50 protein-coding genes, 1 tRNA gene and 3 pseudogenes (1 of these 54 running past the window's edge) are annotated in these 56,075 nt (G+C 71.9%); 20 read left to right on the forward strand and 34 right to left on the reverse strand.

What is annotated here, in order from left to right; genetic code table 11:
* The 4 genes and pseudogenes from ACZ6A9_RS30810 to ACZ6A9_RS30825 form a co-directional block, all read right to left on the reverse strand.
* Positions 1–208 (reverse strand): annotated as a pseudogene (locus ACZ6A9_RS30810) (acetyl-CoA C-acyltransferase); the annotation flags it as partial.
* Positions 209–247: 39 nt separating this feature from the next.
* Positions 248–1,390, reverse strand: coding sequence for an acyl-CoA dehydrogenase family protein (locus ACZ6A9_RS30815; RefSeq protein WP_468992278.1), 1,143 nt, complete (start codon positions 1,388–1,390; stop codon positions 248–250).
* A gap of 43 nt (positions 1,391–1,433) precedes the next feature.
* Positions 1,434–2,459, reverse strand: a complete 1,026-nt coding sequence (locus ACZ6A9_RS30820; protein WP_468992282.1) for an LLM class F420-dependent oxidoreductase — start codon at positions 2,457–2,459, stop codon at positions 1,434–1,436.
* Entirely contained in the window at positions 2,459–3,682 is a 1,224-nt protein-coding gene (locus ACZ6A9_RS30825) for a CaiB/BaiF CoA transferase family protein (protein WP_468992285.1), read from the reverse strand. Before ACZ6A9_RS30825 ends, ACZ6A9_RS30820 begins: the two co-directional genes overlap by 1 nt.
* 297 nt (positions 3,683–3,979) lie before the next feature.
* Between ACZ6A9_RS30825 and ACZ6A9_RS30830 the strand changes: the two genes are divergently transcribed.
* Positions 3,980–4,690 (forward strand): TetR/AcrR family transcriptional regulator, encoded by a 711-nt coding sequence (locus tag ACZ6A9_RS30830; RefSeq protein ID WP_468992288.1) that lies wholly within the window; start codon positions 3,980–3,982, stop codon positions 4,688–4,690.
* Between the two features lie 478 nt (positions 4,691–5,168).
* A pseudogene (locus ACZ6A9_RS30835) lies at positions 5,169–6,423 on the forward strand (amidohydrolase).
* A 62-nt stretch (positions 6,424–6,485) separates the two neighbouring features.
* Here ACZ6A9_RS30835 and ACZ6A9_RS30840 read toward each other — a convergent pair.
* Both ACZ6A9_RS30840 and ACZ6A9_RS30845 read right to left on the reverse strand, forming a co-directional pair.
* Positions 6,486–6,905, reverse strand: a complete 420-nt coding sequence (locus tag ACZ6A9_RS30840; RefSeq protein WP_228971072.1) for an SRPBCC family protein — start codon at positions 6,903–6,905, stop codon at positions 6,486–6,488.
* A gap of 108 nt (positions 6,906–7,013) precedes the next feature.
* A complete protein-coding gene (locus ACZ6A9_RS30845; RefSeq protein ID WP_468992290.1) occupies positions 7,014–7,256 on the reverse strand; it encodes a DUF5133 domain-containing protein in 243 nt (80 codons plus the stop codon).
* Positions 7,257–7,771: 515 nt separating this feature from the next.
* Here ACZ6A9_RS30845 and ACZ6A9_RS30850 point away from each other — a divergent pair.
* Complete coding sequence (locus ACZ6A9_RS30850) at positions 7,772–10,768, forward strand: carbohydrate binding domain-containing protein (RefSeq protein ID WP_468992292.1); 2,997 nt, start codon at positions 7,772–7,774, stop codon at positions 10,766–10,768.
* A 172-nt stretch (positions 10,769–10,940) separates the two neighbouring features.
* On the opposite strand, the gene ACZ6A9_RS30855 is transcribed toward ACZ6A9_RS30850, so the two are convergent.
* The 9 genes from ACZ6A9_RS30855 to ACZ6A9_RS30895 all read right to left on the reverse strand — a co-directional run bounded on the left by ACZ6A9_RS30855 (position 10,941) and on the right by ACZ6A9_RS30895 (position 21,126).
* Positions 10,941–11,555, reverse strand: coding sequence for a hypothetical protein (locus tag ACZ6A9_RS30855; RefSeq protein WP_468992296.1), 615 nt, complete (start codon positions 11,553–11,555; stop codon positions 10,941–10,943).
* Between the two features lie 318 nt (positions 11,556–11,873).
* Positions 11,874–12,563, reverse strand: a complete 690-nt coding sequence (locus ACZ6A9_RS30860) for a hypothetical protein (RefSeq protein WP_468992298.1) — start codon at positions 12,561–12,563, stop codon at positions 11,874–11,876.
* Positions 12,560–14,074: a hypothetical protein gene (locus ACZ6A9_RS30865; RefSeq protein ID WP_468992300.1), complete on the reverse strand. Its 1,515-nt coding sequence runs from the start codon at positions 14,072–14,074 to the stop codon at positions 12,560–12,562. The genes ACZ6A9_RS30860 and ACZ6A9_RS30865 overlap by 4 nt, the downstream gene beginning before the upstream one ends.
* A 25-nt stretch (positions 14,075–14,099) precedes the next feature.
* Positions 14,100–14,486: a hypothetical protein gene (locus ACZ6A9_RS30870; RefSeq protein WP_468992305.1), complete on the reverse strand. Its 387-nt coding sequence runs from the start codon at positions 14,484–14,486 to the stop codon at positions 14,100–14,102.
* A gap of 619 nt (positions 14,487–15,105) precedes the next feature.
* The gene (locus tag ACZ6A9_RS30875) at positions 15,106–15,378 is read right to left on the reverse strand and encodes a hypothetical protein (protein ID WP_468992307.1); all 273 of its coding nucleotides are present in this window, start codon (positions 15,376–15,378) and stop codon (positions 15,106–15,108) included.
* A 286-nt stretch (positions 15,379–15,664) separates the two neighbouring features.
* On the reverse strand, positions 15,665–18,046 hold the full coding sequence (locus ACZ6A9_RS30880) for a beta-xylosidase/alpha-l-arabinosidase (RefSeq protein WP_468992310.1): 2,382 nt from the start codon (positions 18,044–18,046) through the stop codon (positions 15,665–15,667).
* Positions 18,043–18,861 (reverse strand): carbohydrate ABC transporter permease, encoded by an 819-nt coding sequence (locus ACZ6A9_RS30885; RefSeq protein WP_228970790.1) that lies wholly within the window; start codon positions 18,859–18,861, stop codon positions 18,043–18,045. The genes ACZ6A9_RS30880 and ACZ6A9_RS30885 overlap by 4 nt, the downstream gene beginning before the upstream one ends.
* Positions 18,858–19,814, reverse strand: coding sequence for a carbohydrate ABC transporter permease (locus ACZ6A9_RS30890; RefSeq protein WP_468992315.1), 957 nt, complete (start codon positions 19,812–19,814; stop codon positions 18,858–18,860). The genes ACZ6A9_RS30885 and ACZ6A9_RS30890 overlap by 4 nt, the downstream gene beginning before the upstream one ends.
* A 10-nt stretch (positions 19,815–19,824) precedes the next feature.
* Positions 19,825–21,126, reverse strand: a complete 1,302-nt coding sequence (locus ACZ6A9_RS30895) for an ABC transporter substrate-binding protein (RefSeq protein WP_468992318.1) — start codon at positions 21,124–21,126, stop codon at positions 19,825–19,827.
* 138 nt (positions 21,127–21,264) lie between these two features.
* On the opposite strand from ACZ6A9_RS30895, the gene ACZ6A9_RS30900 reads away from it, so the two are divergent.
* Together ACZ6A9_RS30900 and ACZ6A9_RS30905 are read left to right on the forward strand one after the other, a co-directional pair.
* Positions 21,265–22,296 (forward strand): LacI family DNA-binding transcriptional regulator, encoded by a 1,032-nt coding sequence (locus tag ACZ6A9_RS30900; RefSeq protein WP_468992321.1) that lies wholly within the window; start codon positions 21,265–21,267, stop codon positions 22,294–22,296.
* A gap of 23 nt (positions 22,297–22,319) precedes the next feature.
* Positions 22,320–22,558, forward strand: a pseudogene (locus ACZ6A9_RS30905) (helix-turn-helix domain-containing protein); the annotation flags it as partial.
* Between the two features lie 51 nt (positions 22,559–22,609).
* On the opposite strand, the gene ACZ6A9_RS30910 reads toward ACZ6A9_RS30905, so the two are convergent.
* Positions 22,610–22,957, reverse strand: coding sequence for a deoxyxylulose-5-phosphate synthase (locus ACZ6A9_RS30910; protein WP_468992324.1), 348 nt, complete (start codon positions 22,955–22,957; stop codon positions 22,610–22,612).
* A gap of 187 nt (positions 22,958–23,144) precedes the next feature.
* Between ACZ6A9_RS30910 and ACZ6A9_RS30915 the strand changes: the two genes are divergently transcribed.
* Positions 23,145–23,882, forward strand: a complete 738-nt coding sequence (locus tag ACZ6A9_RS30915) for a nitroreductase family protein (RefSeq protein ID WP_468992326.1) — start codon at positions 23,145–23,147, stop codon at positions 23,880–23,882.
* Between the two features lie 45 nt (positions 23,883–23,927).
* On the opposite strand, the gene ACZ6A9_RS30920 is transcribed toward ACZ6A9_RS30915, so the two are convergent.
* A complete protein-coding gene (locus tag ACZ6A9_RS30920; RefSeq protein WP_468992329.1) occupies positions 23,928–24,263 on the reverse strand; it encodes a DUF6343 family protein in 336 nt (111 codons plus the stop codon).
* A 131-nt stretch (positions 24,264–24,394) separates the two neighbouring features.
* Between ACZ6A9_RS30920 and ACZ6A9_RS30925 the strand changes: the two genes are divergently transcribed.
* A complete protein-coding gene (locus tag ACZ6A9_RS30925; RefSeq protein ID WP_468992331.1) occupies positions 24,395–24,799 on the forward strand; it encodes a DUF2267 domain-containing protein in 405 nt (134 codons plus the stop codon).
* Positions 24,800–24,811: 12 nt separating this feature from the next.
* A complete protein-coding gene (locus tag ACZ6A9_RS30930; protein WP_468992334.1) occupies positions 24,812–25,453 on the forward strand; it encodes a dienelactone hydrolase family protein in 642 nt (213 codons plus the stop codon).
* 92 nt (positions 25,454–25,545) lie between these two features.
* On the opposite strand, the gene ACZ6A9_RS30935 is transcribed toward ACZ6A9_RS30930, so the two are convergent.
* The 6 genes from ACZ6A9_RS30935 to ACZ6A9_RS30960 form a co-directional block, all read right to left on the reverse strand.
* Complete coding sequence (locus ACZ6A9_RS30935) at positions 25,546–26,550, reverse strand: polysaccharide deacetylase family protein (protein WP_468992336.1); 1,005 nt, start codon at positions 26,548–26,550, stop codon at positions 25,546–25,548.
* Positions 26,551–26,576: 26 nt separating this feature from the next.
* Positions 26,577–27,569 carry a glycoside hydrolase family 11 protein gene (locus tag ACZ6A9_RS30940; RefSeq protein ID WP_468992338.1) on the reverse strand — a complete coding sequence of 331 codons (993 nt, stop codon included), beginning with the start codon at positions 27,567–27,569 and terminating at the stop codon, positions 26,577–26,579.
* 388 nt (positions 27,570–27,957) lie between these two features.
* Positions 27,958–28,581 carry an Rv1733c family protein gene (locus tag ACZ6A9_RS30945; protein WP_468992341.1) on the reverse strand — a complete coding sequence of 208 codons (624 nt, stop codon included), beginning with the start codon at positions 28,579–28,581 and terminating at the stop codon, positions 27,958–27,960.
* 65 nt (positions 28,582–28,646) lie between these two features.
* A complete protein-coding gene (locus tag ACZ6A9_RS30950; protein ID WP_468992344.1) occupies positions 28,647–29,450 on the reverse strand; it encodes a rod shape-determining protein in 804 nt (267 codons plus the stop codon).
* Positions 29,447–29,815: a TraR/DksA family transcriptional regulator gene (locus ACZ6A9_RS30955; protein ID WP_468992346.1), complete on the reverse strand. Its 369-nt coding sequence runs from the start codon at positions 29,813–29,815 to the stop codon at positions 29,447–29,449. The genes ACZ6A9_RS30950 and ACZ6A9_RS30955 overlap by 4 nt, the downstream gene beginning before the upstream one ends.
* A 47-nt stretch (positions 29,816–29,862) precedes the next feature.
* Entirely contained in the window at positions 29,863–30,189 is a 327-nt protein-coding gene (locus ACZ6A9_RS30960; protein ID WP_190100715.1) for a TraR/DksA family transcriptional regulator, read from the reverse strand.
* 271 nt (positions 30,190–30,460) lie between these two features.
* Here ACZ6A9_RS30960 and ACZ6A9_RS30965 point away from each other — a divergent pair, with 271 nt between their 5' ends.
* The 4 genes from ACZ6A9_RS30965 to secD are packed head-to-tail and all read left to right on the forward strand — an operon-like array spanning position 30,461 to position 34,931.
* The gene (locus ACZ6A9_RS30965) at positions 30,461–31,456 is read left to right on the forward strand and encodes a HAMP domain-containing sensor histidine kinase (protein WP_468992351.1); all 996 of its coding nucleotides are present in this window, start codon (positions 30,461–30,463) and stop codon (positions 31,454–31,456) included.
* Entirely contained in the window at positions 31,453–32,139 is a 687-nt protein-coding gene (locus ACZ6A9_RS30970; protein WP_468992354.1) for a response regulator, read from the forward strand. Before ACZ6A9_RS30965 ends, ACZ6A9_RS30970 begins: the two co-directional genes overlap by 4 nt.
* Positions 32,136–32,558, forward strand: a complete 423-nt coding sequence (locus ACZ6A9_RS30975) for a hypothetical protein (protein WP_468992356.1) — start codon at positions 32,136–32,138, stop codon at positions 32,556–32,558. The genes ACZ6A9_RS30970 and ACZ6A9_RS30975 overlap by 4 nt, the downstream gene beginning before the upstream one ends.
* A 42-nt stretch (positions 32,559–32,600) precedes the next feature.
* Entirely contained in the window at positions 32,601–34,931 is a 2,331-nt protein-coding gene (secD, locus tag ACZ6A9_RS30980; protein WP_468992360.1) for a protein translocase subunit SecD, read from the forward strand.
* Between the two features lie 84 nt (positions 34,932–35,015).
* Here the strand turns inward: secD and ACZ6A9_RS30985 are convergent, their stop codons facing one another.
* On the reverse strand, positions 35,016–36,920 hold the full coding sequence (locus ACZ6A9_RS30985; protein ID WP_468992584.1) for an ABC transporter ATP-binding protein: 1,905 nt from the start codon (positions 36,918–36,920) through the stop codon (positions 35,016–35,018).
* Between the two features lie 340 nt (positions 36,921–37,260).
* On the opposite strand from ACZ6A9_RS30985, the gene ACZ6A9_RS30990 reads away from it, so the two are divergent.
* Entirely contained in the window at positions 37,261–38,358 is a 1,098-nt protein-coding gene (locus ACZ6A9_RS30990) for a mechanosensitive ion channel family protein (RefSeq protein WP_468992363.1), read from the forward strand.
* Positions 38,359–38,505: 147 nt separating this feature from the next.
* Positions 38,506–40,725: an NADP-dependent isocitrate dehydrogenase gene (locus ACZ6A9_RS30995; protein ID WP_468992366.1), complete on the forward strand. Its 2,220-nt coding sequence runs from the start codon at positions 38,506–38,508 to the stop codon at positions 40,723–40,725.
* A gap of 81 nt (positions 40,726–40,806) precedes the next feature.
* On the opposite strand, the gene ACZ6A9_RS31000 is transcribed toward ACZ6A9_RS30995, so the two are convergent.
* Positions 40,807–41,148 (reverse strand): DUF5713 family protein, encoded by a 342-nt coding sequence (locus ACZ6A9_RS31000; protein WP_468992369.1) that lies wholly within the window; start codon positions 41,146–41,148, stop codon positions 40,807–40,809.
* An 86-nt stretch (positions 41,149–41,234) separates the two neighbouring features.
* Here ACZ6A9_RS31000 and ACZ6A9_RS31005 point away from each other — a divergent pair, with 86 nt between their 5' ends.
* Positions 41,235–42,032, forward strand: a complete 798-nt coding sequence (locus tag ACZ6A9_RS31005) for an N-formylglutamate amidohydrolase (RefSeq protein ID WP_468992372.1) — start codon at positions 41,235–41,237, stop codon at positions 42,030–42,032.
* 109 nt (positions 42,033–42,141) lie between these two features.
* Here the strand turns inward: ACZ6A9_RS31005 and ACZ6A9_RS31010 are convergent, their stop codons facing one another.
* From ACZ6A9_RS31010 to ACZ6A9_RS31020, 3 genes are read right to left on the reverse strand one after another with little or no spacing between them, the layout of a single operon-like run.
* Positions 42,142–42,621, reverse strand: a complete 480-nt coding sequence (locus tag ACZ6A9_RS31010) for a hypothetical protein (RefSeq protein ID WP_468992587.1) — start codon at positions 42,619–42,621, stop codon at positions 42,142–42,144.
* Between the two features lie 59 nt (positions 42,622–42,680).
* Entirely contained in the window at positions 42,681–43,256 is a 576-nt protein-coding gene (locus ACZ6A9_RS31015; protein ID WP_468992376.1) for an RNA polymerase sigma factor, read from the reverse strand.
* 59 nt (positions 43,257–43,315) lie between these two features.
* A complete protein-coding gene (locus ACZ6A9_RS31020) occupies positions 43,316–44,746 on the reverse strand; it encodes a S8/S53 family peptidase (protein ID WP_468992381.1) in 1,431 nt (476 codons plus the stop codon).
* A 165-nt stretch (positions 44,747–44,911) separates the two neighbouring features.
* On the opposite strand from ACZ6A9_RS31020, the gene ACZ6A9_RS31025 reads away from it, so the two are divergent.
* The gene (locus tag ACZ6A9_RS31025) at positions 44,912–47,479 is read left to right on the forward strand and encodes a CHAT domain-containing protein (RefSeq protein ID WP_468992589.1); all 2,568 of its coding nucleotides are present in this window, start codon (positions 44,912–44,914) and stop codon (positions 47,477–47,479) included.
* A gap of 88 nt (positions 47,480–47,567) precedes the next feature.
* Here ACZ6A9_RS31025 and ACZ6A9_RS31030 read toward each other — a convergent pair.
* Positions 47,568–47,641: transfer RNA gene (locus ACZ6A9_RS31030), tRNA-Pro, on the reverse strand.
* 214 nt (positions 47,642–47,855) lie between these two features.
* On the opposite strand from ACZ6A9_RS31030, the gene ACZ6A9_RS31035 reads away from it, so the two are divergent.
* A complete protein-coding gene (locus ACZ6A9_RS31035) occupies positions 47,856–49,025 on the forward strand; it encodes a Gfo/Idh/MocA family protein (RefSeq protein ID WP_468992384.1) in 1,170 nt (389 codons plus the stop codon).
* 125 nt (positions 49,026–49,150) lie between these two features.
* Here the strand turns inward: ACZ6A9_RS31035 and ACZ6A9_RS31040 are convergent, their stop codons facing one another.
* Positions 49,151–49,756, reverse strand: a complete 606-nt coding sequence (locus ACZ6A9_RS31040; protein WP_468992390.1) for a TMEM175 family protein — start codon at positions 49,754–49,756, stop codon at positions 49,151–49,153.
* Positions 49,757–49,810: 54 nt separating this feature from the next.
* A complete protein-coding gene (locus tag ACZ6A9_RS31045) occupies positions 49,811–50,845 on the reverse strand; it encodes a LacI family DNA-binding transcriptional regulator (protein WP_468992393.1) in 1,035 nt (344 codons plus the stop codon).
* A 109-nt stretch (positions 50,846–50,954) separates the two neighbouring features.
* Between ACZ6A9_RS31045 and ACZ6A9_RS31050 the strand changes: the two genes are divergently transcribed.
* The 3 genes from ACZ6A9_RS31050 to ACZ6A9_RS31060 all read left to right on the forward strand — a co-directional run bounded on the left by ACZ6A9_RS31050 (position 50,955) and on the right by ACZ6A9_RS31060 (position 54,009).
* On the forward strand, positions 50,955–52,133 hold the full coding sequence (locus ACZ6A9_RS31050) for a phytanoyl-CoA dioxygenase family protein (protein WP_468992592.1): 1,179 nt from the start codon (positions 50,955–50,957) through the stop codon (positions 52,131–52,133).
* A gap of 18 nt (positions 52,134–52,151) precedes the next feature.
* Entirely contained in the window at positions 52,152–52,928 is a 777-nt protein-coding gene (locus tag ACZ6A9_RS31055; protein ID WP_468992396.1) for an SDR family oxidoreductase, read from the forward strand.
* 76 nt (positions 52,929–53,004) lie between these two features.
* Positions 53,005–54,009: a Gfo/Idh/MocA family protein gene (locus ACZ6A9_RS31060; protein WP_468992399.1), complete on the forward strand. Its 1,005-nt coding sequence runs from the start codon at positions 53,005–53,007 to the stop codon at positions 54,007–54,009.
* A gap of 76 nt (positions 54,010–54,085) precedes the next feature.
* Here ACZ6A9_RS31060 and ACZ6A9_RS31065 read toward each other — a convergent pair whose 3' ends face one another.
* The 3 genes in view from ACZ6A9_RS31065 to ACZ6A9_RS31075 are tightly spaced (at most 26 nt apart) and all read right to left on the reverse strand, a layout consistent with a single transcriptional unit that may run on beyond the window.
* Positions 54,086–55,105, reverse strand: a complete 1,020-nt coding sequence (locus ACZ6A9_RS31065) for a Gfo/Idh/MocA family protein (RefSeq protein WP_468992402.1) — start codon at positions 55,103–55,105, stop codon at positions 54,086–54,088.
* A 26-nt stretch (positions 55,106–55,131) separates the two neighbouring features.
* Positions 55,132–56,034 (reverse strand): sugar phosphate isomerase/epimerase family protein, encoded by a 903-nt coding sequence (locus ACZ6A9_RS31070; RefSeq protein WP_468992404.1) that lies wholly within the window; start codon positions 56,032–56,034, stop codon positions 55,132–55,134.
* 1 nt (position 56,035) lies between these two features.
* Positions 56,036–56,075, reverse strand: the 3' portion of a protein-coding gene (locus ACZ6A9_RS31075) for an ATP-binding cassette domain-containing protein (protein WP_468992407.1). The gene runs 872 nt beyond the window's last position; only the last 40 of its 912 coding nucleotides appear in the window; the start codon falls outside the window, past its right edge; it ends in the stop codon at positions 56,036–56,038.

Here is a 56,075-nt window from a genome sequence, read left to right on the forward strand (position 1 = left end):
TGTCGGAGCCCTGGTCACCGACCGGCCCGACCACACCGAGGACGATGTCGTCCACGGCCGCCGGATCCAGACCCGGGAAACGGTCACGGATCTCGTGGATCAGCCCGACCACCAGGTCGATGGGCTTGGTCCCGTGCAGGGCGCCGCTCGCCTTGCCGCGCCCGCGCGGGGTGCGGATCGCGTCGTACACATACGCTTCGGTGCTCACGAGGAGGCCTTTCGCTGGGAGGGGGAAGCGCGGGGAGGGTCAGCCGAGGACGGAGCGGCCGATGATCTCCTTCATGATTTCCGTGGTGCCGCCGTAGATCGTCTGGATGCGGCCGTCGAGGAAGGCCCGGGCGACCCGGTACTCCGTCATGTAGCCGTAGCCGCCGTGCAGTTGCAGACAGCGGTCGACGACCCGCTTCTGCAGTTCGGTGGCCCACCACTTGGCCATCGAGGCGTGCGCGGGGTCCAGCCGTCCGGCGCTGTGCTCCGTGATGCAGCGGTCGACGAAGCTGCGCGTGACGGCGCACTCGGTGGCCATCTCGGCGATCTCGAACCGGATGTGCTGGAGCCGGGCGAGCGGGCGGCCGAAGGCCTCGCGCTCCTTCACGTACGTCACGGTGAGTTCGAGGACGTGCTCGGCGGCCGCGGCGGCGCCCACCGCGATGGCCAGCCGCTCCTGCGCGAGGTTGGCCATCAGCGCGGCGAACGCCTCGTTCTCCCCGCCGAGCAGGTTCTCCTTGGGCACCCGCACGTCGTCGAAGAACAACTCGGCGGTGTCCTGCGCCTTCTGGCCGATCTTGTCGAGGTTGCGGCCCCGCTCGAAACCGTCCATGCCCCGCTCGACTACGAGCAGGCTCTGCCCGGAGCTGCCGCCCTCGGGGGTGGTGCGGGCCACGACGACGACCAGGTCCGCCAGGATGCCGTTGGAGATGAACGTCTTGGCGCCGTTGAGGAGGTAGTGGTCGCCCCGGTCGGTGGCGGTGGTCCGGATGCCCTGGAGGTCGGAGCCCGCCCCTGGTTCGGTCATGGCGATGGCCGAGATGGTCTCCCCGGAGGTGAAGCCGGGCAGCCAGCGCCGCTTCTGCTCGTCGGTGGCCAGCCGGGTCAGGTAGGGGCCCACGATGTCGTTGTGCAGGCTGAGCGCCAGGCCGGACGCGCCGGCCCGGGCGAACTCCTCGATGAGCACGGCGCTGTGGCGGAAGTCGTCGGTGCCTCCGCCGCCGTACTCCGGGGCGACCGCGAGCCCCAGCAGCCCTTGACGGCCGGCCGCGCGCCACACGTCGCGGCTCACCACGCCGTCCCGTTCCCAGCGTTCGTGATGGGGCAGCACCTCCTTGTCCAGGAAGGTGCGCACGGTGTCGCGGAACGCCTCGTGGTCCGCGGTGTAGATGTCTCGCTGCATGTCGCCTCCGCGTCGGTGGATGTGCTGGGCAACGGACGGACGGTCAGAGCCAGTCGCGGACCCGTTCGACGAGCCGGGCCGGGTCAGGACCGACGGGGGTGACGTTGAGCATGGTCACGCCCGCCTCACGGAACACCTCGACGCGGTCCCGTACGTAGCCCTCCGGGCCCGCCAGGCAGAGGAGTTCGCAGAGTTCCGCCGGGACGGCGGCCTCGGCCTCCCGCTTGCGGCCGGCCAGGTAGTGCTCCTGGACGGCGGCGGCCTCGGACTCGTAGCCGTACTGGCAGACCAGGTCGTAGTAGAAGTTGCGGCCGGGGGCGCCCATGCCGCCCACGTACAGGGCGATCGTCGGCCGCATCAGGTCGCGGACCTCCTCCGCGCCGTCTCCGACGGCGAGCAGCCCGCCCGCAACGACGGACAGCGGGCCGAGCGACGCGTCACGGCGGGCGGTGCCCTCGGCGAGGGCGCCGCTCCAGACCGTGGCCGCGTGTTCGGGGGCGTACAGGAACGGCAGCCAGCCGTCGGCGAGTTCGGCGGTCATCCGTACGTTGGCGGGGCCGAGCGCCGCGACGTACACGGGGATGGTGTCGCGGACGGGACGGGTGAGGATTTTGAGCGGTTTGCCGAGCGTTCCGCCCTTCTCCGCGGGCAGCGGCATGTCGGTGATGCCGTGGTGTTCGATGACCTCGCGGCGCCAGATGCGCCGGGCGAGGCCGATGGTCTCGCGGGTGCGGCCGAGGGGTCTGTCGTAGCGCCGGCCGTGCCAGCCCTCCACGACCTGGGGGCCGGAGGCGCCGATGCCGAGGAGGGCGCGTCCGCCGGTGAGGGCGTCGAGTCCGGCGGCGGTCTGCGCGATCAGGGCCGGGGTGCGGGAGTAGACGTTGAGGATGGCGGAGCCGATGCGCAGCCGCTCGGTGCGGGCGGCGAGGTATCCCATGACGGTGGGTGAGTCGAAGCCGTACGCCTCGGCGACCCAGATCGCGTCGAGTCCCGCGGACTCCAGGGCGGCGGCCTCGTCGGCGGCCTTGCGCGGGTCGCCCGCGTACTGCAGGGGAGTGGACAGTTCCATCAGGGTGCGTCCTCGGGGTGGGTTCCGGTGGGCTGCCGGCCGTCGGCGGTGAGGGCGGGGATCCGCCAGTCCTCGGCCACCTGGTGCTGGTGGGCTCCGGGCAGGGCGGGCGGCAGGCGCAGGGTGCCGGGGGTCGCCGAGAAACGGGGGGCCACACCGGGCTGGACGATGCCGTGGTCCTCGGTGAAGGTGCGGCGGTGGCCGAGGTGGGGGTGGCGGGTGGCCTCGCGCAGGGAGAGGACGGGGGCGACGCAGGCGTCGGTGCCTTCGAAGACGGCGCTCCACTCATCGCGGTCCGCCGCCTTGAAGCGCGCGGCGAGCCGGGCGCGGAGCTCCGGCCAGCCGCGCGGGTCGCTGCGGTCGGGCAGGTCGTCGGCGTCGAGGCCGAGCAGCTGCACGAACTCGGCGTAGAACTGGGGTTCCAGTGCGCCGACCGCCATCCACCCGCCGTCCCGGGTCTCGTAGACGGCGTAGTACGGGCAACCACCGTCGAGGAGGTTGCGGCCGCGGCCGTCCTGCCAGGCACCGGCGGCGAGCATGCCCTGGATCATGGCGGTGAGGTGGGCCGTGCCGTCGACGATCGCCGCGTCCACCACCTGCCCCCGGCCCGTGGCGCGCGCGGTCAGCAGCGCGGCGAGCACGCCGGCGACGAGGTAGAGGGAACCGCCCGCGTAGTCGCCGAGCAGGTTGGCGGGGATCGCCGGCGGGCCGTCCGGGGCGCCGATCATGCCGAGGGCGCCCGCGGTGGCGATGTAGCCGATGTCGTGTCCGGCGCGGGGCGCGAGCGGCCCGTCCTGCCCCCAGCCGGTCATCCGCCCGTACACCAGCGCCGGGTTGGCCTCGAGGCACTCCGCGGGTCCGATGCCCAGCCGCTCGGTGACGCCCGGCCGGTAGCCCTCGATCAGGATGTCGGCGCGGGCGGCGAGGTCCCGCACGGCAGCGGGTCCGTCCGCCGACTTGAGGTCGACGAGGACGGACCGCTTGTTCCGGTTGGTGACGTCACGGGCGGGCTCGATGCCGAGGGCCGGCACCCCGGGACGGTCGACGCGTACGACGTCGGCCCCGAGGTCGCCGAGGAGCATCGCGGCGAAGGGGGCAGGGCCGATCCCGGCGAGCTCCACCACGCGCACCCCGGTCAACGGCCCCGCGCTCAGGGGCGGCGGGGTGTTCCGGTGGCCAGTCGCGGCGTCGTGGTGGCCGGCGGTGTCGCTGGTCGAGCTCATGGGTCCCTCTCTCACGGCAGGGGCGGACGGCCGTCCTCCGAACGGGGCTCTACTTAGCGCTCGCTCAGAAGGTAGAGGGGGGTGGGAGAGTGGTCAATGACCGCGGCACAACATCTCTCGCCGGGAGCATCGACGCTCTGGTCACGCCGTTTCGCATCGCCTGTCCGTCAGTGGTCGGCCGCAAGCCACACAGTCCGCCGGATGTCACTGATCGGACGCTAAGCAGGATTCCGGGGGTGCGTCGACGGTCGGGGGACGTACCATGGCGCTCGCCGCCATCGCATCGGAGGAGCACCGTTGAGCGCGCAGTCACGCCAGGAGACCACGGCCCCGCCCCACTGGAGCACCTACGGCCCGCTCGATCTGCACCCCATCCTCGTGCACGCCATGGAAGCCTTCAACGAGCACGGTTACCACGGCACTTCGGTGCGCGACATCGCCGGCCGGGTGGGCGTCACCGTCCCCGCCCTCTACTACCACTACGAGAACAAGCAGGCCCTGCTCGCCACCTTGCTGGAGACGTCCATGAAGGACGTCCTCGACCGCTGCCGTGCCGCAGCGGCCGAGGCCGGTGAGGAGCCCCTCCCCCGCTTCTGCGCGATGATCGAATCCATCGTGCTCTACATGGCCAACCGCAAGGGGCTGGCCTTCCTCGACACGGAGATCCGCAGCCTCGAGCCGGACAACCGTGCCCGGTACGTGGCCCTGCGGGACTACCTCGAGCACATGCTGCTCGACACGGTCGAGGCCGGCATCGAACGGGGCGTCTTCACCACCCCCATCCCGGCCGACGCGGTCCGCGGCGTGCTCATCATGTGCCAGGGAGTGGCCAACTGGTACCGGGCCGACGGTCCGCTCGGCCCGGCGGAGATCGCCGAGCGGCACGTGCTGCTCAGCCTCGGCACGGTGGGGCATCCGGCCGCGGTGGACGGCGTGACGGGGCTCTCGCCGGGCGGCCGCAGGGCAGCGGCGCCCAGGCCGCGGACCAGCCCGAAGGGACGCCGCTGAACGTGGTGACCCGAACCGCGCGACGGCCTGGTCCCCGGGGCGCCGACGCCGGCGGTCGGCGCAACGATCGGAAGAGGGAGACCACCGGAGAGGACACCCCCATGCACCGCACACCGCGCCGCCCGCTGAGACGTCCGCTGGTCGAGCACCGCGCCCGGGACTGACGCGCCTGCGGGCACCCCTTCAGGGCCGGCACGCCGGCGGACGCGCCGCGCCGGGAGACCCATGCCCCCGCCGAGGCAACGCCGGCGAGCCGGCGAGGGGACCCTGCCTCGAAGGGGCGGTGCGGTCGCGCCGGGAAAGCGGCAACCGCCCGCTTCCCGCTCCGCGCTCACCCGCCCGGCCGCGCGCCCGCCCTCGCGTCCGGGCCCGCTGCCGGGGTCGAGGCCGGGGGTAGGCTCGGACATGGTCGTGGACCCCGCCGGCGGTGCCGCCGTGACGGGCGGAGAAGGCAGCCCCACCCCGCCGAGGAGCCCCGATGACCCATTCCGCCCGGACCGTACTGGCCGGCCTCGCCGCCATCCGTCCCGAGCTGGAGCACCTGTACCGGGACCTGCACCAGCACCCCGAACTCGGTCTGCGCGAGCACCGTACGGCGATGAGAGCGGCGGACGCCCTGCGGGACTGCGGCTACGACGTCACGGAAGGCATCGGCGGCACTGGTGTGATCGGCGTCCTGCGCAACGGGGACGGCCCGGTCGTCATGGTCCGGGCCGACATGGACGCCCTCCCGGTACGCGAGGAGACCGGGCTCCCGTACGCCTCCACCGTGACGGTGACCGGTGAGGAGGGCGGCGAGCAGCCGGTGATGCACGCCTGCGGTCACGATGTGCATGTGACCAGCCTGATCGGCTGCGCCCGGCTGATGGCCGGGGAGCGGGACGCGTGGCGGGGGACCCTCGTCGCCCTCTTCCAGCCCTCGAAGGAAGAGGGGAACGGCGCCCGGGCCATGATCGACGACGGTCTCACCACGAAGTCGCCCCGGCCCGACGTCGTGCTCGCCCAGCACGTCCTGCCCTCTCCCGCCGGCCGTGTCGGCACCCGCTCGGGATCCTTCCTGTCGGGCGGACAGTCTGCGCGTCACCGTCCACGGTCGCGGAGCACACGGTTCCATGCCGCAGGCCGCCATCGACCCGGTGGTGGCGGCCGCCATGATCGTCGTACGCCTGCAGACGGTGGTCAGCCGGGAGTTGGCCGCCGCGACCCCCGCCGTCGTCACGGTGGGCAGCATCCACGCCGGCAGCGGCCCCAACGTCATCCCGGAGCGGGCCGTCATCGAACTCAACGTCCGTACCTACGACGACGCCACGCGCACGCACGTCCTGGACGCGATCGAGCGGATCGTCAGGGCCGAGTGCGAGGCGTCCCGCTCCCCCAGGCCTCCCGAGATCGAGCGGATCTCGTCCTTCCCGCCCACCGTCAACGACGAGGAGACCACCCGGCGGGTCGCGGACGCCTTCGACGCGTACTTCGGCGACGACGCGCACACCGCCGAACGGCAGACCGCCAGCGAGGACATGAGTGAGATCCCGCGGGCCTTCGACGCACCGTTCACGTACTGGGCGATCGGGGGCACCGACCCCGAACGCTACGCGCAGGCCGTCAGGAACGGCACCGTCTCCCAGGACATCCCGGTCAACCACAGCGCCGTCTTCGCCCCCGTCGTGCAGCCCACCCTGAACACCGGCGTCGCCGCCCTGACGGTGGCGGCCCTGGCCTGGCTGGGCCGCTGACCCGCGGCCGCCCGACGGCGCGGGGCGGGGCGGGGCGGGGCGGGGCGGTCACACACTCCGGCTCACACGGCGGACTCCGCGAGCTTCTGGAACTCGCCCAGGTCGTAGTTGGCGAGCGTCGAGTCCAGGTTCGTCAGGGCGCCCAGGTGCTCCACGAAGCCCTTGGGGTCGTACTCGATCTGCAGCGTCACCCTGCTCGAGGTGTCGCTGAGACGGTGGAACGTCACGACGCCCGCGTGCTGGACACCCTCCGTCGTCCGCCAGGCGATCCGGTTCTCGTGCACCACCTCGGTCAGTTCGGCGACGAAGTTCCTGTCCGCGCCCGGCAGGGACAGCTGCCATGCGAAGCGTCGGTCGTCGAGGCGTTGCACGATGCGTACATGACTGAGGAAGGACGGCCACTTGGTGACGTCACTCCACAGCGCCCACGTCACGGACACGGGGGCGTCGATGTCCACGGTTTCCACCAGGGAGGCTGACACGCCGTACCTCTCTCGCTCGGGTCGGTTGGGTCTCCGGCCACCCGCGGCCCGCCTGGGCGTACGGGTGGTGGCGGCGCGTCCGCGCTCCGCGGACGCGCCGCCGACGGCTCACGCGGCCAGGGTCTCGTCCTCAACGGAGGCGGCGGAGCGGCCGGCGTACTGGTCGAGCAGCGCGTCCGCCGTGCGCAGCGCCTGCTCGGCGGTGCGGGCCCCGGTCATCACGCACAGGGTGTACGTGGTGTCCTCGAGCAGCCTGCTCGTGTAGCCGGTGGGACGCACGTCGTGGTCCATGCGCGCCTGAGCGAATCGGGCCAGCACCGCGCGCAGTTCCTTCTCCGCCGGAAGGATCATCAATGACTTCCCTCTCCCGTCACAGGCCCTCCCTCCGGCACGTCTCGCACCGCGGGGAAGTGACCGTCTCCCTGACCTGACACCTGACACCTGACGACCGCGGCCCGCGGCCGGACCGCGTCAGGCAGAACATCTGGTGCCCCACATCCGCACCTCCACGCCACCCACCTCACGGCGACGACCGATCGTTGCAAACTATTTCTGCAAGTTGCCCCGATCATGGCGCACCCGCGGCTCACGGGGTCGCCGACAGGCCGCGGTGACGCCCTGGCTCGTCCCCACTGCCGCCCCAGCGAAGACCCGTCGGCCACTCCCTGATGAGGCGTCTCCACCCCCCTCACGAAGAGAAGTTGAAGCGGGACCTCTTTACGGCGTCGTCACGCCCCGGTAACTTCCGGCTTCCGTAAGAGTTTTCTGCAAGTTTCCGTTCGGACTTTCACGAGCCGGTTCCCGGGATGTCGACGCCCCCGCCCGGTCCTGCCCCCGGGTCCCGCCCGCCTCGCCTGGAGACACACATGAGACGCAGCCGCACGCGACCGCCCGGACGGCCGTTGGCCGCCGCCGTAGCCGTCGGTGCCGTTCTGGGGCTGGTTTCCGCCCCCTCGGCCAGCCCTTCCTCCCCCGCCACCGAGCCCGTCGCCGCCACCGCCGACAACACGGCGACCGTCTTCTACTCCACGAAGACGAAGAACTGGGACCGCTACCACCTGCACTACGCGCCCGACGGCGGCTCCTGGACCACGGTCCCCGGCGTGCCGATGGAGACCGCCTGCACCGACTGGGTGAAGAAGACCGTCGCCCTGGGGACCGCCGAGGGCCTGCGGGCCACCTTCACCAACGGCTCGGGCACCTGGGACAACAACGCCGGCAAGAACTACGCCCTCGGCACGGGGGCCATCACGGTCAAGGACGGCGTGATCGCCCACTCCGACCCCTGCGCCGGGGGTGAGGACCCCGATCCGGTGCCGGGCGACGGCAACCGGGCCACCGTCTACTACTCCACCCGGACCCTCGGCTGGTCCACCGCCAACCTCCACTACCAGCCCGCGGGCGGATCCTGGACCGCCGTGCCCGGAGTGGGCATGCAGGCCGCCTGCGCCGGCTGGTGGAAGAAGGACGTCGACCTGGGTACGGCCGCCTCGCTGCGGGCCGCGTTCAACAACGGCAACGGCGTGTGGGACAACAACGGCGGTGCCGACTACACCCTGCCCGCCGGCGTCACCACCGTCACCGACCGCACGGTCACCGAGGACGCCGAGGACCCGTGCGCGGGCGAGGCGCCCGACACGCAGGCACCGACCGTTCCCACCGGCGTGACCGCGGGGGCCGACGGGGTGTCCGTCGTCCTCACCTGGGAGCCGTCCACCGACGACACGGGCGTCACCCGTTACCAGGTCACCCGCACCGGTGGCAGCAGGGGCGATGCCGTGACCGACGTCGGCTCCACCGTCTTCTCCGACGCGAACCTCGAGGAGCGGACCACCTACACCTACTCCGTCAGGGCCGTGGACGCGGCCGGCAACGTCTCCCCCGCCTCGGCCGCCGTGCGGGCCACCACCGGCACCAGGCCGCCGACTCCCGCCGCCGGCAAGCCGCTCGGCACCGATCCCCGCAAGGACCCGATCTACTTCGTCCTCACCGCCCGCTTCAACGACGGCGACAGCTCCAACAACCGCGGCGGCAGCCAGCACGAGAAGTCCGGCAACGCGGCCTACAACGACCCCATGTTCCGGGGTGACTTCAAGGGACTGGTCGACAAGCTCGACTACATCAAGGGCCTCGGCTTCTCCGCCGTGTGGATCACCCCGGTGGTCCTCAACCGCTCGGACTACGACCACCACGGCTACCACGGCTGGGACTTCTACAAGGTCGACCCCCGCCTGGAGTCCGCCGGAGCCTCCTACCAGGACCTCATCAACGCGGCGCACGCCAAGGGCATGAAGATCTACCAGGACGTCGTCTACAACCACTCCTCCCGCTGGGGCGCCAAGGGCCTGTTCACCCCGACCGTCCACGGCGTGCGCGACTCCCAGTGGAGCTGGTACTACGACGAGAAGCAGCCCGGCTTCGAGTACGACGGCCTGACCGTCGACCCGAAGAGCGGCAAGTCGTATTACAACGGCGACCTCTGGTCCACCGCCGAACCCTCCGGAAACACCTGCGTCAACTGGGGCAGACCCACCGGCGGCAAGAGCCCCGAGGGCTACACCCTCTACAACTGCCAGTGGCCCAGCCCGACGTCCGGCATGTTCCCCAAGGCGCTCTACCACAACTGCTGGATAGGCAACTGGGAGGGCGAGGACTCCCGTTCCTGCTGGCTGCACGAGGACCTCGCCGACTTCAACACCGAGAACACCCAGGTGCAGAACTACCTGATCGGCGCCTACAACAAGTACATCGACATGGGTGTCGACGGCTTCCGCGTCGACACGGCCGTCCACATCCCCCGCACCACCTGGAACCGCCGCTTCCTTCCCGCGATCCAGGAACGCGTCACCCAGCAGCACGGCGCCGAGGCGGCGAAGAACTTCTTCGTCTTCGGCGAGGTCGCCGCCTTCGTCAACGACAAGTGGAACCGCGGCTCGGTCAACCACTCGGCCCAGTTCTACACCTGGAAGGAGCGCAAGGAGTACAGCGCCGACGACGAGAAGGCCGCCCTGGAGATGTACGACCACGAACAGCAGCAGGGCACGGGGAACCAGCCGACGTCCACCAACGCCTTCCTCGACGGCAACACGTACCACGCCCCCGACCACAGCCGCTTCTCCGGCATGAACGTCATCGACATGCGCATGCACATGAACTTCGGGGACGCGAGCAACGCCTTCCACAACGGCAAGGACTCCGACGACAGTTACCACGACGCCACCTACAACGTCGTCTACGTCGACAGCCACGACTACGGCCCCAACAAAAGCAGCGAACGCTACACGGGCGGCACCGACGCCTGGGCCGAGAACATGTCGCTGATGTGGACGTTCCGCGGCATCCCCACCCTCTACTACGGCTCGGAGATCGAGTTCCAGAAGGGCAAGAAGATCGACTGCGGCCCGAGTTGCCCCCTGGCCACGACGGGCCGGGCCTACTACGGCGATCATGTCGCCGGCACGGTGACGTCGTCCGACTTCGCCGAGGTCGACTCCGCCACCGGCGCCGTGGCCACGACGCTGCAGCAGCCCCTGGTCAAGCACGTACAGCGCCTGAACCAGATCCGCCGGGCCGTCCCGGCCCTCCAGATGGGCCAGTACTCCACCATCGGCATCTCCGGCGACATGGCCTTCAAGCGCCGCTACACCGCGGGCGGCACCGACAGCTTCGCCCTCGTCACCGTCTCGGGCGGCGCGACCTTCACCGGGGTGCCCAACGGCACCTACCGCGACGCCGTCACCGGCGACGCCCGCACGGTGTCCGACGGCACCCTCTCCGTCGCCGCACCGGGCAAGGGCAACCTGAGGGTGTACGTCCTGAACGGCACCGGGAAGATCGGGACGGACGGCCCCTACCTGAAGTGAAGCGGCGGCATTCTCCGACCTGTGGGGGCCGACGTCATCCGCCGTCGCCCCCGCAGGTGCCGTCCCGCTTCACAGCCCCGGGCAGTGTCTCGACCACCCAACAAAGAACAGTGGGGATTCCAGATCGGGTGACGTCAAGGGCGGGCGAGAGGTCGGGCGGTGCCTGCGTTCACTATGACGACTTCCTCTTCTTGGGCTTCTTCTTCCCGAGGCCCGGCAGCGGACGGGCGTCCCTCAGCGTGCCACCCTTCCTCTTCGCCCTCTCCTGCGGATCCACCAACGTCCGGCGCTTCCGCTTGCTCTTCTTCACCTCGCTGTTCAGCCAGTCGCGTGCCGTCCTCATTTCCCGCAACAGCTTGATGTGTTCGGATCTCGGCAGGGTGACTATCGAGTCCTCCGCCTGCTCGAGAAGACCCACTACGAGCCTTCTGTTCTGTCTCTCCCGTGCACCGCGCAGAGCCTCATGAAGTGGTGTGACCTCCAGTACCGAGGCGCGGGCCTCGACATGGACGATGGTCCGCCGCGCCGGCGGCTCGGCTCTCTGCGCGGCGATCCGTCCGTCGGCGGTGAGCGCCAGACGCGCCGGAGGAGTGCGGGACGGCATTCCGTACACGGCGAACGCCCGGTCTGCCTCCCGCTGGCACCAGCGCTTCAACACCTGAGCCGTGGCCGGTGTTCCGCCGGCGACAGCGGCGACGACTTCCCTGATGAAGGGCGGTGGCTCGCCCTCTCCGGTTCTCAGAAGGGCCGACAGCAGCGGTGCGCCCTCTCCGCCGGCCTGTTCCACTGCGATCAGCAGGCCGACCCGGTCCTGCGGAGAGACCCCCAGTTAACCGCGCTCCCCACACAGCGGACTTGGGGATTGACGGTAATTGTGAACGGCCTTCACGCTGGACGGGTCAAGCGCACCGTGCCGTGGTGGGGAACAGGGTGCGGAAGTGCTCTGTGACGACGATCGGTTCGCCGGGTGCGGTGAAGGTTTCCTGGTTCACCTCACCGAGGGTGACCGAGCCGCCCTACCGTGGGGAGTATCGCGGACGGTACGCAGGGTGACTGTCCCGGTGCCGACGGTGTGGTGTACGGGCATGACGTGGCCGGTTCGCCCTCATCCCGTGGACGTCGACGAGGGTGGTGTGGGGAGAGGGCTGATGCCGGGCTCGAAGTGGTCACGGAGGTAGATGCGGGTGCGCTTCGGCGTGTACTCGTGTGCGTACAGGCTGACACAGCGCTCGTCGGACGAGCTGTACACACCGGAGACGTCGGGCTCCCCGGTGGCCTCAGCGGAGCCGGGGCAGACGTAGCCGTAGCGCATGCCGTCCTCGAACGTCTCGGGTTCCGGGAGTCCGAGGTGCGCGAAGTCGTGGGAAGTGACGTCGGCCTGTGCGGAGGTCGGTTCGAGCCACATGCCCTCCGGCGGGTGCTCCTCCAGATACGCCTCCGCCTCCGACCTGGTCAGGGTGAAGGTGAGGAGACCCGTGTCGAAGCGGGAGGTGACCTCGTACGCGGCTTGCGGGGACCGGGCCGTGACCGGGATGTCGAGACCCATCCGCTCGCTCATCCACTCCGGTGTGATCCCTTCGGCCCACCGCGCGTCCGCCGCCTCCTTCTCCAGGCGGTCACCGGATCCGGTGTCGTCCGGTCCGCCGAGGAGCCACCCCGCCGCGACCACGGCGCCCGAGAGGACCAGCACACCCGCGGCCACGCCGGCGACGAGCCACGGGCGGTGACCACCGCCGCCGCCTTCCGTACCGCTTATGCCTTCCTCGGATGCCGGGTAGGGGTTCACGTCGTTCATCGGCCGTCCGCCCTTCCCACCGGCGTGCCGGTCGCACGGCCCTGTTGTTGTTCCCGGCCGGGGTTCAAGCGTCCGTCCCTGCTGTCGTCAGGACCCGGTAGCGGGTCGCCGTTGGGTTTCGAGGAGCCGAGGTCGTAGTGGTGAACGCTACTGCTGCCCGCCATGTCGAACTCCTGGGCGAAGCCGACCCGGTGCAGCTTGGCCATCTGCCCGTCGGGAATCTCCAGCGGGCCGACGTTGACGCCCTTGCCCTCGTCCCAGTTGTACCGGTCCCAGACGTTCGCCTGGTAGTCGACCCCGATCCTGAGGTTGCCGTTCGCGTCCGGGACGGCGGTCACCACACCGGTGACGTTGGTGTTGGCGCCGCCCACCGCGTAGAACCAGTTGGAGTTGTCCTCCTGCGCGAAGTAGAAGCTCTCGGGGTGCTTCACCTCGACCGGGAAGGCGACCGGTTTCCCGCCGTTCGCCCTGAACTCCTCGAGGGCCTGCCTGCGCCAGTCGTTCTGGTTCAGCCGAACCGTCTCGTCGACGTACGCCTTGAAGGTGGGGACGTCCGCCATCATCTTGTCCACGGGCAGGTTCATGGGGCTGCCGCTGTTCCCCAGATAGTGGGCCATGTGGCGGGACGCGTCCGTCATGCCCTTCCAGTCGGCGCCCTCCGTCAGCAGATCCATCTTCTGCTTGGTGGCCCACTCGTCGAAGCCCGGCGACTCGGAGCCGTGCTTCCCCGAGCCGGCGTCCGCCGCGATCTGCGGCATGGTGGGGCTCAGGATGCCTGCCGCCATCAGGTCGCCCTTCTGTGCCTGCCAGAGCCGTGCCCGTGCCTCGGGGCTCAGGGACTCCCACAGGCGCCGCAGTTCGGCCCGCTGCTCCGGGTTCACGTCCCCGCCGAGCCCGGCCAGTTCCTTCGCGCGCGGCAGCTGCTCCTCGTCCAGGGACGTGTACGTGGCGTGGCCCGCGTCGTGCGGGTCGCTGCCGTGGCCCTTGCGCAGTGCGCGTACGGCCGCCGCGTCGACCTCGGCGGCGTGCTGGACGATCCCCGTGAGGGTGTCCGCGTACCACTGCATGCGGTCCTTGGCGCGCTGGTCGGGGCCCTCGGGGGTGCACATGGCCTCCGTGACGCGGACCGTCCCCTCCGGGCCGTCGAGGACGAGGAGCCCCGAGTCCGGCGGAGTGCGGTCCGGGTCACCGCTGCGCGCCTCGTCGGTGAGGCTCCGTGCCCGTTGCTGGTAACGGGTCAGCTCGGCGTGCGCGTCGGTGAGGACGTTGGCGATGCTCTCGGCCTCCGCCTGCAGGTCCGTGAACTCCTTGGCCGTCTTGCGCACGAACTCCTTGGTGACGCCGGCGTTGACGCCCTTCCAGCGGGCTCCGTCCGACTTCTTCGTCAGACCGTCTCGCACATCGGTCACGAGGTCGGCCAGTTCGCCGGCCATCGCCGTCCAGTCGGACGCGGCCGTGCCCAACTTGGCGAGGTCCAGGGCCATGAGGTCCGAGTACGAGAAGCCACCCATAGCACTTCCTACTTGAAGTAGTCGTTCAGCGCCGAGACGGGCAGTGCCCCGTACGGCCGCGGATGTCGGCGACTATCTTGGCGTCATCCTCCGCATGCCGCTTCTTGCTGTAGTCGAGGTGGTTGGAGATGTGCGCGCAGGCCTGCAGGACGTGCTTCACCTGCGAGGTCCAGACCTCGACGGTCAACTCCAGTTCCGGACCGAGCCCGAGATCATGACTTGTGAGCTCGGCGGCCGCCCGCATGGTGGACCCGGACCCGTCCTTGTCCACGCCCGCCCCGGCGATATCCGCTCGCTTCTTCAGCTCGCCGTGGAGGACGAACGCCTCGTGGCCGACGGCCCCGAGATCGTCCTGGTACACCACGAGATCCAGGTCGCCGGCACCCCCCGGGCCGGTTTGGTTCAGCTGCATTCGGGAGGCCTGGCCCTCCGACGCCACGGCCTTGGCCCTCTCCCACTCTTCCCAGACCACTTCGCCCCGTTCTCCGCCTATTGCGGCGGGCTCCACTCCAGCCGCCAGCCGCCGCTCGCACAAACTTATCAATTCCCTTCACCTGCTCGACGATTGGCTTTCGCTCGCTTCTGGTCGGCCCCGTTGCGCCGCGAGCCGGCACCCGGCGGCATCACGTGCGGTGTACACGCCGTGCCGCCGCGTGGAGAACAGGGTGCGGAAGCGACCCATGAGGGCGGTGGGTTCACCAGGTGCGGTGACGGTTCCCTGATTCGCCCCATCAGGGGTAACGGAGTCGTCCTACTGTGAGGACCACCGAGACGGTACGGAGGGTGACTGTCCCGGTACGGACGGTGTGGTGTACGGGTGTACGGACGTCAGCCACTGTGCGGCCCAGGGCCGGTCCGACAGGGAGGTGGATTCCAGTTCCGTCCGGGACGCCGCCCGGACGCGGGACCGTTCGACCGCCTGCCGTGGCGCGGAGCGCCCTACGGCCCGTCAGGGGCGTGCCGTACCCAGCGACTCCAAGGTCGCGGCCAAGCCCTCGGCGGCCACACTGGCGCGCAGCCGGGTGTCCAGGTCAACCGGTGGTCCGGCGGACACCGCGGTCCCGCCCGGCTTCGGGGATCGCCGTCCGGGCCGTACCGGTGGTGGCGAAGCGCTGGCGGTAGGCGGTGGGGGTGATGCCGAGGTGGCGGACGAAGACACGGCGCAGGGTCTCGTCGCTGCCGAAGCCGCTGTGCCCGTCGAGGAGGAGTTGCTGAGCGCGGTCGAGACGGACCGGACATGCCGGCCGAATACCTCGCGTGGGCCCGGGACACGGTGAGCCGGGCGCGGAGCGTGCTAGCCGCACTGATCCCGCCCGGCACCGCGCTCGTACAGCCCGCAGCCCCGACGGCGGCTCCCCCGCCGGGCCCGGCCGTCACCGGCATGGCGCTGCGTTCCGCGACCGTGCGGCTGATCTGCGCCGCGAGCGTGGCGGGCCTGCCGGTCCTGACCCTGCCCGGAGCGCGGGGCCCGGGCGGGCCGTCGCGGCGCGGCGACAGCCGGCGCGGCGGACCAGGCCCGGCGGTGGACGCGACGCACGGCCGGCCCGGACCGCGCGTGCGGTGCGGGCCGGCCGTGCTCAAGGGTCCGGCTCACCCCTCCAGGGCCGGCTCCTGGCTGAACGCCGCGTGGAGGCGGCGGGTGTGGTCCACCTGGCGTGCCGGGCCGGTCAGGGTGACCGTCGCGGTGAGGCGCGCGTCGGTGCAGGAGGCGGCCAGGCGGAGTTCCAGGTCCCCGGGTTCGACGATCCGGTGGCCGTCGCGGCCGGTGAAGGACGCGATGTCGGCCGGGACCGTGACGCGGACCCGGCGGGCCTCGCCGGGCTCCAGCTCCACCCGGGTGTAGCCGACGAGCCGTTGCACGGGCTGGACGACGGAGGCGACCGGGTCGTGGAGGTAGAGCTGGACGACTTCGGTGCCGGCGCGGTCCCCGGTGTTGCGGACGGTGAGGGCGAGGGTGAACTCACCGTCGGTGGAAGCCTCTTCGGCGTCGACGGCGAGGCCGCCCCAGGCGAACGTCGTGTACGTCAGACCGTGGCCGAAGCCGAACGCCGGGGTGGGGTCGATGTTGGACACCTCGCTGGCCTGGCCGAGCCGGGCACCGAGGTAGGTGGTCGGCTGGGAGCCCGGTCCGCGGGGCACGCTGACCGGGAGCCGGCCGGAGGGGTTGGTGCGGCCGCTGAGCACGCCGGCGATCGCCCGGGTGCCGGCGACTCCGGGGAAGAAGGACTGCACGATCGCCGCCGACTCGGCGGTGGCCCGGCCGAGCGCGTACGGGCGGCCTGCGAGGAGGACGGTGACCACCGGTGTGCCGGAGTCCAGCAGCGCGTCGAGCAGTTGCTGCTGGGCGCCGGGCAGGGCGAGGGACTCCGCGTCGCAGCCCTCACCGCTGGTGCCGCGGCCGAAGAGGCCGGCGCGGTCGCCGAGGACGGCGACGACGACGTCCGCTTCCCCGGCGGCGTCCACCGCGGCGCCGATGCCGGAGAGGTCTCCGTCGTCGACGCCCGTGCCGCGGGCGACCGTGATGTCCGCGTCGGGGAACTCGGCGGCCAGGGTGTCCCGCAGGGTGGGCAGGTCGATGCCGACCGGGACGTCCGGGTGCTGCACGCCCACGTGCTGCGGGAAGGAGTAGCAGCCCAGTACGGCGGTGCCCTCGGTGGCGTTGGGGCCGACCAGGGCGATGCGGCGGGGCCGGGCGAGGGGCAGGGTGCCGTCGTTGGAGAGCAGGACGACGGCCTTCTCGGCGATCTCCAGGGCCAGTTCGCGGTTCTCGGGCCGGTCCAGGTCGATCGTGCCGCGCAGGGCGTCGGGGTCGTCCAGGTCGAAGCCGTCGAGGGCGGGCGGTACGGGGCTCCAGTCCGGGTCGAGCAGGCCCAGCATCGCCTTCTGGGCGAGGACGCGGCGCAGGGCGCGGTCGATCAGCGCCTCAGGGATCCGGCCGTCGGTGACGGCCTCGGCGAGCGGTGCGCCGAAGGTCTTGACGGTGGGCAGTTCGATGTCGACGCCCGCCTTCAGGGCGGCGCCCGCGGCCTCGGCCCAGTCGCCCGCGATGCCGTGCAGGATCTTGAGGAAGGCGATGCCGAAGTAGTCGGCGACGACGGTGCCGTCGAAGCCCCAGGTGTCGCGGAGGAGCCCCGTGAGCAGGCTCTCGTCGGCGGCGGCGGGGACGCCGTCGGTGTCCGTGTAGGAGTGCATGACCGAGCGGGCGCCGCCCTCGCGGATCGCCATCTCGAAGGGCGGCAGCAGGACGTCGGCGCGTTCGCGGGGGCCCATGGGCGAGGGGGCGAGGTTGCGTCCGGCGCGGGAGGCCGAGTAGCCGACGAAGTGCTTGAGGGTGGCGACGATCCCGGCGGACTCCAGGCCCTGGACGTAGGCGGTGCCGATGGTGCCGACGAGGTACGGGTCCTCGCCGATGGTCTCCTCCACGCGTCCCCAGCGGGCGTCGCGGACCACGTCGAGGACGGGTGCGAGCCCTTGGTGGACTCCGACGCAGCGCATGTCGCGGCCGATGGCGGCGGCCATGCGGCGCACCACGTCCGGATCGAAGGTGGCACCCCAGGACAGCGGGACGGGGTAGGCGGTGGCGCCCCAGGCGGCGAAGCCGGCCAGGCACTCCTCGTGCGCGACGGCGGGGATGCCGAAGCGGTTGGCGGCGGTGATGCGGTTCTGGGTGCGCAGCAGGGACAGCGCACCGAGCGCCGGGTCGACGGGTGCGGTGCCGAAGGGGCGGGTCAACTGGCCCAGACCGTGGGGCAGGAGGGCGTCGAGGTCGACGGCCTCCTCCATGTCGTGCTGGTGCGGGGCGACTTCGCCGCCGTTGGCGGACGCGCCGACCCACACGCCGTACAGCTGGGCGATCTTCTCGTCCAGGGTCATCGCGCCGATGAGCGCGTCGACGCGGGCGGCGACGGGGCGGTCGGGGTCGTTCCAGAGGGGGGCTTCGGGGGTGGTCTCTACGGCCACGTTGGCGGTCACTTTCCTCCGACACCCATCAGACCCTGGACCAGGGCACGACGGGCGAACAGGTAGACGAGCAGGATGGGCACCATGGACAGGACCACGGCTCCCAGCAGACCGGGGATGTCGATGCCGTGTTCGGTCTGGAAGTTGTACAGGCCCAGGGTGACGACCTTGCTGGAGTCGGACTGGGTCAGGACGAGGGGGAACAGGAAGCCGTTCCATGCCTGGAGCGCGGAGAAGACCACGATGGTGGACAGTCCGCCCCGGGACAGTGGCAGGACGAGCTGGAAGAACATGCGCCGCGGGCTGGCGCCGTCCATGGCCATGGCCTCGTACAGCTCCGGGGAGATGTCGCGCATCGCGCCGCTGAGGATCAGCGCCGACATGGGCAGGCAGAACGCGGCCGTGGGCAGGATGACGCCCAGCAGGTTGTCGTACAGCCCGGCCTCGCTGATCAGGTAGAACATCGGGACGATGACGGCCTGGGCGGGGATGGCGAGGCCGAGCAGGAACAGCCGGAAGATCGCCGACGTGGTCCGGCCCCGGCTTCGGACGATGGCGTAGGCGAGCGGCGGGACCAGCAGCAGCACGATGCCGATCACGCAGGCGGTGACGACGAGCGTGTTGAGGAAGTACTGGCCGAAGCCGGAGTCGAAGGCGCCGGTGTAGTTGTCCAGGGTGAAACTGTCCGGGATGGAGACCGGGCCGTTCTCGGCGTAGTCCTGGCGGGTGCGCAGGGTGGCGGCGAGCAGCACGTACAGCGGCAGGCCGACGACGAAGAGCCAGAGGAGCGAGCCCGCGCCGGCCACGTAGTTCGGTCGGCGCCTCATGACACACCCTCCATGGAGCTGCGCATCTTGTCGTACCCGGAGACCCGGACGACGATCAGCGAGATGATCGTGGCCGCGACGACCAGGACCAGGGCGATGGCGGAGCCGGTGCCGTAGTCGAAGCTCTTGAAGGCCTTGTCGTACATGTAGTAGGCGCTGATGGTGGTGTCGGTGCCGGGGCCGCCCTGGGTCAGGATGAGGACCGTCTCGAACGTGGTCAGGCCACCGACGATCATCAGGATCATCGAGGTGATCATCGCGTTGCGCAGCTGCGGCAGGGTGATGTGGAAGAACTGCCGGTAGCGGCCGGCGCCGTCGATCTCCGCCGCCTGGTACAGCACGTTCGGGATCGCGCGGGCGGCGCCCTGGTAGATCAGGGTGTGGAACGGGGTGAACTGCCAGGTGCTGACGAACGCCAGCACGCCGATGGCGGTGGCCTGTTCACCGAACAGGTTGCCGTCGCCGAACAGCCAGGTGGCGTCGGCCGGGATGCCGAAGTTCGGGTCGAGCAGCGCCCGCCACAGCACGGAGACGGCCGTCGCGGACAGCAGCAGCGGGATGAAGTAGATGACGGACAGCACGGCCCGGTTGCGCTGGTGGCCGGCGGCCCAGACACCCAGCACGATGCTCAGCGGCGTCTGGATGACCACGCCGAGCACGGTCAGCAACAGGGTCAGCCAGATGCTCTTGACCATCACCGGGTCGTCCATCAGGCGCGACCAGTTGTCCATGCCGACGAACTGGGGCGAGCTGAGCCCGTCCCAGGTCATGAAGGACAGCACCGCGACCATGATGAGCGGGGTGATGGCGAAGAGGGCGAAGAACACCGCGGCGGGCAGGGCCCAGGCGAAGCCGGGGCGGCCCACCTGTGTTGCGGAGGGGGCGGGCGGCCGCCGCCGCGACCCCTTGCGGGGTCCGGCGGCGGGCGGCGCGCTCGTGGTCTTTGTGGTCATGAGCCGTTCGTCACTCGGTGGGGAGGGCCTGCATGGCCTTGGTGAAGCCGTCCGTGTCGAGCTGTCCGTTGAAGAACTGCTGGATGGCCTTGTGCAAGTCCGAGCTGGCCTTCTGCGGGTACGCCTGGTCCCAGGAGAGCTGGAACGACGGGGAGTCGGCGACCAGGTCGTACTGGAAGCGGGCGTACTCGGGGTTGGCGGCGGTCTCGATGAACTTGTCGGTGTTGGTGGTGGTCGGCAGGTTGCCGATCTCCAGCTGCGCCTTGACGAAGTCGTCGGAGTACATGAGCTTCAGGAACTCGGCGACGGCCTCGGGGTGCTTGGTCTTCTTCATCACCGAGTAGTAGTTGTTGGTGTTGCCGGCGACGTTGGCCGGGTCGCCCTTGCCGCCCTCGACCGCCGGGAAGGTGGTGTAGCCGAGGCCCTTCTCGGCGAAGTCCTTGTGGTCCGTCAGCTGCTGGGAGTAGTACCAGGAGCCCATCAGCTCGAAGCCGGCCTTGCCCGAGGCCAGCAGCTGGACCGAGCCGCCGTTGGTGTACTTGACGGAGTCGTAGTTCTTGCCGAAGGCGCCGGCGTCGACGAGCTCCCTGATCATGTTCAGGGCCTTCTTGGCGTCCGGGCTCTCCCAGGCGCTCTTGTCGCCCTTGAGGGCCTTCGCCAGCAGCTCGGGTCCGGCGATGCGGTCGAAGAGGTACTGGAACCACATCTGCGTGGGCCAGATGTCGCCGCCGCCGAGCGCGATCGGCGTGACGCCCTTGTCCTTGAGCTTGTCGACCGCGTCGAGCAGTTCGTCCCAGGTCTTCGGCGGCTCGACGCCCGCGTCGGCGAGGACCTTCTTGTTGTGGAAGAGCAGGACCGGCTGGGTGCCGCGCATCGGGACGCCGTACGGCTTGCCGTCGACGACGGCGTTGTTGAAGACGGACGGCAGGAACTTGTTCTCCAGGTCCGGGTTCTTCGCGATGAAGTCGTCCAGCGGCATCAGCAGGTCGGCCTTGACGAAGGGCTTGATGCTGCCGCCGCCCCAGTTGAAGAAGACGTCCGGCGCCTGCGGGGTGCTGATGATCGTCTGCAGCTTCTTCTGGTAGTCCGCACCGGGGATGGTGTCGAGGACGACCTTGACGTCGGACGTCTTGTTGAAGGTGTCGACGAGCCGCTTCTCGACCTTGTTGGTGGCGTCCCCGTAGACCAGGACATGGATCTTGCCGTCGTCCGCCGACGCCCCGCCGTCGCCACCGCAGGCCGAGAGGGTCAGGGCCAGGGCGAGCGTCGCACCGCAGGCGACCAGTCTGGGCAAGCGCGCACGTGTCTTCATCGTTCGCCTTTCGAAAGTTTCGGCGTCATCGCCGAAAGTCCATGCCGTGGGACAGTAGGTCAGACGGGACTTTCGGTCAACGGTCGGGTAGGCACTCACCCAAACCGTTATCCGAGCGCTGTGCCGTATCCTGCGCCTATGCACGATGACCACGAGGCGAGCGGCAGAGTCACCCTGGCCAGGGTGGCGAAAGAGGCCGGCGTTTCGATGCCGACAGTTTCGAAGGTCCTCAACGGCCGATCGGATGTCTCACGCGCGACCCGGGCCAAGGTGGAACGGCTGCTCGACTCCCACGGCTACCGCCGTCGCGCCCAGCCGTCGTCGCGCTCGCCGCTCATCGAGATCGTCTTCCACGAGCTGGAAAGCGTCTGGGCCATGGAGCTGATCCGGGGTGTGGAGAACGTCGCCAAGGACAACCGCGCCACGGTGGTCCTCACCGAGAGCGGCACCCGGCACACCCCCGCGCCGGAGTGGCTCCCGGGCGTGCTCCAACGCCGGCCGCTGGGTGTCGTACTGGTCTTCTCCACTCTCCCCGGGGACATCAAGGCGCAGCTCAGGGCGGCGGCCATCCCCTTCGTCGTGATCGACCCGGCGGGCGACCCCGACCCCGACGTCCCCTCGGTGGGTTCCGCCAACTGGGCCGGCGGTCTCGCCGCCACCCGCCACCTCACCGACCTCGGCCACGAGCGGGTCGCCATCATCACCGGGCCCGAGGACATGCTCTGCTCCCTGGCCCGCCTGGACGGCTACCGCTCCGCCATGGCGATGGCCGGCCTGGAGACGGACCCGCGCCTGATGCGCTTCGGCGACTTCCACGTCCAGAGCGGCTTCGAGCACGCCATGGACCTCCTCGACGGCCCCGACCGCCCGACCGCGGTCTTCGCCGGCAGCGACCTCCAGGCCCTCGGCGTCCTGGAGGCGGCCCGCGTCAGGGGCCTGCGCGTCCCGCAGGAGCTGTCGGTGGTGGGCTACGACGACGTCCCCCTGGCCCAGTGGTCGAGCCCGCCCCTCACCACGGTCCACCAACCCCTGCGCCGCATGGCCGAGGAGGCCTCCCGCATGCTCCTCCGCCCGGACACCCCGGACACCCCCGGCAGGGCGGCGCAGCGCATCGAGCTGGCCACGCATCTGGTGGTACGGCAGAGCACGGCGAGGTTCGAGGGGGCGTGAGGCCGGGGCACGGCCACCCCGCGGCCCTTGCGCACCCGGTGCGGCTGCGGCTGCTGCGCCCCTGGCCCGCGGCCCGCACACCACCGGCGATCCGGCCCACACCGGGAAACCGTCACTACCGGAGGTCTCCCGCCACCTCGCCGTCCTGCGCCGCGCGGGCCCGCTCACGGCCCGACGGCACGGCCGTCACCTCCGGCACACCCCCGACCTGCCCGGCCTGACGGCGCCGGGCGCCGACCTGCCGGCGGCCGTACTGCGCTGAGCGGCTCCGGCCCGGCAGTCGCCGGCGGTGCACACCGTGCCGGGTCACCCGTCACGGCACCTCGGGGCGTACGAGGGCCCGGGCGAGGGGCTCGCCGGTGCGGCGGGCGTGCGCCATCCGCTCGCGCACCTCCCTCAGCGTGCGCGGACGGTACCCGGGCCCGCCGCAGCAGCTCTTGTGGAAGCGGACACCCGCGTGCAGCAGGACGGACAGCACCCTCCATGCCCGGGTGTCCCGGCGCGGCGGCGCGGCGAAGGCCGACCCCACGTGCACCAGCGGCTCCGCACAGCGCGGACAGGTCCGCCGCCCGTCCCCGCCGTGCGGCTCGTGCGACGGGTACGGCTGCTTGTACGCGGCCCGGCAGGGCAGGCAGACGTAGGAGGTCTTCGAGGCAGGCATGCCGCCAGGGTAGGCAGCCGCCCCGGCCCGCTTCGACGGGTTTTCACCGTCGGGCCGCCCGGGAAGGGGCTTCCGGCCCTCGACGGGGGAGGAAGCCCGGGGCCGGCTGGGCTGACGCGACGTCAGCGGACCTTGTTCTTGCGGCAGATGACTGCTGCTGACGCGTGACATCCCTACACTCGCGATCATGCATACTCCAGACACCCTGTCCGAGCCCGCCGTCGGCGGCGCCGCCGAACCGGCCCTCTTCAGCACCATGTCCACCATGCGGGCCATGCGGCGCCTGCTGCCCGATCCGGTGTCCGACGAACTGCTGGACCGGCTGATACAGGCCGCCGTGTGGGGTCCCAGCGGCGGCAACATGCAGCGCTACGAGTACGTCGTCGTCACCGACCGGGCGGTCATGGCGGAGCTCGCGCCGCTGTGGAAGCGCTGCGTGGACGCCTACCTGGCCACGACCGGCAAGTACGCGCCCGCCGGCATGGACGAGGCCGCGTACGCACGCATGGTCGCCGCCATCGAGTACCAGCGGGACCACTTCGCCGAGACGCCGGCGCTGATCATCCCCTGCTACCGGTTCCCGGAGCCGAGGATCGAGGAGGAGGGTCTGCGCGTCTACGCCGAAGCGCTCGGGCCCGACGCGACGGCACGCATGGGGCGGATCCAGGACCGCTTCTCCGCCCTCGCGGAGGGTTCCTGCGTCTACCCGGGCGTGCAGAACCTGCTGCTCGCCGCGCGGGGCCTGGGCCTGGCCGCCAACATCACCATCTGGCACCTGTTCCTGGAGAGCGAGTGGAAGGCGGCCCTCGGCATTCCCGAGGACATGAACACCTTCGCGGCCATCCCGGTGGGGTGGCCACGCGGAAAGTTCGGACCGGTGAGCCGCCGTCCGGTCGAAGAGGTCGTGCACCGCGACCGCTGGTAGGCCGCGGCCGCCGGGCGGGTACGGGAGCGTCCGCCCGGCGGTGGGTCAGGGGCCGGTGCCGCGTTCGCGGCGCAGGCGGCGCCGGACCACGACAAGGTCCACGAGGGCCGTCAGGGCGAGGAATCCGCAGACCGCCGCAATGAAGATCAGCGGGCCCCGGCCGGGGCTGTCGCCCGGACCGGCGTCGGCGGCCCAGACGCCGAAGAGGACGCAGCCCGCGAGGAGGACCGGCAGGGACACGCCGGCGAGCAGCAGGCGCAGGCGCAGCGGGCTGCGGGCGGTGATCGGTTCGGTGCCGGTCCTGGGGAAGCGGCGGCCGATCGCTCCGGAGCGGGCGCGGGAGACGGGCTTCCCGGTCCGGCCGGTGTCTTCGTCGCGCATACGGCACACCTCCTCGGTCTCGTGCGGAGGGAGGTCGGGTAGCCGTTCGTGACCGGGGGCAAACCGGTATCCGGGAGCCCGTACCGGGTACTCGGGCGCGACCACCGCACCATGAGGAAGGACGCCACCTCATGCAGCACGATGAGATCATCGGAAAAGTACAGGCCCTTACTCGGCTGCCGGACCGGGGATCGGCCGAGATGGCCACCCGTGCCGTGCTGACCACGCTGGCGGAGCGGCTGCCGTCCGGGCTCACGGGTCACGTCGCCGCCCAGCTGCCGCCGACCCTGGCGGCCCCGATGCGGCAGGCCAGGCAGGACGTCGCGCAGGACGAGCGTTTCGGTCTGACGACGTTCGCCGGCCGGATCGCCGGCCGTGCGGAGACGGACGAGGACGCCGCGCTCCGGGAGGCCGCCGCCGTACTGGAGGTGCTGGACGCCGCCCTCGCTCCGGAGCTGACCGAGAAGGTGGTCGCGGCACTGCCCAAGGACATCGGCGGTCTGCTGCCGACGGGGCGGGCCGAGGAATCCGAGTGAGGAGGGCCGGGCATGCTGTCGGCGACCGTGACGATCCCCTCGGGCGGGGCGGCCCTGGCCGGTGACCTCGGGATTCCCGCCGGGGTGCGCGGGGCGGTGCTGTTCGCGCACGGCAGTGGCAGCTCGCGGCACAGCCCCCGCAACCGGGCCGTCGCCGCCGCGCTGCGGTCGGCGGGCTTCGGCACACTGCTCCTCGACCTGCTGACGGAGGAGGAGGAACGCGAGGACGCCGGGACGGGAGAGCACCGGTTCGACATCGGGTTGCTGTCCCGGCGGCTGGCGCACGCGATCGACTGGCTGGAGCGGCGTCCGGACACCGCGGATCTCCCGGTGGGACTGTTCGGGGCCAGCACGGGTGCGGCAGCCGCACTGGTGGCGGCGGCGGAGCGGCCCGGGCGGGTGTCGGCCGTCGTGTCGCGGGGCGGGCGTCCGGATCTGGCGGGTGACGCACTGGCACTGGTCGCCTCTCCGGTGCTGCTCGTCGTCGGGGGCGACGACGAAACGGTCCTCGGTCTCAACCGCCGGGCCGCGGAGCGGCTGCCCGGTGAACACCGGGTGCACGTGGTGCCCGGCGCGACCCACCTCTTCCCCGAACCGGGGGCGCTGGAGGAGGTCGCCCGGCTGGCCGCCGAATGGTTCGGCGAGCATCTGTGACCGGGCGCGCGGCGAGCCGCAGCGGGGTGCGTGCTGCGGCTCGCCCTCGGCTCAGCGGTTCCACCGGTTCAGCGGCTTCGCGGTTCCGCGGTTCAGCTCGTGCGGCAGGTGACCGTCGGCCAGGTCCAGTTGCCGTTGGTCTGAATCGTCACCCCCCAGTTGTTGCCGCTGCCGTTGGACCGGGCGACGAGTGTCTGGCTGTCGGGGTAGGACGTGCTGACGTTCCACGTCGCCGAGACCTTCGCCGGTGACGGCACGTTCATGGTCACGGTCCAGTCGTTCGCGCCGGAGACCGAGACGTTGAGGTTGTAGCGGTCGCCCCAGCGACTGCCGGCCGACAGGGTCGCGGTGCACGCCGTGTCACCGCCGCCACCGCCGTCCCCTCCCCCGCCGGAGCCGTCCGGGGCCACCGCACGGCCGGTCTGCGGGGAGATCATGCCGGCGCACAGGCCCCGGGAGGCGAGGTTCTGCGCGATCCGCGGGATGGCGGCGATGGTGTTGGCCGGCCAGTCGTGCATCAGGATCACCTGACCGTTGGTGAGCCGGGAGGCGGCCTGCACGATGGCGTCGGTGCTCGCGTTGTTCCAGTCCTGCGAGTCGACGTCCCAGATGACCTCGGTCAGACCGTACTTGGCCTGCACCGAGCGCAGCGTCGAGTTGGTCTCGCCGTACGGCGGCCGGAACAGCTTCGGCGTGCCGCCACCGGCGTTCGCGATCGCCTGCTGGGTGCGGGCGATCTCCGAGTCCATCTGGGACTGGCTCAGTTGGGTCATGTGGGGGTGGGTGTAACTGTGGTTGGCGACCCACATGCCCGCGTCGACCTGGGCCTTGACCAGGGCGGGGTTGGCGGCGGCGTACTGGCCCTGGTTGAACATCGTGGCCCGCAGCCCGTTCTGCCTGAGCGCGTTGAGCAGGTTCGACGTGGAACCGGCCTGCGGGCCGTCGTCGAAGGTGAGTCCGACGTAGCCGTTGCAGGCGGCCGCGTGCGACTCGGGTGCGTTGACGGTCGACGTCACGGCTGCCGCCACGGTCAGTGCGGCGACGGCCAGTCCGGGGACCAGGTACCGGGTGACCGACTGTCCTTGTCCGGTGCTCATGTGCGGGGTCCTCCTCGAAACGAGTGTCAGCCGGCGCTGCAGGAGACGGTCGGCCAGGTCCAGTTGCCGTTGGTCTGGATGGTGGTGCCCCAGGTGTTGCCGCTGCCGTTGGGCCTGGCGACGAGTGTCTGGCTGTCGGGGTAGGTGGCGCTGACGTTCCAGGTCGAGGAGACCTTCGCCGGGGAGGGGACCCGCATCGTCACGGTCCAGTCGCTGGATCCGCTCACCGAGACGTTGAGGTTGTAGCGGTCGCCGAACTTCTCGCCGGCCGACAGGGTCGCGTTGCAGCCGCCGTTGTTGCCGCCACCACCGCCACCACCACCTGATCCTTCGCTCACCGTGATGTTGGAGTTGCCGCTGCTCTGGTAGCCCTCGGTGGCCATGATCATGTAGTTGTGGTTGCCCAGGTTCATGCCCTTGCTCGCCCAGGCGTCGAAGTGGTTGCCGCTGGTGATGGTGCCGCCCGTGCGCTTGGACTGCCGGACGCTCCAGTACTGGTCGAAGGTCCTGGTGCCCTCGATGGAGGGGGCGTTGTACCGGGTCGTCTTGTAGATGTCGTACGTGCCGCCGTCGGTGGTGACGGTGCCCTTGTACTCGCCGGTGGGCCGGTAGGTGCCCCAGTTGTCGACGATGTAGTACTCGATGAGCGGGCCGGTGGTCCAGCCGTAGAGCGTCAGGTACGCGTTGCCGGACGGGTTGAAGCTGCCGGAGTAGTTGACGGTCTTGCGGCCGCCGGTGCTCCAGCCCTTGCCCGCGACGAAGTTGCCGGTGTTGCGCCACTGGGTGCTGTAGTTGCCGCCGGAGCCGAGGTCCATGGAGACGGTTCCCTGGGCGTCGGTCCAGAACGAGTACCACCAGCCGTTGTTGGTGCCGGTCTGATTCGTGGTGACGGCGGCGGTGGCGGTGGTGGCGGTCAGGAGCAGCGCGGTGACGGCGGCCAGCGCGACGGTCCAGACACTTCTGACGCTGAGCAGCAGGCGGCCGCGTCGGCGGCCCCCGGGACGGACGGGCACGTTCATGTGGTGCGCCTCCTGTGACGGCTCGGTGGGGAGGTCGATGCCGGACAGTGTTGGCCTGCGCGCGTCAAGCGTCAACAGTTTCGGTCAATGTTTCGAAATCTTCGCTGAGAAAAGAACGTGAGCCACTTCAGATATGCGCAGTTCAGGCAATGCATCGAACTGGTTGAATGCAGGCTCTTCACACTTGGGCGAAGGATCGACTCGAAGACTGATGCCACGTTACCGAATGTTTCGAAGCTTGGTTCTGGCCGGCCAGGAGGGTGCACCGGCCTGCACAGTGGTGAGAAAGGCGGCCGGAGACGGCCGTCGTGCGGTGAACGTCGCCGTCGCACTGGCCCTGCGCCGGGTCAAGGCCCTCACGGACTGAGCCCGGCCGGGGCGCACCGGCTCAGGTGGGTGTCGTCCAGCGGGGTGCGGTCTCCGCCCAGGCCGCGTCCCAGCGGGCCAGGTTGCGGCGGCGCAGCACGAGGCCGGTCAGGGCGTGGGCGGCGGCGCCGGTGAGGGCGACGCCCATGGCGGCGAGGAGCGCCCAGCCGGTGGTGCGGCTGCGGACCTCCTTGGACGTGAGCGGAGGATCCGTCGCCTCGCCGTCCTCGGTGATCCAGATGCGTACCGTGTTGTCGGCGGTCAGCCCGGGCCGGACCTCGGCGCGGGTGGTGCGGGTTCGGCCCTCTCGGGTGACGACTCGGACCTCGACCGGGTAGCGGGTGTGCTTCTCCTCGTCCGAGCCCGGCTCGGGGTGGCGGGGCGCGTCCCGGGTGAGCGTCGCGTCCGTCTCGTACCGGGTCTGCGTCTGGTGGCGGGCGAGGTCTTCGTAGTGGCCGCGGGCGGCGTCGCCGACGAGGACGGCGGTCACGGGTGCCACGGCCAGGACGGTGATCAGCACGCCGAGGCCGATCCAGGTCTGGAGCCGGTCGGTGCGACGGCGCAGGGGATTGCGCCGCCGGCGCCACAGCAGGGGGCGCGGCGGTGGGCCGGGGGGCGGCTGTGCCGGAGGTATGGCGCCCGCCACGTCGGCTCTCCCTTCGTGCGAAGTCACAGGCAATCGAGGTGGGCCCGGAGGGCCGTCGGGGTGGATCAGGGCGTTCCGGCGGCGGAGGGGTGGTGGTGGGCCGCGGCGAGGAGGCCGGCGGCGCCCCGGACGGCAGCGGTGTGCGGGGACGGCACCGGCTGGACCGCGCAGCCGAGGCTGTCGGGCAGGTCACGGGTGATGTCGGGGCGCAGCGCGCCGCCGCCGGCCAGCAGGACACCGCGGCGCAGGGCCGTGCGGGTGAGGGAGGTGCGGTCCTGCCGGAGCATCGCCGTCACCATGGCGGTCACCGCCTCGGTGATCAGTTCGGGTTCGGTGCCGTCGGAGAGGTCCCCGGTGCCCAGCGCGGTGCGGCGGGCGTCGGTCACCGCGCCGTCCGCGAGCAGCACCACCTCGGTGAGGTGCGCACCGATGTCCACGACCAGCAGCGGACGGACGTGGTCGGCGCCCGCGGCCAGCGCCACCGCCCGCGCGCCGGGCACCGTCAGCACGGAGCGCGGACGGAGGATCTCCACGGCGGCGCGGGCCGCGGTCCGGAAGGCGAGCCCGTCGAGCACAGGGGCCGTGAGGACGACCATGGGGCGGCCGATCCTGGGCAGCCGGTGGCCGAGCAGCCGGTCCAGCATGCGGGCCGTGCCGGCGGTGTCGACGATGGTGCCGCGCTGGATGGGGTGCACGGCGCCGCTGCCGGGGAAGGTCACGGTGGGCACGTCCAGGACCATCCCCCGCCCCGCGATCCACGCCCGCGTGCGGGCGCTGCCCAGGTCGAGAGCGATCCCCGAGCAGCGCCGGCACAGCGGCCAGTGCCGGTGACGTACGGGAGCCGGCCGGGAGTGCCGGATCACGGTCACCGGCCGGCCTCCCGCACCTGCTGGCAGCGCCCGCAGTAGCGGGCCTGGGGGACGATCAGCAGGCGGTGGCGTTCGACCGGGCGGCGGCACAGATGACAGGTGCCGTAGGCGCCGGAGTCCATCCGGGCGAGTGCCGCCTCGACGTCGGCGAGCACCATGCGCGCGGAGGCGGCGAGTTTGACGCCGACCTCGAGCTGGGCGGCGTCCGCCTGCCTGCGGCGGTCGTCGGCACGGGTCGTGGAGGCGAACTGCCGCAGCTGCTCCTGCCGGAACAGTCGCTGCTCGTGCAGGTTCTCGCGCAGCGCGGCGAGGTCCTCGGGGGTGAGGACCGTGTCGGGCTCGTCGATGGTCTGATGGGACACCACTGCACCCCTTGGGCAGAGCGGGCGAGAAGGACGGAACGAAGGAACGGTCAGGCGGCGCGGCTCTGGCAGGCGACGCAGTACCGGGTGTGCGGGAGGATCTCCAGGCGCTCCGGCGGCACGGACTTGGAGCAGCCCAGGCAGGTGCCGTAGGTGCCGTCCTCGACCCGGGCGAAGGCCTCGTCGATCTCCGTGAGGACGCGCTTGATGGCGTCCTTCTGGTTGGACATCAGGTGGTCACCGGGGTTCTGCCCGGTGTCGTCCAGGGCCTTGAGCTGTGCGAGGCGGGTCGTTCGGGCGTGTTCGAGCCGCTGGCGGACCTCGTCCGCGGCCGGGTTGACGGAGCGCGGTTCGGTGCGGGGCAGGTCGAGCGACACGGAGGGGCCTCCTCGAGACGTACGGATGTTGCCTTCACCATCGCCCGTTTCCCGCGTGGGGCCCATTGGGCGCGGTACCCATCTGTGACGGGTCCGAGGACCCACCCCGTACGGCATGGGTCGGGCGGGCCGGGGGAAATGGGGTGCGGGGCCCATCGACCCGGGCGGCGGACGCCGTGCACGCTGTGCGCTGTCCGCCGGGACCATGGGGCCGCCGCCGCGGGACAATGAGCGGTGACCGACAGTAGAGGCAGACGAGAAAGAGGAAGGCGTGACCTCCGTGTCCCTGTACTGGCGGATCTTCGGGCTCAATGCCGTGGTGCTGGGCAGTGCCACGGCGCTGCTGCTGTGGGCTCCGGTGACCGTGTCCGTTCCGGTGCTGCTCACCGAGGCGGTGATCCTGGTGGGCGGGCTCGGTGTGATGCTCGTCGCCAACGCGGCCCTGCTGCGCATCGGGCTGGCCCCGCTGGACCGGGTGACCCGGCTGATGTCCACCGTCGACCTGCTGCGTCCGGGGCAGCGGCTGCCCGTGCGCGGCGGCGGGGAGGTGGCCGAGCTGGTCAGCTCCTTCAACGCGATGCTGGAGCGGCTGGAGGGGGAACGCGTCGCGAGCAGCGCCCGCGCCATCCTGGCCCAGGAGGGCGAGCGTCGCCGCATCGCCCAGGAGCTGCACGACGAGGTCGGGCAGAGCATGACCGCGGTGCTGCTGGCGCTGAAGCGGGCAGCGGACGAGGCGTCCGAGCCGCTGCGCGGTGAGCTCCAGCAGGCGCAGGAGATCACCCGGGAGAGCCTGGACGAGGTCCGCCGGCTGGTGCGCCGGCTCCGTCCGGGCGTACTGGACGACCTGGGTCTGGTCAGCGCGGTGACCTCGCTGGCGACGGAGTTCTCCACGCACACCGGGCTGCGCGTGCGGCGCGGCTTCGACGCCGATCTGCCCGTGCTGGACCACGAGACGGAATTGGTGATCTACCGTGTGGCGCAGGAGAGTCTGACCAACGCCGCCCGGCACGCGGAGGCACGGAACGTGGAGGTGAGCCTGCGCGGCAGGGACGGCCGTGTCGTCCTCGAGGTGGCCGACGACGGGCGCGGCATCGGTGCCGCGCAGGAGGGTGCCGGACTTCGCGGGATGCGGGAGCGGGCGCTGCTGATCGGGGCCGTCCTGGACATCTCCAGCGCGGACGGGAGAACCCCGGCCTCCACCACCTTCGCACCAGGAATCGGGACGCGGGTCCGGCTCACCGTGCCCGCCGTCAGGAAGCAGTCATGAACCGTCAGCACACGCCCGCCGACCACCGGACGCAGCCGAAGATCCGGATCCTGCTCGCCGACGACCACGCCCTGGTGCGGCGCGGTGTCCGGCTCATCCTCGACCGGGAGCCGGACCTGGAGGTGGTGGCCGAGGCCGGTGACGGTGCGGAGGCCATCGCCATGGCCCGCACCCACGACGTCGACCTGGCGGTCCTGGACATCGCCATGCCGCGGCTGACCGGTCTGCAGGCCGCGCGTGAGCTGACCGCGCTGAAGCCGGGTCTGCGCATCCTGATGCTGACGATGCACGACAACGAGCAGTACCTGTTCCAGGCGCTGAAGGCGGGCGCGGGCGGGTACGTGCTGAAGTCCGTCGCCGACCGCGATCTGGTCGCCGCCTGCCGGGCCGCGATGCGGGACGAGCCGTTCCTGTACCCGGGCGCGGTGACCGCGCTGATCCGCAACTACCTCGACCGGGTGCGGCACGGGGAGGAGGCGCCCGAGCAGTTGCTGACGCCCCGCGAGGAGGAGGTGCTGAAGCTCGTCGCCGAGGGCCACTCGTCGAAGGAGATCGCCGAGCTGCTCTTCATCAGTGTCAAGACGGTGCAGCGGCACCGCGAGAACCTGCTGCACAAACTGGGGCTGCGGGACCGTCTCGAACTGACCCGTTACGCCATTCGCGCCGGACTCGTCGAGCCTTGACCGCCGACCCGCGGGGGCGTGCCCCCCGGCTTCCGTTCCGTGCGGCCGCGGCGGCCTTCGCCGCCTTCGCGGCCGTACTGCTGGCGCTCGGCGTCACCGGCGGCACCGACTTCGTCCCCGGCGCCGCGGCCCGCGCGTCCCTGACCGGGGCGTCCCCGGCCCCGACGTCGTACTCCTCCGACACCCGCCCCTACAGCGACGACGCCTATGTCGGTGTCCGTGCGCTGCTCACCCGGCTGGAGCGGGACGCCGGTGAGCGGACGCTGTTCGACGGGCATCTGCTCTTCACCCCCGCCTACGCGCCGCTGATGCCGCCCCGGCCCGCACGGCCGGCACCGTCCGCTGGGCACGCGCCACCGGCGGCGGCGTACGTGCCGTCGGACCTGGGGCGGGCTCCGCCCGCCGCCTCCAGCACCTGAGATTCCCTCTTCCTTCTTCTCGCCTGCCTGCTGGAGGCATCTGTGAAACGTCCCGCCCGCTTCAGGGCGTTGTTCGCGCTCGCCGTGATCGCCGCATCCGTGTTCATCGCCGTCACCGTTCCGGTCCGTCTGGGCCTGGATCTGCGGGGCGGCACCCAGATCGTGCTGGAGACCCGCGACTCCGAGACCGTGAAGGCCGACGGGGAGGCCACCGACCGCACCCTGGAGGTGCTGCGCGGCCGCGTCGACGCGCTCGGTGTGGCCGAACCGAGCATCGTCCGCTCCGGTGAGAACCGGATCATCGTCGAACTGCCCGGGCTGCAGGATCCGCGGCAGGCCGCCGACGTACTGGGCCGTACCGCCCAGCTCTCCGTCCACCCGGTGCTCGGCGCCGCCACCGCGACCGACAAGCCGCAGGAGAAGGGCGAGGAGGTGCTGCCCGACGAGTCGGGTGAGCGGCTCCGGCTGGGCCCGGCGGCCCTGCGCGGCCAGGACGTCGAGGACGCCGAGGCCCTCATCGACCAGCAGACCGGCGCGGGCTGGCACGTGACCGTGGACTTCGAGGACGACAAGGGCTGGGCCAAGCTGACCGGCGAGGCCGCCTGCCACCCGGCGGGTGACCCGCAGCGCCGGGTCGCGATCGTCCTCGACAAGAAGATCATCTCTTCGCCGCAGGTCGACCCGTCCGTGTCCTGCGGGGCGGGCATCACCGGCGGGTCCACGCAGATCACCGGCTCGTTCACCAGTGACGAGGCCAAGGAGCTCGCGCTGCTCGTCAAGGGCGGTGCGCTGCCGGTGCCGGTGGAGACCGTCGAGCAGCGGACCGTCGGTCCGACGCTGGGCGCCGAGGCCATCGAGGCGAGTGCCTGGGCGGCGGTCGTCGGCACCGCCCTCACCGCGATCTTCATCATCGTCGTGTACCGGCTGATGGGTGTCCTGGCCACGCTGGCCCTGATCTGCTACGGCCTGATCTCCTACGCGGGGCTGGCGGCGCTCGGCGCGACGCTGACCCTGCCCGGTCTGGCCGGTTTCGTGCTCGCCATCGGCATGGCGGTGGACGCCAACGTGCTCGTCTTCGAACGGGCCAGGGAGGAGTACGGCAAGCGCAACCGGCCCAGCAGCCGTTCCGCCCTGACCGCCGGCTTCAAGGGCGCGTTCAGCGCCATCGCGGACTCCAACATCACGACGCTGATCGCGGCGGTGCTGCTGTTCCTGCTCGCGTCCGGCCCGGTCAAGGGCTTCGGTGTCACGCTGGGCATCGGTGTCGTCGCGTCGATGATCAGCGCCCTGGTGATCACCCGGGTGCTGGCCGAGTTCGCGGTGGCCCGCACCTGGGTGCACCGCCGGCCGAAGATCACCGGCCTGGCCTCCATCGGCCGGGTCCGTGCGTACCTCACCCGGCGCAACCCCCAGCTGATGCGGCGCCCGCGCCGCTGGCTGGCGGTGTCCGCCGTCGTGCTGGCCGTCGCCGCCGCGGGCATCGTGGTGCGCGGCCTGAACTACGGCGTGGAGTTCACCGGCGGCCGGCTGATCGAGTACTCCACCAGCACCACCGTCGATCCGGACCGGGCCCGCGAGGCGCTCGCCGACGCCGGTTTCCCGCAGGCCGTCGTCCAGTCCTCGGGTGACGACAAGCTGACCGTGCGCACCGAGGAACTGACCAACGCGGAGGCGGTCGAGGTCGCCGACGCCATCGCCGAGGTCGGCGGCGGGGCCGAGAAGGTCCGTGACGAACTGATCGGTCCGAGCCTCGGTGACGAACTGCGCCGCAACGCGCTGATCGCGCTCGGTCTGGCGCTCGGTGCCCAGCTGCTGTATCTGGCGTTCCGGTTCCGCTGGATGTTCGGCACCGGCGCGGTGGCGGCCCTCGCGCACGACGTGGTCATCCTCACCGGCGTCTTCGCCTGGCTGGGCAAGCCGATCGACGGGGTGTTCCTGGCCGCGCTGCTCACCGTGATCGGCTACTCGGTGAACGACTCCGTGGTGGTCTTCGACCGGATCCGCGAGCTGTGGCGGAAGGACAGCAAGGAGCCGTTGTCCCAGGTCACCAACCAGGCGATCCTGCAGACGGTGCCCCGTACGGTCAACACCGGTATCGGTGTTCTCTTCATCCTGGCCGCGCTGGCCGTGCTGGGCGGTGACTCGCTCACCGACTTCGCGCTCGCCCTGCTGATCGGCATGCTGGTCGGCACGTACTCGTCGGTCCTGACCGCCTCGCCGCTCGCCATCGAGCTCGAGGCGTACGCCGGTGACGGCAAGGACGGCCGGGGGCGGGGCCGCGGCCGTGGTCGCGCGCGCGGCGGTTCCGGCCGGGCCAGGTCCGGCGCCGCGAAGGAGACGGGCCGGACGGAGGCCGTCAGCAAGGGGAAGTGACCCGTACGCGGGCCGCCGCCGGTCCCGGTTCGGGGGCCGGCGGCGGCCCGCCGTGCGTGGCCGTCCGGCAGGGCGCGCGGGCTGCTACGCCGCCGCCCGCGCCCCGCGCCCGTCACCCGGGCCGTCCGTCGTCGGCCGGTGGGTGAACTGGGTGCGGTACAGCTCGGCGTAACGGCCGCCGGCGGCCAGCAGGTCCCGGTGCGTGCCGCGTTCCACGATCCGGCCGGCTTCGACGACCAGGATGAGATCGGCCGCGCGGACGGTGGACAGCCGGTGGGCGATCACCACCGCCGTCCTGCCCTCCAGCGCCTCGGTGAGCGCCTCCTGCACGGCGGCCTCGGAGGTGTTGTCCAGATGGGCGGTGGCCTCGTCGAGGATGACGACCCGCTGGCGGGCCAGCAGCAGCCGCGCGATGGTCATGCGCTGGCGTTCCCCGCCGGAGAGCCGGTAGCCGCGTTCGCCGACCACCGTGTCCAGGCCGTCGGGCAGGGCCCGTACGAGGGTGTCCAGGCGGGCCCTGCGCAGGGCGTCCCACAGGTCGGGTTCGCCCGCGTCCGGCCGGGCGAGCAGCAGGTTGGCGCGGACGGTGTCGTGGAAGAGGTGGCCGTCCTGGGTGACCATGCCGAGGGTGGCGCGCAGTGAGGCGGCGGTCAGGTCGCGGACGTCGACACCGCCCACCCGCACGGCGCCCGAGTCGACGTCGTACAGCCGCGGCAGCAGGGCCGCGACGGTCGACTTGCCCGCGCCGGAGGAGCCGACCAGGGCGACGGTCTGCCCCGGTTCGGCGCGGAAGGAGATGCCGTGCAGGACCTCCTCGCCGCCGCGCGGGTCGAGGGCGGCGACCTCCTCCAGGGAGGCGAGGGAGACCTTGTCGGCGGACGGGTAGCCGAAGCGGACGTCGTCGAACTCGACGGCCACCGGCCCCCCGGGCACCTCGCGCGCGTCCGGCTTCTCCCGGACGATCGGCTCCAGGTCGAGGATCTCGAAGACCCTTTCGAAGCTGACCAGCGCGCTCATCACCTCCACCCGTGCCCCGGCCAGCGAGGTGAGCGGCGCGTACAGCCGGGTCAGCAGCAGGGCCAGGGCCACCACCGCGCCCGGTTCGAGGACACCGCTGAGCGCGAGCCGCCCGCCGAGGCCGTAGACCAGCGCGAGGGCGAGGGCCGAGACGAGGGTAAGCGCGGTGATGAACACCGTCTGTGCCGTGGCCGTACGGACGCCGATGTCGCGGACCCGGCGGGCGCGCGCCGCGAACTCCTCCGACTCCTCCTCCGGGCGGCCGAACATTTTCACCAGGGTGGCCCCCGGGGCGGAGAAGCGCTCGGTCATCCGGGTGCCCATGGCGGCGTTCAGGGCGGCGGCCTCGCGCTGCATGGCGGCCATGCGGCGGCCCATCCGCCGGGCCGGGACGACGAACACCGGCAGCAGCACCAGCGCCAGCAGGGTGATCTGCCAGGACAGGGTGAGCATCACCGCGAGGGCGAGCACCAGGGTGACCACGTTGCCGACCACCGTCGACAGGGTGTTGCTGAAGGCCCGTTGGGCGCCGATGACGTCGTTGTTGAGACGGGAGACCAGCGCCCCCGTGCGGGTGCGGGTGAAGAACGCGACGGGCATGCGTTGCACATGGTCGAACACCGCTGTCCGCAGGTCGAGGATGAGCTCCTCGCCGAGCGCCGCCGACAGCCGCCGGCCGAGGACGCCGAGGACGGCCTCCACGATCGCGATGAACGCGATGAGCAGCGCCAGGCGGACCACGGAGGACTCGTCACCGCCGGACACGATCGTGTCCACCACTCGTCCGGCGAGCACGGGGGTGGCGACGGCGAGCGCCGCGGTCGCCGTGCCGAGCAGCACGAACAGGGTGAGCCGGCGGCGGTGCGGGCGGGCGAAGGCCGCGATGCGGTGCAGCGTCCTCCGCGTCACGGGACGGTGCTCGTCCTCGGCGGACATGACGGTGCGCAGCTGTGTCCACGCTGTGGTCTCCATGCTCATGCCTGCGACCGTAGGACCTCGACCATGATTGAGGTCAAGCACGCCACCGTCCTGCCCTGCCACTCCGGGGGCAGCCCCCGGACACGGTGCGAGGGCGGCGGCTCACCGCAGCCCGCGGGGGGACCCCACCCGGGGCGTCGGTCACGGCTCGGTCGCCGGCCCGGGCCACCCGCCGTGGTACGAGCCGCCCCGCCCGATACGGCAGGATGAGCGATCGTGCCGACCGCAGGTCGGGGCGGCCGGCCCGCCGTACATCCCGTTGAACTCGAGCAGGTGACCACGTGACACGACCTCACATACCCCCGTCGGACCGGGCATTCGCCGGAGGTGAGCGGTGACCCGCTCGCTCACCATGGACGATCTGGTGCTCGCCGGCATCGCCCTCGCCGCCGGTCTGCTGGCGGCGTTCCTCCTCCGCATGCTGCTGCGCTGGCTGGGCCGGCACGCCGAGCGCACCACCTGGCGCGGGGACGACGTCCTCGTGGACGCCCTGCGCATGATCGCGCCGTGGGCGGCGGTCGCGGCCGGCATGGCCTCCGCGGCGGCGGCGCTGCCGCTGACCCGGACCGTGCAGCACAACGTCAACCAGGTCCTGACCCTGCTGGTCATCTTCGCCGCCACGGTGTCGGCCGCCCGGGTGGTGGCGGGCCTCGTACGCTCGGTCACCCAGGCCCGCTCCGGTGTCGCCGGGTCGGCGACCATCTTCGTGAACATCACCAGGATCCTGGTCCTCGCGATCGGTTTCCTGGTCGGCCTGCAGACACTGGGCATCTCCATCGCCCCGATGCTCACCGCCCTCGGCGTCGGTGGTCTGGCGGTCGCGCTGGCGCTCCAGGACACGCTCGCCAACCTCTTCGCGGGCATCCACATCCTCGCCTCCAAGACCGTGCAGCCCGGTGACTACATCCAGCTGAGCAGCGGCGAGGAGGGCTACGTCGAGGACATCAACTGGCGCCAGACGACCGTCCGCAACCTGTCCAACAACCTGGTGGTCATCCCCAACGCGCAGCTCGCCAAGACGAACATGACCAACTTCATGCGTCCCGAGCAGCAGCTGACGATCCTGGTGCAGGCCGGGGTGTCGTACGACAGCGACCTGGAGCAGGTGGAGCGGGTGACCAAGGAGGTCGTCGCCGAGGTGATGACGGGGATCACCGGCGCGGTGCCGGAGCACGAGCCCGCGGTGCGCTTCCACACCTTCGGGGACTCCCGCATCGGGTTCACCGTGATCCTGGGCGTGGGTGAGTTCAGCGACCAGTACCGGATCAAGCACGAGTTCATCAAGCGGCTGCACCGTCGCTACCGCGAGGAGGGCATCCGCATCCCCTCCCCCGCCCGTACGGTGGCCATCCAGCAGGGCGCGGTGCTGTTCCCCCAGCAGCGCGCCGGGCAGTCCGCGCCGGACGAGATGACCGTCACCCGGCCGATCTGAGGACCGCACGGGCGACTCTCCCGCCACGCCGGCACGACCGGGTGGCGGGAGATCGCCCGGGACTCGGCGCGGACCCCTGTCGAGCCGGAGGCCGTCACAAGATATCTTGATGTCGAGCAATGTTGCAGACGTGGAGCGGAGCACCCGGTGACTGACTCGACCATCATCTATACGCACACTGACGAGGCCCCGGCCCTGGCGACGTATTCCTTCCTGCCGGTGGTCCAGGCGTACGCCTCGCAGGCGGGTGTCCCCGTGGAGACGCGGGACATCTCGCTCGCCGGGCGCATCATCGCCGTGTTCCCGGAGTACCTGACCGAGGACCAGCGCATCCCGGACGCCCTCGCCGAGCTCGGTGAGCTGGCGAAGACGCCCGCGGCCAACATCATCAAGCTGCCCAACGTCTCGGCGTCGATCCCGCAGCTCAAGGCCGCGATCGCCGAGCTCAAGGGCCAGGGCTACGCGCTGCCGGACTACCCGGACGACCCGAAGACCGACGAGGAGCGCGAGATCCGCGCCCGCTACGACAAGATCAAGGGTTCCGCCGTGAACCCGGTCCTGCGTGAGGGCAACTCCGACCGCCGCGCCCCCGCCTCGGTGAAGAACTACGCCAAGAACCACCCGCACCGCATGGGCGCCTGGACCGCCGAGTCCAAGACCGCTGTCGCCACCATGGGCGCGGACGACTTCCGCTCCACCGAGAAGTCGGTCGTCATCGCCGAGGACGGCGCGCTGCGCATCGAGCTCAAGGGCGACGACGGCTCCACGACCGTGCTGCGCGAGTCCGTACCCGTCCTCAAGGACGAGGTCGTCGACGCCTCCGTGATGCGCGTCGGCGCGCTGCGGGAGTTCCTGACCGCGCAGGTCGCCCGCGCCAAGCAGGAGGGCGTGCTGTTCTCCGTGCACCTCAAGGCCACGATGATGAAGGTCTCCGACCCGATCGTCTTCGGGCACGTGGTGCGCGCCTTCTTCCCGAAGACGTTCGCCCAGTACGGCGACAAGCTCGCCGCGGCCGGCCTCTCCCCGAACGACGGTCTGGGCGGTATCTACAAGGGCCTGGAGTCCCTGCCCGAGGGCGCGGAGATCAAGGCGTCCTTCGACGCGGAGCTCGCCGAGGGCCCCGAGCTGGCGATGGTCGACTCCGACAAGGGCATCACCAACCTGCACGTCCCCTCGGACGTCATCGTCGACGCCTCCATGCCGGCCATGATCCGCACCTCCGGCCACATGTGGGGCCCCGACGGCCAGGAGGCCGACACCCTCGCCGTCCTGCCGGACTCCAGCTACGCGGGTGTCTACCAGGCCGTGATCGAGGACTGCCGGGCCAACGGCGCCTACGACCCGTCCGCCATGGGCTCGGTGCCGAACGTCGGCCTGATGGCGCAGAAGGCCGAGGAGTACGGCAGCCACGACAAGACCTTCGAGATCCCGGTCACGGGCACGGTCCGCCTGGTCGACGCGGACGGCAACGCCGTCATCGAGCAGGCCGTCTCCGCCGGTGACATCTTCCGCGCCTGCCAGACCAAGGACGCCCCGATCCGCGACTGGGTGAAGCTGGCCGTCACCCGTGCCCGCGCCACCGGCGACCCGGCGGTGTTCTGGCTGGACGCCACCCGCGCCCACGACGCCAACCTGATCGCCAAGGTCGAGCAGTACCTCCAGGAGCACGACACCGAGGGCCTGGACATCCGCGTCCTCGCCCCCGTCGAGGCGACCAAGCTGTCGGTGGAGCGCATCCGCCGCGGTGAGAACACCATCTCGGTGACCGGCAACGTGCTGCGTGACTACCTCACCGACCTGTTCCCGATCCTGGAGCTGGGCACCAGCGCCAAGATGCTGTCGGTCGTCCCGCTGATGGCGGGCGGCGGCCTGTTCGAGACGGGTGCGGGCGGCTCGGCGCCGAAGCACGTGCAGCAGCTCGTCAAGGAGAACTACCTGCGCTGGGACTCGCTCGGTGAGTTCTTCGCGCTGGTGCCGTCGCTGGAGCAGTACGCCGAGACCACGGGCAACGCCCGCGCCAAGGTCCTGGCCGACGCCCTCGACCGGGCCACGGCGACGTTCCTCGACGAGGACAAGTCCCCGACCCGTCGCGTCGGCGGCATCGACAACCGCGGCAGCCACTTCTACCTGTCCCTGTACTGGGCGCGGGAGCTGGCCGCCCAGACCGAGGACGCGGACCTGGCGAAGGCCTTCGCCCCGCTCGCCGAGACGCTCGGCGCCAACGAGGCGAAGATCGTCGAGGAGCTGAACGCCGTCCAGGGCAAGCCGGCCGAGATCGGCGGCTACTACCAGCCCGACCCGGCCAAGGCCGCCGAGGTCATGCGCCCGTCCGCCACGTGGAACGCGGCGCTGGCGTCCCTGAGCTGACGCTCGCGGTGGGCGGATCCGCCCCGGCCGGCACCGCGCCCGGCCGGGGCGGACCCGTGTACGCCCGCCCGCGGCGCCGGGTCACCAGTCGCGGGTAGCGATCAGCTCCTCGACGTCGGCGTCGGCGAAGCCGTACGCCCGGGCGACGAACAGGAACTCTCCGCCTATCTCGTCCCGGGCCACCGTCTCGATCTCGCTGCCGGCCGCCTCGAACTCGGCCTGGAGGGCGTTGAACTCCTCGGTGGCGGCGTGGGTCAGCGCGTACAGCCCGGCCAGGTCCGCGGGGCGGTCCGCCTCGATGCGCGCGCACAGGGCGAGCAGGATCGCCCGGCCCCGGTCCAGGACGTGGTCGGGGTAGTAGTCGCTCCGGTACAGGGCCCGCAGGAACGGGCGGCCGGTCACCTGCTCGTCGCTGATCGGCACGAGGGTCCTCCGTCGTCGGCGTTGTCACTGGCATGTGGCACCTTGATCCTTCCGTGCACCACTGACAACGCTCCCGGAGCAGCCGTATGACCGATGTCCCGCCGTCCTTCGCGTTCCTTCCCGGCGACGCCGACTCCCCCGTGATCCTCCACGTACCGCACGCGTCGCGGGAGATACCCGCCGACGTCCGGTCCGGGATCGTGCTCGACGACGCCGGCCTGGAGCGGGAGCTGGACCACATCACCGACTCGCACACCGCGTCGATCGCCGAGGCGGCGGCCCGGGCGGCCGGTGCCGTGCCGTGGCGGTTCGTGAACCGGCTGTCGCGGCTGGTCGTCGATCCGGAGCGGTTCCCGGACGAGCGCGAGGAGATGCTGTCCGCCGGCATGGGCGCGGTCTACACCCGGACCACCCACAAGGCGGTGCTGCGGCCCGGCGGGTTCGACGGGGAGCCGCTGATCGAGCGGTACTTCCGGCCGTACGCGCGGGCGATGACGGAGGCGGTCGCCGGACGGCTCGCGGCGACCGGGCGGGCCGTGATCATCGACGTGCACTCCTACCCGAGCGCGCCGCTGCCCTACGAACTGCACGTTGACGGGCCTCGGCCGGAGATCTGCCTGGGCACCGACTCCTTCCACACCCCGCCCGCGCTCCTGGACGCGGCCCGGGAGGCGTTCGCACCGTGCGGGGAGACGGGGCTGGACAGCCCGTTCGCGGGGACGTACGTGCCGCTGGAGTTCTTCGGGAAGCGGGCCGAGGTGTCCGCGCTGATGGTGGAGATCCGCCGGGACACCTACATGGCCGAACCGGGCGGCGCGCCGCACCAGGGCCTGTCCCGCCTCGCCTCTGCACTCGCCGCCCTGGTCGACGCGGTCTCCGGCTGACCCCGGCGCCGCGCCGGTCCGGCACCCGCCGCGCGGCCGGACCGGCGAGCGCACGGGGAGCACGGCCCGGCCGCCGGGCCCTGCCCGGACGCCCACGCGCGGGGCGTCGTCAGACGCGGAGCCACTCCGTGGTGACCACCTCGTCGCCGGTGCGCAGGCGCAGGGCGAAGGGGCCGGCGGGCGTGGTGTCCGCGGCGAAGCGGCCCATGTCGTCGGCGGTGAGTGCCGCGGTGGCCCGAGGTCCGACGAGTACCTCCACACGGGCCGGCTGGGGCGGCAGCACCTGCCCCATCAGGCCCTGCGCGCTCACCTCCACGTCCAGCGTCACCTCGCCCGCGCTGAACGTCAGCATGCGCGGCACGTCCGCCGCTCCCCTGACCGGGATGGCGTCGACCAGCGAGTCGAAGGTCAGCTCGGCGACACGGGCGTCGAGGTCGTACACCGCGTAGGCGTCCACGGCGATCTGCAGCAGGGCGGGAGGCAGCGGGTCCAGGACGGCCGCCGCCTGCCGGAGTTCCTCCTCCAGCAGCCCGGTGTCGAAGTCGTCGTCGCGTTCCACGTCGTCGCCCGCGTCGCCCACGTGGTTCATGTCGCCCACGTGGTTCATGTCGCCCACGTGGTTCATGTCGTTCATCTCGCTCTTGTCGCTCACGTCGCCCCCCGTGCCTCGAGCCGGGCCCGCAGCCGGCGCAGACAGCGCTGCCGCAGCGGCCCGATGCTGCCCACCGCGATGTCGAGCGCGGCGGACACCTCCTGATAACTCGGCGGCGGCGAGGCGATCAGCACGCGGAGCAACTGCCTGCACCGCTCGCCGAGTTCCTCGAACTCCTGCCACAGCCGCCGCACGCTCTCGCTCCGCGCCTCCGCTTCCTCCGCCTCCAGCAGCGACTGCTCCGGCGTTCCGTCCTCACTGACCCGGTCCAGCAGGTGCGGATCGTCCGTCAGCATCAGCCGGCGCGCGTTCCTGTGCACCTTCAGGCACTCGTGCCGCGCGGTACTGGCCAGCCAGGAGCCCGCCTTCTCCGGCTCCCGGATCCGCCCCAGGTGCTGGGCGAACCGGAACCACACGGTCTGACAGACCTCGTGCGCGTCGGCGTCGGAGAGCCGGTGCGCGCGCACCACGGACCACACCAGCGGGCCCAGCCCTTCCACGATCGCCTTCCAGGCCGCCGCGTCACCGTCGACAGCGGACCGGACCAACGCGCCGACTTCCCTGTGCTCCACGGTCCCACCCCTCGTGTACGGCACGTCATGGTACGCCGCGGAGGGGACGACTCCGGCCCTCATGCCCGGGCCACGGTCGGTGACACCCGCACCGGGCGCCAGGTGGGCGGCAGCAGGGCGGGCACGTGCGATCCGCGCACCTCGGCGAACTCCGTCGTGGCGTGCATCAGTTGCCGCCGTGCCGTGCGCGGGTCGGTCAGGGCCCGCGCGGTCATGTGGGCGGCGATCATGCCGACGGCGACGGGGGTGGCGAACGAGGTCCCGCTCCACTGGGCGAGCCCTTCGAACATCACCTGGTCCGCCTTGGCGGGACCGCCGTCGTCGCTCAGGACGCCGTTGTGGCGCGGGTGGAGGCAGGTGCACGGATAGGTGAAGCCGTAGCGGCAGGCGTCGTAGGTGGAGTGCTGGTACACGTACGGGACGGGGGTGTCGAAGCCGGTGAGGGCGCTGGTGAGGCGCTCGCCGGGTGCGTACGCCTTCACCCAGCCGCCGTGGTTGCTGAAGCAGGCGCCGCACTCGCCGTCGCCGCGCAGGGCGCCGACGGACAGCACGGCGTTCTCGTAACCGGGCAGGTCGGCGTAGGCGGCGGGCCAGAAGGGCGTGGCACTGCCGTTGTTGCCGGCGGCGGCGACCAACAGGGTGCGCTGCTTGCGCAGTTCGTGCATGAAGGCGTCGACGCCGAGGAGGCCGTCGGTGCGGCCGTTGGAGGTTCCGGCGGAGAGGCTGATGACGTCGGGCCAGCCGCCCTCGTCGACGGCGTCGAAGAGCTTCTCGCCGAACTCGGACTCCAGGACGGCCCCGGCGTCGTTGAGCGTGCCGCGCACGGTGATGTCGGTGTTGGGGGCGACGGCGGCGACGAGTCCGGCGATGAACGTGCCGTGGCCGCAGTACTGCTGGAGGATGCCGTCGCCGTCGCACTCGGCGACCTGGGCGTCGCCGCGGGTGTGGGCGAGCAGCGGGTAGGAGCGGTGGTCGTGCATCAGGCCGGTGTCGATGACGAGGACCTCGACGGCGCTGTCCGGGTCGTGGTCGCCTTCGGCGGCAGCCGGATTGGGCTGCGTGCCGGGCGGCACGGGCACGGGCTCGTCGCCGGGACAGGCGTTGACGGCGATCGACACCACGTGGTTGCGGCTGATCATCCGGTGTCCCGCGCGGCCCTCGGTCGCCGAGAGGGCGCGCAGCGCGCCCGCCACGGCCGGGTCACCGCTGCCGTCGCCCCGGCCCGGGTCGGCGACCTGGATGCGGGTGATGCCGGAGCGGTTGGTCTCGGGGCCCGCGCGGCGCACATGGTCCGGGGCGAGCCCGGCGAAGGTGGTGAAGTGCTGCCGCACCGTGTCCTCGACGACGCGGGCCTCCTCCCCGTCGCGGGCGAGGACGACGCCCTTCTCGTAGAGGAACTCGCCCGCGTCGTCCGGACCGATCGCCAGGGGGACGTCGGGCATGGAACGCTGGATCTGCGCGAACTGCTCACGGAATCGCTGTGGTGCCATGGCGGGTCCTCCACTCGGGTGGCGGCGGCCGGGGCCGCGGAGCTCTCGTGATGGAGAGCCGACGGGCGTCTTTTTGATACAACATCACATCTGTGGGGGTTGGTTGCGGAGCACTACCATCGTGGGGTGACAGCCGGAAGCGACTCGGTGCTGGAACTGCTGCCGATGGTGTTCGCCGCACCGGGTGAGGCGCTGGCGAGGGCGGAGGAGGTCCTCAGCGGCCGTCCCGCGCCGCTGCACGCCTCCGTCGCCCATCAGGTGATCGGCATCTGGCAGCGGGACTTCGGCGACATGCGGCTCGCCCTGAGCCATCTGCGGCGGGCGCGGACCTGGGCGGCACGCGCGGAGTCGGCCGATCGGGAGGCGGACGTCCTCGGCACGCTCGGGGTGGCGCTGGTGCACGCCGGGCGCACCCGGCAGGGCATGGACGCCCTGCGCCGGGGCGTCGAGATCGGCAGCGGGCACACCCGCGCGCGGGTGCTGTTCCGGCTGGCGTACTCGTGGTGGGTGCTGGGCCACCACAAGGAGGCGCTGGAGGACGTGCGGCGGGCGATTCCCGTGCTGCGGCAGGCCGATGACGTCATCTGGACGGCGCGTGCGCTGACGCTGCGGGCGACGGTGCACCTGGCGCTCGGCTCGGTGGACCGGGCGGACTCCGACTTCGCCGCGGCGGAGGCCCTGTGGGAGACCACCGGCCAGGAGCACGACAAGGCGGACGCCGTGGAGAGCCGGGGCCTGGCGGCGTTCCGCTCGGGTGACGTCCCGGTCGCGCTGCGGCTGCTCGACGAGGCGGAGGAACGGTACGCCAAACTGGGCACGCCCACGTTCATGCTGAGCATCCGGCGCTGTGAGGTGCTGATGGCGGCGGGGCTGGCGACGGAGGCGCTGGCGGAGGCGGACACCGCGCTGGGTGCGCTGGACGGGATCGGCGGGCAGTCGACGCGCAGGGCGGAGCTGCTGCTGGCCGCCGCGCGGGCGGCCCGGCTGGCGGACGAGCCGCGGACGGCGATCGCGCGGGCGGAGCGGGCCGTGCGGCTCTTCGCGGGGCAGCGGCGCACCTGGTGGGAGGCGCACGCCCGGCTGGTGCTGATCGGGGCCCGGCACGCGGTGGGACGGCGTTCGGGCCGGCTGGTCGCGGACGCGGCGGCGGTGGCGGAGCGACTGGTCGCGCTGGGTGCTCCGGCGGCACCCGAGGCGTCGCTGCTGGCGGGCCGGATCGCGCTGGATCTCGGCTGGACGGCGGACGCCGAGCGGCATCTGGCGGCCGCCGCGCGCAGCCGGCGCGGCGGGCCACCGCTCGCGCGGATGACGGGCTGGGCGGCCCAGGCGCTGCGCGCGCAGGCCGCCGGTTCCCCGCGCGGGGTGCTGGAGGCCTGCCGGCGCGGTCTGGACGTGCTCGACGACCACCGGATGACCCTGGGCGCCTCCGAGTTGCGGGCCCGGGCCACCGCGCAGGGCGCCGAACTGGCCGCGCTCGCGCAGAAGGCCGGCATGGTCTCGGGCGGGCCCCGGCGGCTGCTGGTGTGGAGCGAACGCTGGCGGGCCACCGCCCTGTCCGCGCCGCCCACCCGTCCCCCGGCCGACCCGGCGCTGCTCAGCGACATGACGGCCTACCGGGAGATCGCCGCCCGCGCGGAGGAGGCGCGGAGGGACGGCAGGCCGGTGCCGGCCCTGGAGCGGGAACAGCGGCGCCTGGAGCGGGAGATCCGGTCCCGGACCCTGCACATGCGCGGTGCGGCGCCGGACGGCGGGGACCGCTTCGACGTCGGCCGGCTGCTGGCGCGGCTCGGTCAGGACGTACTGCTGGTGGAGCTGGCCGTGCTCGACGGGCGGGTGCAGGTCCTGCTGTGCGGGCGGGGCAGGGTGCGCAGGTTCGAGGCGGGGCTGCTGGCGGCGGCCGAGACGGAGGCCGAGCACGTCCAGGCGGGGCTGCGGCGGCTGGCCCATCCGGGAGCTCAGGCGCGGCTGCCGGTGGTGGAGGCGGCGGGCCGGCGGCTGGAGGAGCTGCTGCTGGGCCCGGCCGCGGCGCACCTCGGGGAGGGGCCGGTGGTGATCGTGCCGCCCGGGCGGCTGCACCGGGTGCCCTGGGCGCTGCTCCCCTCGCTGCGGGAACGGGTGCTGAGCGTGTCGCCGTCGGCCGGCAGTTGGCTGCGGGCGAAGGAGACGGCGCCGCCGCGCGGGGGCCGTCAGGTGCTGGTGCGCGGACCCGGACTGGCGACGGGCGGCGCGGAGGTGCAGGAACTGGCGGGCCGCTACGCCGGTGCGACGGTCCTGGAGCACGAGGACGCGACGGTCCCGGGGGTGCTGACGGAGCTGGACGGGGCGGCGCTGGCGCACATCGCCGCGCACGGTGCGTTCCGCGCGGACGGGCCGTTGTTCTCGTCGTTGCGGATGGCCGACGGTCCGCTGATCGTGCACGACTTCGAGCGGCTGGACCGCAGCCCGTACCGGATCATCCTGTCGTGCTGCGACACCGCCCGGTTCGCCTCGGTCGGCGCGGACGAACTCCTCGGGCTGGTCACGGCGTTGCTGCCGCTGGGCACGGCGGGGGTGGTCGCGTGCAGCGCGCCGGTGAACGACGCGGCCGTCGTGCCGCTGATGCTCGCCCTGCACGAGGGCCTGGACCGGGGACTCTCCCTGGCGGAGGCGCTGCGCGACGCCCGCGGCGCGCTGCCGCGGGACGCGTTGCACCGGGCGACGGGATGGGCGTTCACCGCGTTCGGGGCGGCGTGAAACCGGCGGTCGGCGGTGGCCCATGCGTGACGGCGTGACGAAGGGAGCCGCACCGGATGATTCCGGTGCGGCTCCCTGTCGACATCCGTCGGGACGACAGGATTTGAACCTGCGACCCCTTGACCCCCAGTCAAGTGCGCTACCAAGCTGCGCCACGTCCCGATGCGCCGCACACGGTGAACCGCGTGATCGCAGGTCAACCCTACCGCATGTGAACGGTGGCGCCGGTACGCCCGATCGGCGCCCGGGCCGCTGCCGGGTGTCGGCCCGGCGATCGGTGAACCCTCTTTGTCCTGTCAAAAGGTTGACATGACCCCGGGTGCGCGCAGAGGGTGAGCGGGCAGCAGGACACGGACCGGGCCGGAGAGAGGCTTTCATGGTGGATGCGCTGGGTGTCGCCGTCGTCGGATTCGGCTGGATGGGGCGGGTGCACACCCAGGCGTACGCGCGGGTGCGGCACCACTATCCGCATCTCGCACTGCGTCCGGAGCTGGTCACGGTCGCCGAGGAGGTGCCGGGCCGGGCCGAGGAGGCCGCGGCGCAGTTCGGGTTCGCCTCCACCGCCCGTGACTGGCGTGAGGTGGCCGCCGACCCCCGCGTCGGGGCGGTCAGCATCACCGCCCCGAACTTCCTGCACCGCGAGATCGGTGTCGCGATGGCCGAGGCGGGCAAGCACATCTGGATCGAGAAGCCGGTGGGCCTCGGCCCCGGGGACGCCCGCGCGGTGGCCGACGCGGTCGCCGGGGCGGGGGTCCAGGGCGCGGTCGGCTTCAACTACCGCAACGCGCCTGCCGTGGAGGCGGCCCGGGAGTTGATCGCCTCCGGTGAGATCGGCACGGTCACCCATGTGCGCGTCCGGCTGTTCAGCGACTACGCCGCCCATCCGGAAGGGGCCCTGACCTGGCGCTACGAGCGGGAGCGCGGCGGCAGCGGAGTGCTGGGCGACCTGGCGTCGCACGGCGCCGACCTGGCCCGCTTCCTGCTCGGAGACATCGCCTCGCTGACCGCGGACACGGCGATCTTCCTGCCCGAGCGGGCCCGTCCGGCGGGTGCCACGGCCGGGCACTCCCGTGCCACGGGCGGCGAACTCGGCCCGGTGGAGAACGAGGACTACGTCAGCTGCCTGCTGCGGTTCGCCTCCGGGGCGCGCGGGGTACTGGAGGCCTGCCGGGTGTCGGTGGGCGAGCAGAACAACTACGGCTTCGAGGTGCACGGCACCGAGGGGGCGGTGTTCTGGGACTTCCGCAGGATGAACGAGCTCGGCGTCAGCCGTGGCGGCGCCTACCAGGACCAGCCCGTCAGCACGGTGTACGTCGGGCCGGGGGACGGGGAGTTCGGCGCCTTCCAGCCGGGTGCGGCGAACGCCATGGGGTACGACGATCTGAAGGTGATCGAGGCGTACCGGTTCCTGCGGTCCGTGGCGGAGGGGGTCCCCCACGGGGCGACCCTGGCGGACGCGGTGCACAGCGCGGTGGTGCTGGACGCGATGGCGCGGTCCGCGGAGAGCGGGGCGTGGGTGACGGTGGGCGGGCCGGGGGTGCTCTGACCGGTCTCCTCGCCCCCGCCGCCCCTTCCCGTCCCGTCCCTGGGGCTGCGCCCCAGACCCCCTCGCGCAGTTCCCCGCGCCCCGTGTGAGGGGCGCGGGGGCGCACCGACGGCGGTTCCGCTGCCTCAGGCGTTCTCCCTTCGGCCCAGCCAGACCTTGACCGGCAGCAGCACCAGCCACCACCACATGGCGGCGGGCCCGATCAGCAGGGCCAGCGGGATGGTCACCAGGAACACCACCACCGTCGCGCCGAGGTCGACGGCGTAGAGCGTCTCGTCCCGCACGGGCGCCGCCCCGCCGCGCAGCCAGGGCCGGCGGACGACGAGGGCGGCCAGCGCGATGTGGACCGCGCCGAGGGAGGCGACCGCCGCCGAGTAGATGACCACCGAGACCGGTTCGTCGCCGTACTCGGAGACCAGCATGGTCGGGAACGGCAGCAGCGCGGCGAGCCCCAGTCCGAGCATGGTCAGCCCGATCACGTCCCCGTCCACCTGCCGAACGCCGCGGAAGATCGACCGGTGGTCACGCCAGAAGCCGGCCAGCACCGCCAGGCTGATCGCGTAGGCGCCCAGGTTGGGCAGCGTGTCGCTCAGGGCCCGGCGGTACTCCTCCGGGTCCAGCCCCTGCGGCACGGAGATGTCCAGGACCAGCAGGGTGATGGCGATGGCGAACACACCGTCGGCGAGCGCGACGAGCCGTTCGGGTCCGCCATCGGGGGTCGGTTTCCTCATGCGCACGACGGTAGGCAGGCCGTTCCCGGCTCCGTGGCATACACGCCTGGTCCGTCACCCGGCCAACGCCGGGGACGGCATGTTGCAGGGGGTCACCACCTGGATGGCGGAGGGCAGGGTGGGCCCGGCGGGCGGCAGGGCGCCATGGGCACGCATCACCAGGTGACAGGCCTCGCGCAGGTCGTGCCGCAGATCGTGATGGAGGACGGCGGACAGCCGGTGCTCGCGCAGCAGCCGCGTGTTGTCCTGGTCGAGGTCGTGGGCGACGAACACGGCGCACTCGCGCCCGGCGTCCTCGAAAGCGCGCAGGGTGGCGATGTTGCCGCCCCCGATCGAGTAGACCGCCCGGATCTCCGGGTCGCGGTCCAGGGCGGCCCGGACCAGGTCGTACTGGGTGGCGTCCAGGCCCTGGCCCTCGGCGATCTCGACCAGGGCCCGGCCGGGGTGACGGGCGCGCATGGCGCCGCGGAAGCCCATCTCGCGCTCCTCCTCGTTGCGGAAGGAGCCGCTGGAGAGGCTGGTGAGCACGTTGCCGGGCCGGTCGCCCAGCCACTGCCCCACGAGGTAGGCGGCGGTGGCGCCCGCGGCGCGGTTGTCGCTGCCGACGTGGCCGATCCGGGAGCTCGCGGGCAGGTCCGTCACCAGGGTCACCACCGGGATGCCGGCCGCCGTGAGACGTCCGACGGCGGCGTTGATCCCGGGGACGTCGGGCGCCTTGAGGAGCACGCCCTGCGCACCGCGCCGGGCGATCCGGTCGAGGACGGCGACCAGTTCCTCGGCCGGGCCGGTCTCGCGGAAGTGGAAACGGGAGCGGATCACCGCCGGTTGCAGGGAGGGGAGTTCGGCCTCCAGGGCGGTGCGCACGGCCGTCGAGAAGCGTTCCGGCGACTGCATCACGATGTCCACCATGAAGGTGCGGCCGACGAGCCGGACCTGGGTGCGCTGCCGGTCGAGGTCGGCTATCGCCCGGCGCACCTCCTGCGCCGTGCTCTCCCGCACTCCTCCGCGGCCGTTGAGGACGCGGTCCACCGTGGCCTCGCTCAGCCCTGCCTGACGTGCGATCTCCCTGATCGGGAAGGGGTGGCCCATGCGGCGGCTCCTGAGGGGTTTTTGATGGCTTCCTGCTGGTTGTTCGAAGGGTTTGTACTGACAAGAATGACAGCAGCCGCGTCGCTCCGTGACCAGAAGGGACGACCTCATGTCCTCCGCCTCCTCTTCCGTGCGGGCCCCCGCGCCGGCCGCCTGGCTGTCCGAGCGGGACTGCGACCTGGACGCCCTGCGTGCCCTGGTCGAGCAGCAGACCGATCCCGCCGCCCACCCGCACGCCTCCGCCGTCGAGCGGAACGTGCTGCTCTACGACGCGGAGCGGCTCGCCCTCGCCGACCGCCGTGCCGTCCAGGCCGAACTGGTGCGGGCCCTCGCCGACGGCCCCGGCATCGTGGTGGTCCGCGGTGCCTTCCCCGACCCGTCGGTCGTGGACCGCGCCACCGCCGTCTTCGACGCGCTGATCGCCGAGCAGCGCGCCTCGGGCGCCACGGCCGGTGACCACTTCGCCAAGCCGGGCGCCAACGACCGGGTGTGGAACGCCCTGGAGAAGGCGGCCCTCTACGACCCGCAGGCGTTCGCCGACTACTACGCCAACGACGTGATCGCCCTGGTCTCCTCGGCCTGGCTGGGCCCCGGCTACCAGGTCACCTCCCAGGTCAACGTGGTCAACCCGGGCGGGGCGGCGCAGACCGTGCACCGCGACTACCACCTCGGCTTCCTCTCCGACGAGGCCGCCGCCCGCTACCCCGCGCACGTGCACCGCCTCTCCCCCGTGCTCACCCTCCAGGGCGCGGTGGCGCACTGCGACATGCCCGTCGAGTCCGGACCCACGCTGTACCTCCCGCACTCGCAGAAGTACGGGCCCGGCTACCTCGCCTGGCGGCTCCCGGAGTTCCACGCCTACTTCGAGGAGCACCACGTGCAGTTGCCGCTCGCCAAGGGCGACGCGGTGTTCTTCAACCCGGCGCTGTTCCACGCCGCGGGCGCCAACCACTCGGCCGATATCCGCCGGATGGCCAACCTGCTCCAGGTGTCGTCCGCGTTCGGGCGGGCCATGGAGAGCGTGGACCGCGAGGCGGTCGCGGGCGCCGTGTACCCGGTGCTGCTGGGCCGCAAGGCGGAGGGAGCCGGGGAGCGGTGGCTGGAGAACGTGATCGCCGCCGGCGCCGAGGGCTACCCCTTCCCGACCAACCTCGACAACGACCCCCCGGCCGAGGGCCTGGCCCCGCCCTCGCAGGCCGAGGTCGTCCGCCGCGCGCTGCGCGAGGGATGGACCCCGCGGACGCTGCGCGAGGAACTGCGGGCCGGCACCAAGCGGCGCGAGAGCTGAAAGGAACCCCGGTCACCCATGGGACTTCTCGACGACAAGGTCGTCCTCATCAACGGCGGCAGCCAGGGCGTCGGTGCCGCCGTCGCCCGGGCCGCGGTCCGCGAGGGGGCGGTGGTGGCGGTGAGCGGGCGCCGCCCGGAACCCGGTGAGGCGCTGGTCGCCGAGCTGACCGCCCGGGGCGGCGAGGCGGTGTTCCTGCGGGCCGACCTGGCGGACGCCGAGCAGGCCAGGGCCTCGGTCACCCGGGGGGCGGAGGCGTACGGCCGAGTCGACTGCCTGGTCAATTCCGCCGGACTGACCGCGCGCGGCACGCTCCTGGACACCTCGCCCGAGTTGTTCGACCAGCACATCGCGATCAATCTGAAGGCGCCGTTCTTCGCCATGCAGGCCGCCGTGGCGGACATGGTGCGGCGCGGGGAGCCCGGCACGATCGTCAACATCATCACCTCCTCGGCGCACGGCGGGCAGCCGTTCCTCGCGCCGTACGTGGCGGCGAAGGCCGGGCTCGTCGGCCTGACCCGCAACGCCGCCCACGCCCACCGCTGGGACCGGATCCGGGTCAACGGCCTGAACATCGGCTGGACCGCCACCGAGGGCGAGGACGCCACCCAGCGCACCTTCCACGCCGCCGGGGACGACTGGCGCGAACAGGCCGGCGCGCGGCTGCCGATGGGCCGGCTCGGCCGGCCGGACGAGATCGCCGACTTCGTGGTCCTGCTGCTCTCCGACCGTTCCGGAGTGGTCACCGGGTCCGTGATCGACTGGGATCAGAACGTCCTCGGCGGCCTCGACTGACTCCTCCGTACCGCTCTCCCTGCCCGTCAGCACCCCCAGCACCCCAGCACCTCCGCACTGAAGGAGCACCGTCCCCATGCGCATCGGAATCCTCGGCCTCGGCCGCATCGGCGCCTTCCACGCCGAGACCCTGTCCGGGCTCGGCGCCGTCGAGTCCCTCGTCGTCTCCGACCCGTTCGCGCAGGCCGCGAAGGCCGCCGCCGAGCGGTTCGGCGCCGAGGTCGCGGACACCCCCGAGGCGCTGCTCGCGGCCGGGGTGGACGGGGTGGTCGTCGCCGCGGCGACCGACGCCCACCCGGCACTGATCGTGGCCTGTGCGGAGGCGGGGGTGCCCGTCTTCTGCGAGAAGCCCGTGGCACGCACCATGGCCGAGGGGGTGGAGGTGCTCAAGGCCGTCGGCGGGCTGGACGTGCCGGTCCAGATCGGTTTCAACCGCCGCTTCGACGCGGGCTTCGTCGCCGCGCGGGCGGCCGTACGGAGCGGGGAGCTGGGCACCCTGCACACCGTGCGCTCGACCACGCTGGACCCGGCGCCGCCGCCGGCCGCGTACATCGCCGCCTCCGGGGGCATCTTCCGTGACTGCTCGGTGCACGACTTCGACATCATCCGCTGGGTGACCGGCCGGGAGGTGACCGAGGTGTACGCGGCGGGCGGCAACCGGGGTGCCGACTACATCCGGGAGGCGGGGGACGCCGACACCACCGGCGTGGTCCTCACCCTGGACGACGGCACGCTCGCGGTGGTCTCCAACAGCCGTCACAACGCCCGGGGGTACGACGTTCGCATGGAGATCCACGGCTTCACGGACTCCATCGCGGTCGGTCTGGAGGACAAGCTGCCGCTGCGGTCGGTGGAGCCGGGGGTGACGTTCCCGGCGGGCACCCCGCACGACTTCTTCATGGACCGGTTCACAGCCGCCTACCGGGCCGAACTGGAGGCGTTCACCGAGGTCGTGGCCGGCTCCCGTCCCTCGCCGTGCACCATCGCGGACGCGCTGGAGGCGGGCTGGATCGCCGAGGCGTGCACCCTCTCCCTGCGCGAGCACCGTCCCGTCACCGTCGAGGAGGTGCGGCGGGCCTGAGCGGGCCGGTCCGCGCCCGCGGACCCCGGCGACACGACCGCGGCCGCCCCCTGAGGGGGCGGCCGCGGTCGTGGTGTCAGCGGTACAGCGGTGGCTTCTCCACCAGGTCGACCTCCACCCGGCAGCCCTCCCGCAGCGCGCGGACGCCGGCCTCGCAGACGGCCGCGGCGGCGTAGCCGTCCCAGGTACTCGGACCGGTGACCCCGCCGCGTCGGGTGGTGTCGACCCAGGCCTGGATCTCGTCGTCGTAGGCCTGGGCGAAGCGGTCGGTCCAGTCCTGGGCGATGGTGCCGCCCCAGCGGCCGGCCGTATGGGTGACCAGGGAGTGGCCGTCGCCGATGCGCGCGGTGCCGCGTTCGCAGACCACTTCGGCCTGGACCTGGTAGCCGAAGCCGCAGTTGACGAAGATCTCGACGTCGGAGAGGGCGCCTCCGTCGGTCTCCAGGACGACGAACTGAGGATCGCTCAGTCCCTCGGGGGCGCCCGCCGACGCAGTGGGGCGCAGAACCGTCACGGCGGTGATCTCGTGGCCGAGGAGCCAGCGGGTCGCGTCCACCTCGTGGGCGACGGAGTCGCTGATGAGCATCGCGCTGGTGAAGAAGGGCGGGCCGGCCACGTTGCGGTGCCGGTTGTGCAGCATCAGCGGACGGCCGAGCTGCCCGCCGGCCAGCAGGGCCTTCAGCTTCACGTACTCGCTGTCGTAGCGGCGCATGAAGCCGACCTGCACCCGGCGGTGGCCGAGGGCCTGTTCGGCTTCCATGACGCGCAGGGCGGAGGCCGCGTCGGGGGTGAGCGGTTTCTCGCACAGGACGGGCAGGTCGTGCTCGAACGCGGTGAGCAGGGCGGCCTCGTGGGCCGGCCCCGAGGAGGCGATGAGCACGGCGTCGACATCGGCCGCCGCCATCGCGGCGGCCGCGTCGGTGTGGGCGGTGCAGCCGTCGATGCCCGCGGCGACGGCCCCGGCCCGTTCGGCGTCGATGTCCACGACCGCGGTGACCCGCGCGCCGCTGATGACCCGGTCGATCCGGCGTACGTGGTCGGTGCCCATGCGGCCGGCGCCGATGACGGCGATGCCCAGGGGCTCGCGCCGGTGCATCTCTTCTCGCCTCCCGGTCCGGGTCGTCAGGCGCCGCAGGAGCGCAGGAACGCGCGGGTGCGCACCGCGATCGGGAGCGGCTTGTCGGGCTCGCAGGGGTACATGTCCTGCTCGACGATCGCGAACAGGTCCACGTCGAGCTTCTGGGCGGCGGTGAGGACCGGGCCGAGGTCGGGGACGCCCGCGGGCGGTTCGCACATCACTCCGCGCTGGACGGCGGGCCCGAACGGGATCTGGTGGGCGACCACGTCGGCGAGGATCTCCGGGTCGACCTGCTTGAGGTGCAGGTAGCCGATGCGCTCGCCGTAGGTCTCGATCAGCTTGACGCTGTCGCCGCCGCAGTAGGCGTAGTGGCCGGTGTCCAGGCAGAGGTTGACGAGGCCGGAGTCGGTGGAGTCGAGGAAGCGCTCGACGTGCTCCTCGGTGTCGATGTGGGTGTCGGCGTGCGGGTGGACGACGATGTCGAGGCCGTACGTCTCCTTGACCTCGCGGCCGAGGCGTTCCATGCCCCGGGTGAGGTGTCCCCACTGCTCGGTGGTGAGCTCCGCCGGTTCGAGGATCTCGGCGGTCTTGTCGTCGCGCCAGAAGGACGGGATGACGACGAGGTGCTTCGCGTCCATGTCCCGGGTGAGGGCGGCGACGCGGCTGACCTGCTCCCAGGTGGACTCCCACTCGGAGGGGCCGCGGTGCAGTCCGCAGAAGATGGTGCCGGCGGAGACCCTCAGGCCCCGCCGGTTCACCTCGTCGGTGAGGCGGGCCGGGTCGGTCGGGAGGTAGCCGTAGGGGCCGAGTTCGATCCAGGAGTAGCCGGCCTCGGCGACCTCGTCGAGGAAGCGCTGCCAGGGCACCTGCCGCGGGTCGTCGGGGAACCAGACGCCCCAGGAGTCGGGGGCGGAACCGACCCGGATGCGGTCGAGCGCGACTGCCATGTCAGGACTTTCCTTCCTCGGGTGCGGCGGTGGGGGCCCGG

Source organism: Streptomyces sp. NPDC041124 (assembly GCF_055592385.1).

Coding starts and splice junctions, on each gene's coding strand:
- ACZ6A9_RS30815 (WP_468992278.1), bottom strand. CDS start 1,390: ATGCAGCGAGACATCTACACCGCGGACCACGAGGCGTTCCGCGACACC.
- ACZ6A9_RS30820 (WP_468992282.1), bottom strand. CDS start 2,459: ATGGAACTGTCCACTCCCCTGCAGTACGCGGGCGACCCGCGCAAGGCC.
- ACZ6A9_RS30825 (WP_468992285.1), bottom strand. CDS start 3,682: ATGAGCTCGACCAGCGACACCGCCGGCCACCACGACGCCGCGACTGGC.
- ACZ6A9_RS30845 (WP_468992290.1), bottom strand. CDS start 7,256: ATGATCCTTCCGGCGGAGAAGGAACTGCGCGCGGTGCTGGCCCGATTC.
- ACZ6A9_RS30850 (WP_468992292.1), top strand. CDS start 7,772: ATGAGACGCAGCCGCACGCGACCGCCCGGACGGCCGTTGGCCGCCGCC.
- ACZ6A9_RS30860 (WP_468992298.1), bottom strand. CDS start 12,563: ATGAACGACGTGAACCCCTACCCGGCATCCGAGGAAGGCATAAGCGGT.
- ACZ6A9_RS30865 (WP_468992300.1), bottom strand. CDS start 14,074: ATGGGTGGCTTCTCGTACTCGGACCTCATGGCCCTGGACCTCGCCAAG.
- ACZ6A9_RS30870 (WP_468992305.1), bottom strand. CDS start 14,486: ATGCAGCTGAACCAAACCGGCCCGGGGGGTGCCGGCGACCTGGATCTC.
- ACZ6A9_RS30885 (WP_228970790.1), bottom strand. CDS start 18,861: ATGAGGCGCCGACCGAACTACGTGGCCGGCGCGGGCTCGCTCCTCTGG.
- ACZ6A9_RS30890 (WP_468992315.1), bottom strand. CDS start 19,814: ATGACCACAAAGACCACGAGCGCGCCGCCCGCCGCCGGACCCCGCAAG.
- ACZ6A9_RS30895 (WP_468992318.1), bottom strand. CDS start 21,126: ATGAAGACACGTGCGCGCTTGCCCAGACTGGTCGCCTGCGGTGCGACG.
- ACZ6A9_RS30900 (WP_468992321.1), top strand. CDS start 21,265: ATGCACGATGACCACGAGGCGAGCGGCAGAGTCACCCTGGCCAGGGTG.
- ACZ6A9_RS30910 (WP_468992324.1), bottom strand. CDS start 22,957: ATGCCTGCCTCGAAGACCTCCTACGTCTGCCTGCCCTGCCGGGCCGCG.
- ACZ6A9_RS30915 (WP_468992326.1), top strand. CDS start 23,145: ATGCATACTCCAGACACCCTGTCCGAGCCCGCCGTCGGCGGCGCCGCC.
- ACZ6A9_RS30920 (WP_468992329.1), bottom strand. CDS start 24,263: ATGCGCGACGAAGACACCGGCCGGACCGGGAAGCCCGTCTCCCGCGCC.
- ACZ6A9_RS30925 (WP_468992331.1), top strand. CDS start 24,395: ATGCAGCACGATGAGATCATCGGAAAAGTACAGGCCCTTACTCGGCTG.
- ACZ6A9_RS30930 (WP_468992334.1), top strand. CDS start 24,812: ATGCTGTCGGCGACCGTGACGATCCCCTCGGGCGGGGCGGCCCTGGCC.
- ACZ6A9_RS30935 (WP_468992336.1), bottom strand. CDS start 26,550: ATGAGCACCGGACAAGGACAGTCGGTCACCCGGTACCTGGTCCCCGGA.
- ACZ6A9_RS30940 (WP_468992338.1), bottom strand. CDS start 27,569: ATGAACGTGCCCGTCCGTCCCGGGGGCCGCCGACGCGGCCGCCTGCTG.
- ACZ6A9_RS30970 (WP_468992354.1), top strand. CDS start 31,453: ATGAACCGTCAGCACACGCCCGCCGACCACCGGACGCAGCCGAAGATC.
- ACZ6A9_RS30985 (WP_468992584.1), bottom strand. CDS start 36,920: ATGGAGACCACAGCGTGGACACAGCTGCGCACCGTCATGTCCGCCGAG.
- ACZ6A9_RS31005 (WP_468992372.1), top strand. CDS start 41,235: ATGACCGATGTCCCGCCGTCCTTCGCGTTCCTTCCCGGCGACGCCGAC.
- ACZ6A9_RS31010 (WP_468992587.1), bottom strand. CDS start 42,621: ATGAACCACGTGGGCGACGCGGGCGACGACGTGGAACGCGACGACGAC.
- ACZ6A9_RS31020 (WP_468992381.1), bottom strand. CDS start 44,746: ATGGCACCACAGCGATTCCGTGAGCAGTTCGCGCAGATCCAGCGTTCC.
- ACZ6A9_RS31025 (WP_468992589.1), top strand. CDS start 44,912: ATGGTGTTCGCCGCACCGGGTGAGGCGCTGGCGAGGGCGGAGGAGGTC.
- ACZ6A9_RS31035 (WP_468992384.1), top strand. CDS start 47,856: ATGGTGGATGCGCTGGGTGTCGCCGTCGTCGGATTCGGCTGGATGGGG.
- ACZ6A9_RS31040 (WP_468992390.1), bottom strand. CDS start 49,756: ATGAGGAAACCGACCCCCGATGGCGGACCCGAACGGCTCGTCGCGCTC.
- ACZ6A9_RS31045 (WP_468992393.1), bottom strand. CDS start 50,845: ATGGGCCACCCCTTCCCGATCAGGGAGATCGCACGTCAGGCAGGGCTG.
- ACZ6A9_RS31050 (WP_468992592.1), top strand. CDS start 50,955: ATGTCCTCCGCCTCCTCTTCCGTGCGGGCCCCCGCGCCGGCCGCCTGG.
- ACZ6A9_RS31055 (WP_468992396.1), top strand. CDS start 52,152: ATGGGACTTCTCGACGACAAGGTCGTCCTCATCAACGGCGGCAGCCAG.
- ACZ6A9_RS31060 (WP_468992399.1), top strand. CDS start 53,005: ATGCGCATCGGAATCCTCGGCCTCGGCCGCATCGGCGCCTTCCACGCC.
- ACZ6A9_RS31065 (WP_468992402.1), bottom strand. CDS start 55,105: ATGCACCGGCGCGAGCCCCTGGGCATCGCCGTCATCGGCGCCGGCCGC.
- ACZ6A9_RS31070 (WP_468992404.1), bottom strand. CDS start 56,034: ATGGCAGTCGCGCTCGACCGCATCCGGGTCGGTTCCGCCCCCGACTCC.